This is a genomic window from Paenibacillus sp. MDMC362 (genome assembly GCF_003269305.1).
Classification (GTDB): Bacteria; Bacillota; Bacilli; order Paenibacillales; family Paenibacillaceae; genus Paenibacillus_AQ.
Genome location: NZ_QLYT01000010.1, coordinates 1 through 57,671 on the forward strand (window position 1 = coordinate 1; position 57,671 = coordinate 57,671).

The 57,671-nt window shown below is 49.8% G+C and carries 55 protein-coding genes and 1 riboswitch (1 of these 56 running past the window's edge); of the genes, 23 read left to right on the plus strand and 32 right to left on the minus strand.

Annotated features, from left to right (window positions below):
* Window positions 1-233: 233 nt before the first annotated feature.
* The 3 genes from DP091_RS04720 (at window position 234) to DP091_RS04725 (ending at window position 2,884) form a co-directional block, all read left to right on the plus strand.
* Window positions 234-443 carry a DUF5316 family protein gene (locus DP091_RS04720; protein WP_113057274.1) on the plus strand — a complete coding sequence of 70 codons (210 nt, stop codon included), beginning with the start codon at window positions 234-236 and terminating at the stop codon, window positions 441-443.
* An 85-nt stretch (window positions 444-528) separates the two neighbouring features.
* Window positions 529-699, plus strand: coding sequence for a hypothetical protein (locus DP091_RS31230; protein ID WP_181469728.1), 171 nt, complete (start codon window positions 529-531; stop codon window positions 697-699).
* Window positions 700-907: 208 nt separating this feature from the next.
* Window positions 908-2,884 (plus strand): stalk domain-containing protein, encoded by a 1,977-nt coding sequence (locus DP091_RS04725; RefSeq protein WP_113057275.1) that lies wholly within the window; start codon window positions 908-910, stop codon window positions 2,882-2,884.
* Between the two features lie 283 nt (window positions 2,885-3,167).
* Here DP091_RS04725 and DP091_RS04730 read toward each other — a convergent pair whose 3' ends face one another.
* Both DP091_RS04730 and DP091_RS04735 read right to left on the minus strand, forming a co-directional pair.
* Entirely contained in the window at window positions 3,168-3,275 is a 108-nt protein-coding gene (locus DP091_RS04730) for a YjcZ family sporulation protein (protein ID WP_233355008.1), read from the minus strand.
* 207 nt (window positions 3,276-3,482) lie between these two features.
* Window positions 3,483-3,734, minus strand: coding sequence for a helix-turn-helix domain-containing protein (locus tag DP091_RS04735; RefSeq protein ID WP_113057276.1), 252 nt, complete (start codon window positions 3,732-3,734; stop codon window positions 3,483-3,485).
* A gap of 178 nt (window positions 3,735-3,912) precedes the next feature.
* Here DP091_RS04735 and DP091_RS04740 point away from each other — a divergent pair, with 178 nt between their 5' ends.
* A complete protein-coding gene (locus DP091_RS04740; protein WP_113057277.1) occupies window positions 3,913-4,584 on the plus strand; it encodes a tetratricopeptide repeat protein in 672 nt (223 codons plus the stop codon).
* A gap of 87 nt (window positions 4,585-4,671) precedes the next feature.
* On the opposite strand, the gene DP091_RS04745 is transcribed toward DP091_RS04740, so the two are convergent.
* From DP091_RS04745 to rpiA, 4 genes are all read right to left on the minus strand, one after another.
* Window positions 4,672-5,307 (minus strand): GDSL-type esterase/lipase family protein, encoded by a 636-nt coding sequence (locus DP091_RS04745; protein WP_113057278.1) that lies wholly within the window; start codon window positions 5,305-5,307, stop codon window positions 4,672-4,674.
* Between the two features lie 128 nt (window positions 5,308-5,435).
* The gene (locus DP091_RS04750; RefSeq protein ID WP_113057279.1) at window positions 5,436-5,867 is read right to left on the minus strand and encodes a GNAT family N-acetyltransferase; all 432 of its coding nucleotides are present in this window, start codon (window positions 5,865-5,867) and stop codon (window positions 5,436-5,438) included.
* A 30-nt stretch (window positions 5,868-5,897) separates the two neighbouring features.
* Window positions 5,898-6,347: a MarR family winged helix-turn-helix transcriptional regulator gene (locus DP091_RS04755; RefSeq protein WP_113057280.1), complete on the minus strand. Its 450-nt coding sequence runs from the start codon at window positions 6,345-6,347 to the stop codon at window positions 5,898-5,900.
* A 49-nt stretch (window positions 6,348-6,396) separates the two neighbouring features.
* Entirely contained in the window at window positions 6,397-7,113 is a 717-nt protein-coding gene (rpiA, locus tag DP091_RS04760) for a ribose-5-phosphate isomerase RpiA (protein ID WP_113057281.1), read from the minus strand.
* A gap of 88 nt (window positions 7,114-7,201) precedes the next feature.
* Between rpiA and DP091_RS04765 the strand changes: the two genes are divergently transcribed.
* Window positions 7,202-7,399 (plus strand): hypothetical protein, encoded by a 198-nt coding sequence (locus tag DP091_RS04765; protein ID WP_113057282.1) that lies wholly within the window; start codon window positions 7,202-7,204, stop codon window positions 7,397-7,399.
* Window positions 7,400-7,493: 94 nt separating this feature from the next.
* On the opposite strand, the gene DP091_RS04770 is transcribed toward DP091_RS04765, so the two are convergent.
* The 3 genes from DP091_RS04770 to DP091_RS04780 form a co-directional block, all read right to left on the minus strand.
* Window positions 7,494-8,069 carry a macro domain-containing protein gene (locus DP091_RS04770; RefSeq protein ID WP_113057283.1) on the minus strand — a complete coding sequence of 192 codons (576 nt, stop codon included), beginning with the start codon at window positions 8,067-8,069 and terminating at the stop codon, window positions 7,494-7,496.
* Window positions 8,070-8,138: 69 nt separating this feature from the next.
* Window positions 8,139-8,570, minus strand: coding sequence for a hypothetical protein (locus tag DP091_RS04775; RefSeq protein ID WP_113057284.1), 432 nt, complete (start codon window positions 8,568-8,570; stop codon window positions 8,139-8,141).
* 57 nt (window positions 8,571-8,627) lie between these two features.
* Window positions 8,628-9,251 (minus strand): TraX family protein, encoded by a 624-nt coding sequence (locus DP091_RS04780; RefSeq protein ID WP_113057285.1) that lies wholly within the window; start codon window positions 9,249-9,251, stop codon window positions 8,628-8,630.
* Between the two features lie 219 nt (window positions 9,252-9,470).
* On the opposite strand from DP091_RS04780, the gene DP091_RS31235 reads away from it, so the two are divergent.
* Window positions 9,471-9,638: a glycine zipper domain-containing protein gene (locus tag DP091_RS31235; RefSeq protein ID WP_181469734.1), complete on the plus strand. Its 168-nt coding sequence runs from the start codon at window positions 9,471-9,473 to the stop codon at window positions 9,636-9,638.
* Between the two features lie 69 nt (window positions 9,639-9,707).
* On the opposite strand, the gene DP091_RS04785 is transcribed toward DP091_RS31235, so the two are convergent.
* The 4 genes from DP091_RS04785 to DP091_RS04800 form a co-directional block, all read right to left on the minus strand.
* Window positions 9,708-12,929 (minus strand): cellobiose phosphorylase, encoded by a 3,222-nt coding sequence (locus DP091_RS04785; RefSeq protein WP_113057286.1) that lies wholly within the window; start codon window positions 12,927-12,929, stop codon window positions 9,708-9,710.
* Between the two features lie 108 nt (window positions 12,930-13,037).
* Window positions 13,038-14,048, minus strand: a complete 1,011-nt coding sequence (locus tag DP091_RS04790) for a LacI family DNA-binding transcriptional regulator (RefSeq protein ID WP_113057398.1) — start codon at window positions 14,046-14,048, stop codon at window positions 13,038-13,040.
* A 153-nt stretch (window positions 14,049-14,201) separates the two neighbouring features.
* Window positions 14,202-15,410, minus strand: coding sequence for an SLC45 family MFS transporter (locus DP091_RS04795; RefSeq protein ID WP_113057287.1), 1,209 nt, complete (start codon window positions 15,408-15,410; stop codon window positions 14,202-14,204).
* 4 nt (window positions 15,411-15,414) lie between these two features.
* On the minus strand, window positions 15,415-16,152 hold the full coding sequence (locus DP091_RS04800; protein ID WP_113057288.1) for a glycerophosphodiester phosphodiesterase: 738 nt from the start codon (window positions 16,150-16,152) through the stop codon (window positions 15,415-15,417).
* A 223-nt stretch (window positions 16,153-16,375) separates the two neighbouring features.
* Between DP091_RS04800 and DP091_RS04805 the strand changes: the two genes are divergently transcribed.
* Together DP091_RS04805 and DP091_RS04810 are read left to right on the plus strand one after the other, a co-directional pair.
* Window positions 16,376-16,822 carry a MarR family winged helix-turn-helix transcriptional regulator gene (locus tag DP091_RS04805; RefSeq protein WP_258394405.1) on the plus strand — a complete coding sequence of 149 codons (447 nt, stop codon included), beginning with the start codon at window positions 16,376-16,378 and terminating at the stop codon, window positions 16,820-16,822.
* Between the two features lie 8 nt (window positions 16,823-16,830).
* Window positions 16,831-18,069: an MFS transporter gene (locus tag DP091_RS04810; protein ID WP_113057290.1), complete on the plus strand. Its 1,239-nt coding sequence runs from the start codon at window positions 16,831-16,833 to the stop codon at window positions 18,067-18,069.
* A 60-nt stretch (window positions 18,070-18,129) separates the two neighbouring features.
* Here DP091_RS04810 and bcbE read toward each other — a convergent pair whose 3' ends face one another.
* The 5 genes from bcbE to DP091_RS04835 all read right to left on the minus strand — a co-directional run bounded on the left by bcbE (window position 18,130) and on the right by DP091_RS04835 (window position 26,015).
* Window positions 18,130-19,434, minus strand: coding sequence for a bacillibactin exporter BcbE (gene bcbE, locus DP091_RS04815; RefSeq protein ID WP_373456888.1), 1,305 nt, complete (start codon window positions 19,432-19,434; stop codon window positions 18,130-18,132).
* Window positions 19,435-19,518: 84 nt separating this feature from the next.
* Window positions 19,519-21,222 (minus strand): methyl-accepting chemotaxis protein, encoded by a 1,704-nt coding sequence (locus DP091_RS04820; RefSeq protein WP_113057292.1) that lies wholly within the window; start codon window positions 21,220-21,222, stop codon window positions 19,519-19,521.
* Window positions 21,223-21,530: 308 nt separating this feature from the next.
* Window positions 21,531-23,861, minus strand: coding sequence for an RNA polymerase recycling motor HelD (gene helD, locus DP091_RS04825; RefSeq protein WP_113057293.1), 2,331 nt, complete (start codon window positions 23,859-23,861; stop codon window positions 21,531-21,533).
* Window positions 23,862-24,159: 298 nt separating this feature from the next.
* Window positions 24,160-25,218, minus strand: a complete 1,059-nt coding sequence (locus tag DP091_RS04830; RefSeq protein ID WP_113057294.1) for an FUSC family protein — start codon at window positions 25,216-25,218, stop codon at window positions 24,160-24,162.
* A 107-nt stretch (window positions 25,219-25,325) separates the two neighbouring features.
* Entirely contained in the window at window positions 25,326-26,015 is a 690-nt protein-coding gene (locus tag DP091_RS04835) for a phosphatase PAP2 family protein (RefSeq protein ID WP_113057295.1), read from the minus strand.
* A 179-nt stretch (window positions 26,016-26,194) separates the two neighbouring features.
* Here DP091_RS04835 and DP091_RS04840 point away from each other — a divergent pair, with 179 nt between their 5' ends.
* Window positions 26,195-26,839 carry an SDR family oxidoreductase gene (locus DP091_RS04840; RefSeq protein WP_113057296.1) on the plus strand — a complete coding sequence of 215 codons (645 nt, stop codon included), beginning with the start codon at window positions 26,195-26,197 and terminating at the stop codon, window positions 26,837-26,839.
* 228 nt (window positions 26,840-27,067) lie between these two features.
* Here the strand turns inward: DP091_RS04840 and mnmH are convergent, their stop codons facing one another.
* Together mnmH and selD are read right to left on the minus strand one after the other, a co-directional pair.
* Window positions 27,068-28,120 (minus strand): tRNA 2-selenouridine(34) synthase MnmH, encoded by a 1,053-nt coding sequence (mnmH, locus tag DP091_RS04845; protein ID WP_113057297.1) that lies wholly within the window; start codon window positions 28,118-28,120, stop codon window positions 27,068-27,070.
* A 39-nt stretch (window positions 28,121-28,159) separates the two neighbouring features.
* The gene (selD, locus tag DP091_RS04850) at window positions 28,160-29,212 is read right to left on the minus strand and encodes a selenide, water dikinase SelD (protein WP_113057298.1); all 1,053 of its coding nucleotides are present in this window, start codon (window positions 29,210-29,212) and stop codon (window positions 28,160-28,162) included.
* A 292-nt stretch (window positions 29,213-29,504) separates the two neighbouring features.
* Between selD and DP091_RS04855 the strand changes: the two genes are divergently transcribed.
* The 3 genes from DP091_RS04855 (at window position 29,505) to DP091_RS04865 (ending at window position 32,396) form a co-directional block, all read left to right on the plus strand.
* Complete coding sequence (locus DP091_RS04855; RefSeq protein ID WP_113057299.1) at window positions 29,505-30,575, plus strand: permease; 1,071 nt, start codon at window positions 29,505-29,507, stop codon at window positions 30,573-30,575.
* A gap of 134 nt (window positions 30,576-30,709) precedes the next feature.
* Window positions 30,710-31,918, plus strand: a complete 1,209-nt coding sequence (locus DP091_RS04860) for a peptidyl-prolyl cis-trans isomerase (RefSeq protein ID WP_113057300.1) — start codon at window positions 30,710-30,712, stop codon at window positions 31,916-31,918.
* A gap of 133 nt (window positions 31,919-32,051) precedes the next feature.
* Complete coding sequence (locus DP091_RS04865) at window positions 32,052-32,396, plus strand: LytTR family transcriptional regulator DNA-binding domain-containing protein (protein WP_113057301.1); 345 nt, start codon at window positions 32,052-32,054, stop codon at window positions 32,394-32,396.
* Window positions 32,397-32,483: 87 nt separating this feature from the next.
* Here DP091_RS04865 and DP091_RS04870 read toward each other — a convergent pair whose 3' ends face one another.
* Entirely contained in the window at window positions 32,484-33,431 is a 948-nt protein-coding gene (locus tag DP091_RS04870; RefSeq protein WP_113057302.1) for a hypothetical protein, read from the minus strand.
* Between the two features lie 200 nt (window positions 33,432-33,631).
* Here DP091_RS04870 and DP091_RS04875 point away from each other — a divergent pair, with 200 nt between their 5' ends.
* Window positions 33,632-34,402 carry a YwaF family protein gene (locus DP091_RS04875; protein WP_373456889.1) on the plus strand — a complete coding sequence of 257 codons (771 nt, stop codon included), beginning with the start codon at window positions 33,632-33,634 and terminating at the stop codon, window positions 34,400-34,402.
* A gap of 93 nt (window positions 34,403-34,495) precedes the next feature.
* On the opposite strand, the gene DP091_RS04880 is transcribed toward DP091_RS04875, so the two are convergent.
* The 4 genes from DP091_RS04880 to DP091_RS04895 form a co-directional block, all read right to left on the minus strand.
* The gene (locus DP091_RS04880; RefSeq protein WP_113057304.1) at window positions 34,496-35,488 is read right to left on the minus strand and encodes an aldose 1-epimerase; all 993 of its coding nucleotides are present in this window, start codon (window positions 35,486-35,488) and stop codon (window positions 34,496-34,498) included.
* A 130-nt stretch (window positions 35,489-35,618) separates the two neighbouring features.
* Window positions 35,619-37,349, minus strand: coding sequence for a glycerol-3-phosphate dehydrogenase/oxidase (locus tag DP091_RS04885; RefSeq protein ID WP_113057305.1), 1,731 nt, complete (start codon window positions 37,347-37,349; stop codon window positions 35,619-35,621).
* A 189-nt stretch (window positions 37,350-37,538) separates the two neighbouring features.
* A complete protein-coding gene (glpK, locus tag DP091_RS04890) occupies window positions 37,539-39,029 on the minus strand; it encodes a glycerol kinase GlpK (protein ID WP_113057306.1) in 1,491 nt (496 codons plus the stop codon).
* Window positions 39,030-39,099: 70 nt separating this feature from the next.
* Complete coding sequence (locus DP091_RS04895; RefSeq protein ID WP_258394409.1) at window positions 39,100-40,302, minus strand: ROK family transcriptional regulator; 1,203 nt, start codon at window positions 40,300-40,302, stop codon at window positions 39,100-39,102.
* Between the two features lie 431 nt (window positions 40,303-40,733).
* On the opposite strand from DP091_RS04895, the gene DP091_RS04900 reads away from it, so the two are divergent.
* The 6 genes from DP091_RS04900 to DP091_RS04925 all read left to right on the plus strand — a co-directional run bounded on the left by DP091_RS04900 (window position 40,734) and on the right by DP091_RS04925 (window position 47,168).
* Entirely contained in the window at window positions 40,734-41,996 is a 1,263-nt protein-coding gene (locus DP091_RS04900) for an ABC transporter substrate-binding protein (RefSeq protein ID WP_113057308.1), read from the plus strand.
* Between the two features lie 47 nt (window positions 41,997-42,043).
* Window positions 42,044-42,985, plus strand: coding sequence for a carbohydrate ABC transporter permease (locus tag DP091_RS04905; RefSeq protein ID WP_113057309.1), 942 nt, complete (start codon window positions 42,044-42,046; stop codon window positions 42,983-42,985).
* 16 nt (window positions 42,986-43,001) lie between these two features.
* On the plus strand, window positions 43,002-43,838 hold the full coding sequence (locus DP091_RS04910) for a carbohydrate ABC transporter permease (protein WP_113057310.1): 837 nt from the start codon (window positions 43,002-43,004) through the stop codon (window positions 43,836-43,838).
* Window positions 43,839-43,883: 45 nt separating this feature from the next.
* Window positions 43,884-44,906 carry a Gfo/Idh/MocA family protein gene (locus DP091_RS04915; protein WP_113057311.1) on the plus strand — a complete coding sequence of 341 codons (1,023 nt, stop codon included), beginning with the start codon at window positions 43,884-43,886 and terminating at the stop codon, window positions 44,904-44,906.
* A 125-nt stretch (window positions 44,907-45,031) separates the two neighbouring features.
* A complete protein-coding gene (locus DP091_RS04920) occupies window positions 45,032-46,015 on the plus strand; it encodes a Gfo/Idh/MocA family protein (protein ID WP_113057312.1) in 984 nt (327 codons plus the stop codon).
* A gap of 190 nt (window positions 46,016-46,205) precedes the next feature.
* A complete protein-coding gene (locus tag DP091_RS04925) occupies window positions 46,206-47,168 on the plus strand; it encodes a Gfo/Idh/MocA family protein (protein WP_113057313.1) in 963 nt (320 codons plus the stop codon).
* Between the two features lie 139 nt (window positions 47,169-47,307).
* Here DP091_RS04925 and DP091_RS04930 read toward each other — a convergent pair whose 3' ends face one another.
* The 5 genes from DP091_RS04930 to DP091_RS04950 form a co-directional block, all read right to left on the minus strand.
* Window positions 47,308-48,732, minus strand: a complete 1,425-nt coding sequence (locus DP091_RS04930; protein WP_113057314.1) for an NAD-dependent succinate-semialdehyde dehydrogenase — start codon at window positions 48,730-48,732, stop codon at window positions 47,308-47,310.
* Window positions 48,733-48,914: 182 nt separating this feature from the next.
* Window positions 48,915-49,886, minus strand: coding sequence for a siderophore ABC transporter substrate-binding protein (locus tag DP091_RS04935; protein WP_113057315.1), 972 nt, complete (start codon window positions 49,884-49,886; stop codon window positions 48,915-48,917).
* 196 nt (window positions 49,887-50,082) lie between these two features.
* Complete coding sequence (locus tag DP091_RS04940; RefSeq protein ID WP_113057316.1) at window positions 50,083-50,841, minus strand: iron ABC transporter ATP-binding protein; 759 nt, start codon at window positions 50,839-50,841, stop codon at window positions 50,083-50,085.
* Window positions 50,838-51,785: an iron chelate uptake ABC transporter family permease subunit gene (locus DP091_RS04945; RefSeq protein WP_113057317.1), complete on the minus strand. Its 948-nt coding sequence runs from the start codon at window positions 51,783-51,785 to the stop codon at window positions 50,838-50,840. Before DP091_RS04945 ends, DP091_RS04940 begins: the two co-directional genes overlap by 4 nt.
* Entirely contained in the window at window positions 51,775-52,728 is a 954-nt protein-coding gene (locus DP091_RS04950; protein ID WP_113057399.1) for an ABC transporter permease, read from the minus strand. The genes DP091_RS04945 and DP091_RS04950 overlap by 11 nt, the downstream gene beginning before the upstream one ends.
* A 540-nt stretch (window positions 52,729-53,268) precedes the next feature.
* Here DP091_RS04950 and DP091_RS04955 point away from each other — a divergent pair.
* Window positions 53,269-53,871 (plus strand): nitroreductase family protein, encoded by a 603-nt coding sequence (locus DP091_RS04955; protein ID WP_113057318.1) that lies wholly within the window; start codon window positions 53,269-53,271, stop codon window positions 53,869-53,871.
* Between the two features lie 183 nt (window positions 53,872-54,054).
* Window positions 54,055-54,157: riboswitch (TPP riboswitch) on the plus strand.
* 84 nt (window positions 54,158-54,241) lie between these two features.
* Window positions 54,242-54,847 (plus strand): YkoF family thiamine/hydroxymethylpyrimidine-binding protein, encoded by a 606-nt coding sequence (locus tag DP091_RS04960; protein WP_113057319.1) that lies wholly within the window; start codon window positions 54,242-54,244, stop codon window positions 54,845-54,847.
* 74 nt (window positions 54,848-54,921) lie between these two features.
* Here DP091_RS04960 and DP091_RS04965 read toward each other — a convergent pair whose 3' ends face one another.
* Entirely contained in the window at window positions 54,922-55,020 is a 99-nt protein-coding gene (locus DP091_RS04965) for a YjcZ family sporulation protein (protein WP_113057320.1), read from the minus strand.
* 117 nt (window positions 55,021-55,137) lie between these two features.
* Window positions 55,138-55,836: a nucleotidyltransferase domain-containing protein gene (locus tag DP091_RS04970; protein WP_113057321.1), complete on the minus strand. Its 699-nt coding sequence runs from the start codon at window positions 55,834-55,836 to the stop codon at window positions 55,138-55,140.
* A 143-nt stretch (window positions 55,837-55,979) separates the two neighbouring features.
* Between DP091_RS04970 and DP091_RS04975 the strand changes: the two genes are divergently transcribed.
* Together DP091_RS04975 and DP091_RS04980 are read left to right on the plus strand one after the other, a co-directional pair.
* Window positions 55,980-56,702, plus strand: a complete 723-nt coding sequence (locus tag DP091_RS04975; protein ID WP_113057322.1) for a class I SAM-dependent methyltransferase — start codon at window positions 55,980-55,982, stop codon at window positions 56,700-56,702.
* A gap of 184 nt (window positions 56,703-56,886) precedes the next feature.
* On the plus strand, window positions 56,887-57,671 hold the 5' portion of the coding sequence (locus DP091_RS04980; RefSeq protein WP_113057323.1) for a methyl-accepting chemotaxis protein. Its footprint extends 466 nt past the window's final position; 785 of the gene's 1,251 nt are visible here — the first part of the coding sequence; its start codon is at window positions 56,887-56,889; its stop codon lies off the right edge, out of view.

Consider the following 57,671-nt stretch of genomic DNA (forward strand, 5'->3'; position numbering starts at 1 on the left):
CTCTCCCATGAGGGAATCTCTTCGGAGGTTCCCGAACTAAATCCCTGTAACGGCAATGTCTATTACAGGGATTTAGTTCTTTTTTTATGTTGAGCCGCTAAACGAGATGAGCGGCCTTTTGTCATTTCAATCTGCATCTAGTCAGGCGATTCACCTAACCTTATGTAAATGAGCATAACCAATTCCTCTCAGCAAACGTTCTAATGATAAAGGACATAATGGGAGGACATGTGATGAACCTGTTTTTATATGCAGGATTGGCTTGTCTGGCGATTGCAGCGCTTCTATCCGGAGTGTTTATTACTACGGATTACCAACAAAGAGACTACTTCTTTACTGAACCCAGGGACGACCGCGCATCCAGGGAGAAGGTATCCTTCTGGTTCTTACTAGCCGGTTTCGTATTTCTTGCGGTCGCCGGTATTGTGTATTTGTTCCGCTAAGTTGTCACTGTGAACATTTGCGTGCACTCTCCGCCGCGGACGAATAAAGGCACAGAGGCATCTGTCTCTAGGGAGGATCTAATTCATGAAATTTTTTGTTAGCCATGAAGATACAGAAATAGAACGAACGAGAATGAAATATGCCCTGATCGCTTTAATCTCTATTCTTACCTTCAGGAAATTCGCCAAAATCGAAACGATGAAGAATGATTTATATGCGGCTCTATTGCTGTTGAAGGGCACTGATATTACTTAATCAGGTTTCTGCCACCTATATTCCCCTCCGTAGTTCCCTAAACACCATTAGGTCGAGACAGTTCATCGAACTATCGCGAGTTCAACCGGACCAGACGTCCCCGGATATCGGAGGGCGTTTTTAATTGCAGGAATAACTCCGATTTTGTCGAATCAATATAGCTGTTTGAAAAATATTCCTAATTGTAGAGTGAAGAGAGGTCATGTAAGTGAGAAGAACGTTGTATGTTCTCGCATTGTTTACCATGCTGGCGGGACTTGGTTTTGCAGGCAGCACGACGCACGGGATCGCTTCTGCCGAAGAGTCCAGGCTCCAGATCAGCGACATTGCGGGAAGGAACACCTACCTGATGAGCGATGGCTCCATGTGGTCCCTGATCGACGGACGACATGCCATCCGGACGCCGGGTAAAGTTGCAGCCATCAGCGGCTATGAATACGAAGGCATCGGCATGACGCAGGATGGGCGATTAGTGGAATGGGATATCGGCAAGGGACCCGAGGTCGTTCCGGGAACAAGCGGAGTGAAGCAGATAGCGGGTTACTACTGGCTGAAGTCGGACGGCACCGTATGGGGCGGCTCGAAAAAAGCAAAAAACCTCAGCGGCATTATGCTTATCGCCAATGCGGATCAAGAATTTGCCGCTCTGTCCTCAAACGGGGAGCTCCTATTAGAGGATAACTACAAAAAGGGACAATTCAAAAAGCTCGGGATCGTGGAGAACCCGGCCGGGGTCAAATCCATGACGGTTCACAGCGGGCGTGTTGCGCTATTGCGCGACAACGGTGACGTGGTTGTATACGAAACGTCCAACTTTGATGATAACGGGCGTATCATCCCGGTTACCGTCGCCCAGAACGCAGCTCATATCGTTTATGCATCCAATGAACCGACGGATCTTCTGATTGTGACGCTCCAAGACGGAACCGTATGGACAACCGGAGTGTATAAAGACCGCTGGAAGCTCAAGGAGCAGGTCTCCGGACTGAGCGGGATCGTAAGAACCTCGATTTACGGAAATGCCGAGGATCTGTCGGAGGGGTTCTATGCACAGCGCTCTGACGGAAGCTGGATACATCACACGAACGGACAGAACAAATCGGTTGATGTTCCTGTCGTTAAGGCCTTATCGGTTTCGATATCCGAAGCCAAGCCTTATGTAGGGGATACCCTGGAAGTCAGTATCCAGGAGACTTACACGAACGGGGCCAAGATCAAAGTGCCGGTTAAAGATGCCCTGATCGATATAGAGAAGCCTTATCTGATGAACATACAGAAGAACGGAACACTGAAGTCTGCGGGCGTTGGCAAGACAGAGATTACGGTAACCTCGGGCGGTTTGTCCAAATCGATAACGGTATCGTCCAGCCTGCGCAACAATTTGAAATATGCGAAACAAGTTAACGGGAATATCATGGTGCCGGCCAAATCCGTCCTGCAGGCACTGGGCGGTACCTATTCTGCCAAAAACGGAACCGTGGAGGCCAAGTTCGGGGAGACCGTGCTCTTGCTCACGGCAGGCAGCAACCAGGCCAAGCTGAATGGCAGCCCGCTGCGCTTAAAAGCAGCTCCGATGACAGACAAAGGCGAACTGCTAATTCCAGCTTCTGTGTTATCCGATGTTCTGGGCGCGAAAATCAATTGGGAAGCCAAGTGGAAACAAGCGAATATCTCCTTCGGGAGCGATGCAGTCATGACCGTCGTTTCCAGTGAGACGGCTGGCTTGATCAAAAAAGCGATGCAGGGCAGCTTGGTTAAATTTATTGGTCGAACGTATTGGGTGAATGATTTCGAAGACTTGGAACGCTTCTCGAAATTGACGGTAACCGACATTTTGCCGGATGACAAAGGCGAATTCAACGTGATTTTCAAAACGGCTTCAGGAAAAACAGTGAAAAGCTATCCTATGCGGTCTTCGGAAGTGACGCAGCTGTTTGCGGACCGTTCTTCTTTATTAAATTACGACCCATACCAAAAATACAAATGGTCCGCATCAGTCTGGAAACAGATTAAAGCAGGCCAGGTTTCCCTCGGTATGACCAAAGAACAGGTGCAGCTGTCATGGGGAAATCCGGCGGCCAAGGACATTACTGCCGGCGGCGGAAAAACCATTGAAACCTGGGGGTACTCGAATTTCGATATCGTATCTTTCGTAAACGGTAAGGTCATATTGATTATGATGTAGCATGAGTAACACACCGGGACAGAATATGGACCCGGGTCCATATTCGTTCTCCCAAAAACAGACCGTTCTTCTCGAGCGGTCTGTTTATTGAGATTATTCTTACATGCGATTAAATGTTAATCCATGTTTCATGACAAATCATTCACGCCGATTCTCGCTTCATCAAGAACAAGACCGCCCTAAGAAGAGGCCAGGCCTCTTTTGGACGGTCTGTCGTTATGACTGCTCCAGGTGCTCGGTATCTACTTATCGATTCAATTGGTTTGTTCGCTCAAAAGATGGATTAGATAAATGCGCGAGTAATGATCACCAACAAGATGAATAATACCAAAATAGCACCTACAGAAGAGCCATATCCATATCCGCCATAACCTTCTCCTACTCCGCTCACATGAATCCCTCCTTTTTTGAACATACCACATGTTATGTCGGTTCCGCTCAATTGAACTGGGCTGCCGCCTGTTCGGGATAAGATTAATGAATTGGCCCATGCAATTGATAATCCCGGACACGACTATAGAGCATCACCCTGAATTCCCATATGAAAGAGGGCATGGTGTAACGGTCGTTTACCACGCCTCATGCGATCACTCATGGTCTATACCTGCGAAAGTTGTTCTTTTTGATCCCGCTCGGTAGGATCTGAATATACATTTCTCCTGCGGCGATCGACCAAACCTTCTTCGCCCAATTCACGGTATTTGCGCATCCACACTTTCAGCCGTCCGATATCTGATATTTGCAAGGCCGATGCCACTTCTTTCTTAGTCATGCCCTCCAGCCGCATGGCGACTGCCTTTTTCTTCGTTTCGAAACTGTAATGATGGAATATTTGTCCCTTTTTCGCCATGATCATCACCTCTTTACTACCTTTATCGGCTATTATCGACCTTCTTTCAATACCTATGACCTATTCCGACATGCGCATGTATTCAAGGCCTATGGAACCGATCGTGTTTCCACCTAAATAAATCCATGTTATGGTATAATTTGTGTTACAACTTCACATGGAAAATGAGGGATCTCTTTTGTTTAAACTCATCATTTTTGGATTTCTGTTCTACATCTTCGGTAATCCGATTACGGCGATTCTGGTGCTGCTTCTCATCGTGTATGTGCTGGATCGCCGCTTTGTCGGGGTATTTCCCAGCGTGACAAAGCCAATTAAGCGCGCACGTAATATTTCCAAGCTGCGCAGACAGATTGCAGTTAGCCCCAGCGACGTTTCATCAAGGCACGAGCTTGCCAGATTGCTCCTGGAGCGACGTAAGTATGGGGAGGCCCTGAAGCTGCTGGAATCGATTGAATCCAGTCTGGAGGACTCCGCCGAGTTCTGGGACGATATCGGAAACGCACGCCTGCATACCGGCAGCATCCCGCAAGGGGAGTCGGATATTATCCGGGCTCTGGAGATCAACCCGAGGGTCAAATATGGCCGACCCTATCTTAGACTTGCCGATGCTTTTCGGGATTCGGATCGGGAGAAGGCGCTCCATTATTTGGAGCAGTTCCATTCCATTCACTCTTCTTCAAGCGAAGCCTTTTATTTGCTGGGATATATGTATCAATCGCTGGGAAGGACCGAGGATGCCAAGAAGTCTTATCAGGAATCTATGGATGTATACCGGTCACTGCCGAAATACAAAAAACGGCAAGAACGCAAATGGGCCGTACGAAGTCTTTTCAGGAAATTATTATAATTATTAATGAGGATTACTTAAACCAAAGGGCGTCCACATGGTCAAGAGACCAAGGGGACACCCTTTTTTTCTTAATCATTCGATTAGTTATGCAAGTGGCTTGTACCCAAGCCGGTTTAATTGTTCCGCGATCACCCGGTACCCTCGGCCATTCGGGTGTAAACCGTCCACCGACATCAGTTCTTTCTCTCGGCCTGAAAATTGTGCGTAAATATCAGCTACTCGAAAATAGCCGTCGCTTAGCCCCATCAAGTGCCGATTGAACCGAATCACGTATTCCGTTGCCTCCGTCCAGGCCGGGTATGGATTATAAAGACCGATAGCGCGAATGAAATAAGGTTTGCTGACCGGCGTCTTTATTTTACGGATATGTCTAACGGTATTAGCCACATGATTCTGACATCGATACAAGGCAGCATCCAGCACCTCCCGATTCGGTCGGCCTCCCGTGGACTTTACCGCACGTATCAAGTCATTGCCTCCGATCGATATCGTGATGATCTGAGCCTGCTGCAAATGATAGCGATACGTAGGAAGCTGAACAACCCGATCGTATAACTCATCCGAGGTTAATCCATTGACCCCGAGATTCTCATGGGCCACGAACTGGCGAAGCTTCTCCTCCGCCATCCGACGGTATAACGGAACAAAACCGCTGCCAGGCATCGCCCCAAACCCGAAGGTCAAGGAATCGCCGACAGCGGTATAATGGTACACCAACATGTTCACCCCCTGCCCCGCTCGTTACGACATTATATGAGGGGTGCCCCCATTGCGAAACGGGTCTATTGTCTTGAATGGCAATTTTAATTCCATTCGAAGACGGCAAACATGCTTTAAATAAGAGTAGCCTATTCTTCGGATTCCTCCACCTCGTAGATGCAGCGGAATCTTTCAACACCCGGATACTTTTCTCCCAGGCTGTATACCTCAAAGCCGATACTGCGGTAGAAGTTTACGGCTTCTTCGTCCGTTTCCGCAATGACTCGGACCGGCTTAGGCTGGACCGCAAGGAGCAGCTCCAAAATCAATCCGCGTCCATATCCCTTTCCCCGATTCTCCGGAAGAACGGCAAGATGCCGTATGGTAAGCTCGTCCTGATCGATATCGAAACCGATGACTCCTAAGAGAAGACCGTCCTCTTCAAATCCAAATAACCGACTTGCGCCCGTCTCATAAGCAGCAGCCGCCTGATCGACGGCTTCCGGATCCGGAAATACCGAGTAGCTGAGCAGTTCCTTTACTTCGGGTTGCATGGCTTGCATCGTTATATCTTTAAGCATACATATCTCCAATCTAAAACTTGTATAGGTCTACAACATCTTTTCCGCACTGATTCCCAGCTTGCGCAGCAGCATCGCCGCCTGTGCTCTCTCGTCCTCCGACAAGCCGCTAAGCACCTGGACCATCAATTCCTGATGCTGAGGAAAGATGGCTTCGAAAAATTCCTTTCCCTCTGCGGTAAGCTCAGCATAAATGACGCGGCGATCCTCAGCGGAAGCCCGGCGAACCAGCAGGTTTTTCTTTTGAAGCTTGTCCACCACGTATGTAATGTTACCACTGGAAATGAGCACCTTTTCGCCTATCTTTTGCAGCGGCTGCGGCCCTTTGTGATAGAGCACATCCAATACACCGAATTCGGTGGAGTTCAATCCGTGACTATTGATGCTGCGATGCGAATGTGTCATCACTGCGTTATAAGCTCTGGCAAGGACAACCAGCAAATGTAACGGGGTATCCTCGTGTTCTTGAATATCCGACATATTTCACCCTCCGAAAGATATCATGTAATTAAGGTTAATGAACGCCGGATCAACTGTCAAATGTATTCTTTGCTTCTATGCTCCCGGAATGCAACATACGCACCGTTCCATCCTGGCAGCCGATGATCGCTTGGTCGGCCATACCGATAAACAGTCCATGTTCAACCACACCAGGAATGGCGCCTAGCCGAGAGCTCAATTCCTCAGGATGGGCAATATGCTGAAACCGGCAATCAGCAATATAATTCCCGTTATCCGTAACATAAAACCCCTCATCTTGCTTACGGCGGATCTCCACCGAACAACCAAGCTGGGCTAGTGACCGAACCGTCCACTCAAAAGCAAAAGGGACAATCTCAACCGGCAGCGGGAAAGCGCCGAGTTGAGCTACGGCTTTTGCTTCATCCGCCACAATCACGAGTCGTTCACTGTGAAAAGCCGTGACTTTCTCGCGGAGAAGCGCTCCGCCCCCACCCTTGATTAAACGCAGCTGGTCATCCAACTCATCCGCCCCGTCAATCGTTAGATCCAAGCGATCGATCTGATGGATCGGCGTCAGGGATATCCCTTGTTCCATCGCCAGCTTCTCCGAAGCTTCAGAGGTAGCCACGGCCTGAATCGAGAGTCCGGATCGTACCATCTCGCCGATTTTGAGAATCGCGTAATAAGCGGTTGAGCCTGTGCCCAGCCCAATCTTCATCCCATCCTGCACATACTTGGCGGCATGCTCCGCCGCCATTTTCTTCATATTATATTCACTTTCCATGTGAATCCGCTCCTTCGTCTTAAGCTGAATCAAATGCTATAATATGGGGTAAATAGATGAATTTCATACAAGCGAAAGGATTATACTTATGCGAACTGAGAACCAAATCAAATCCAAGATCAATGAACTTACGATGCAGAAGAAAATGCTGCACACTCGCTTGACTGCTCTTAAGGAGAACAGTCCGGAGCGAGACTCCCTTCTCAATCAGGAAACCCGTCTCGACGATATGATCACGATGCTGGAATGGGTGCTGTTTGAGCCGAGCGGTTCCTATCATATGTAAAGTCGACTGACAAACGGCAGGGGCGCTAACTGCGCCCCTGATGTTTATTAATGAATCGCATCTGTCTTCCGAGAATGTACGTCGATAAGGCTTTTTATACTTGCGTTTCCTTCTCCTGGGTGTACTGCTCAAGCCAATGAATATAAAGCTCTTCATTATCAGGAGAAAAACAAACGAAGTCAATCCGATCCAGGCGGTTATCCGGCAGATCCTCCTCAAGCAGTTCCGTAACCGCCTTTAACGCAACGTCACATGCCGGAGCCTTAGGATACTCATAGATACCCGTGCTTATATTAGGAAAGGCGATGCTTCTGGCACCCACCTCGATTGCAAGCAGGAGACTGTTGCGGTAGCATTCCGCCAGCGTATGCTCCTCACGCCGTCCGCCGCCCTCCCAGATTGGGCCGACCGTATGAATGATATGCTGGGCAGGCAGCCGGCCTGCACCGGTAATCACGGCATTGCCTGGCGGGCAGCCGCCTTGCTGCTTGCGAATTTCCATGCACTGCTCCATGATTTCCGGCCCGCCGGCGCTATGAATTGCGCCGTCCACGCCTTTTCCACCCAGCAGTCCCGAATTTGCAGCATTGACGATAATGTCGCCCGTCCATGTCGTAATATCGCCTATAAAGACGGAGACCGATGTCCTTCCGATTTTAAATGTTTTCATTTCGGAAAATCTCCTTTCGGTCTTTTATTTCTTTATTACCCCGCTAGCGGGTGGATTGACCCTGTTTGCCTATTCTGTTCTCGGCTTTTTTTTGGCAGCCGCAGACAGTCGGTCGGTCAAACTCTTCTCTTCCGGTCCTTGCAGCGCTTCCTCCACCGTACGGTAGAACATCAGCGTGCCGGTGTCCCTGGCCTTCGTCAAATGATGAAGAAACACATTGCCGGCTTGCTCCAGCTTCAGATCCTCGGATGCATTCCTGACCCGGCAAAGATATACCTTCATCATCCCTTGCGGATCGCGAAATTCCATGACGCCGATCGGACTCATCGATCTTTTGTCCTCCTCCGTGAACTGAGGCGTCATATAAACGGTATATTCCGAAGCAGGCGGAGGAATGTATGCTTCCCGTTTTTTATCCGCAATTAATTTGGAATTCATGAATGCGATGTAACCCGCCGCTGCGAACAATAGGATGCAGGCAGCCATTGCGATATTCAACATGTATGTCTCTCCTTGTATATAATCAATCCATCAAGCGGTAACCTAAAGAATGCTTCTCTATACAATCACCCGTAATAACGCAATAATCAGTAAATGCAGAGGATAAAATGAACGCCATACCCAGCGACTCACCCGGATAGACTCCAGTTTCCTCCATGCCTGCGGGCCATAAGCTATCACAGCCGTCGGGATGACGCTCCACATCTGCAGCTCCCAGTTATTAAGGAACCAGAATACCAGGTTCAACACAATATGAAGAGGAACAAGCCAACTGGCCTGAGCATATCGGAAAATCAAGATCAACAGCAGTCCGTACGCTCCGTAATCAAACGGAAATTCACTCATTAGGGCACAGGCGGCAACCACAACCATCCACGATAACAGCTGGGAATCCGAACGTTCCAGCACATATAAAACGATGGCTCCAGCTACCAGGGTAATGACCACATTCAACCCTTCAGGATCCAGCGCAAGCTGATAGGGAATTTGGGAGATCACCGCAATAACGGCCAGCCGAATGATATACTTGGGTCTCGAAGAAGTGTAGCGGTGCCCCTGAACGAGAGCATAGACGTAGATTGGAAAAGCAATGCGGCCGATGATTCTCCAAATCTCCTGTTGCGGAAAAAACACAAGCCCTACATGATCGATCAGCATCGTCAGCATGGCGATCCACTGCATGATAACCCCCTCCTCGCACTCAAAGATGTTGAATTCATATGTACTTCAAATCGATATATCTATTATGGGTTGCAACACTGGGACTTGCAAGCGAAGAAAACATGAAGCAGCGGATATCCGGCATCCACGTCCATAATCCTCTATAATAATAACCATAGCAGCTTGAGAAGGAAGGACGCTTGTTGGGATCAACAGCATACAGATAGGGGTGACGTGCGCATGGAAAAGAACAACATGGCCCTTGGAATAAGCATGGGGTTCGGCGTCGGGGTCGCCATTGGTGTTGCCACGGATAATATCGCTATCGGCATCGCGATCGGTGCTGCCATTGGCATTACGTTTGGCTCGGCCATGTCAAGCAATAACAAAAAGCCCCCTAATGAATAAACAAAACTTCAAATAATAGTGAAAAGACCACCCGATTCATCTCGGGTGGCCTGTTTGGCTTGCGTCCCTCTATTTCATCACAGCATGAATGGCCCGGATGTTCCCATTACGGACTTCTTGAGCCAACTCACCTGTAATAAGAGGCCCATCGACCTCGATCGAATCCCCTCCCACCGTGATGAGAGTTAAACGCTGAATCGTGACGCCGTCCTGACCGTACGTATTTGCTGCGCGCTCGCTGCGATACGTCACCTTGACGGCACCAAGGAAGGTGAACGACACTTCTTGATTCTCGTCAAACAGCCACGCTGGAAGAACGGGTTTCAGATGGAGCTGCAGCTGACTGCCTTCGTATCGGAATATCTTCTTTCCTGCCATCATCGTAATCCACATGCTTAGGAATTCGGCCGTCGATCCGCTCAGCCTTGCCACGAAACCTCGTCCATGCACGTGGGGATCCGGATTCACGCTGCTGGCAATAAACGAGGAGTTCTCCAGCGTGCTGCGTCCATAAACGGCCGGGTCCAGAAAAGGGATGAGAGAAGTTTTGATTTCCGAGAAAAACTCGTCATACAATCCGGCTTTTAATAATGAAAGCAAGTATTTATAGGTCATATGCAAAAATACGGATTCCCGCTCCAGCCAGCCGGCTGTAAATGCACGGATGCGTCCGATTTCATCGGTTTCTCCCTCCAGGCTGACGGACGTTTTATACATTCCGAGCACGGAATCATATAGATCGGATGCCTTGATCCGGTCATACATCGTTCTCGCCCGGCCTTCATCGGCAAGCTTCATTCCGCGAGCCGGTGCTTCCAGAAAATGCGGGAGCGCATATGCCTTGAATTCAAGCACTTTTGCGGCGGGCAAACCATAGCGGGTGATCACCGGGTTTCCCCCTGCATCCCGAACCTCTTCAAACTGCTCGGCTTCAAAACGGAAATACGTTGGCACGATTCCGCCACCCATCTGCTCGGCACGCTGGATTCCTTCTTCGATTTTATCCAGGAAGGCCTCGTACATGCTCTTTACGTTCTTCACCGAAATTCCAACCTCCCGGCCGCTGATCCCGTACCGGACCGATGCACGATAGGCTTCACGCTGCCCCGCTACCAAGTCCCAATAACCGAATGAGTCCAGTGAGCCGGACTGATACAGCTGCACGGCTTCGTACACGCTCTCCAAGTAAGATGCAATCTCCTCCGGTACCTGAATCACTCGATGGCTGAACCGCTCGGCCGCATCCACGATAAATGCGACCATCCGCTTTAATTCCATCGTTTCGCTCATGCCCGACCCAAAAAGGCCCGGCAAGCCGTTCATCGCGTCATTCCAGCCCGGCTTGTTCGCCTCCATCTCCACCCCCATCCCGTAAGGGTCGAGTGTTGCCATTTTGTTGAGGGATAATGAGATCATTTTGACAAACAGATTCGTGCGGTAAATGCCGCCTTGTCCGCCGTCTACCCGCAGCCATTCCGCAGCGTTCCTTTTTCTGCCAAGCTTGTTCAGCTTCTCCTCGTCCTCCAACAGCGCACCGTATTGCCGTACCTTGCCCCGGCTGATCACAACCTTCTCACTCCGCGGAAGGACGTACACCGGGCTGTCAAAGAACGTATACGCATTCTCGCCAAACAGTAGTTCCTCATAACGGTCGGGATAAATATCCAGGTAGGTATCAACCAAATCCATATTATAAGTCCAATGATCCGACCAGAACCCTTCGCCGAACGAAGCGGCAAAATGTTGATCGGATATCGTCAAGAGTCCGGACAAGAACCGTTCCTCGCTGATCTCCAGCCTGATGCCTAGATCCGAAATCGCGTTGATGATTTTACCCGGCGTATAATCCCCGGCGCATGCTTTGGCCAGCTTCTCATAGTCTTCCTGAGCCGCGGAGGCCCGCAGCAGCTTCTCCAGTTCCTCTTCCTTCCCTTCACTCACGCGGAATATCGTTCCCTCTACGCTAAGCGGGTTATATCCGTCGGCTTGAATAAGACTGAAGAACATCCGGATGTTGAATGTACCTACCTTCGGGTTGAAAAAAACGTCATTTCGGCGGTTCTGATTCATATCCCGGAAATTGCCGTTCCCCTGTGAATAGTACTCCGGCGCAAGAGAGAAGAAATTATAATCCCGTTCCAGATCCCCATGCTTGCGGGAGTATAGATGGACAACGGCCCCTTCCTTCCCGTTATCGAATAGGAACGGATATCCGCCCCGCAGAAAATTGTCCAGATAGGACTGACGGCTATATTCATCAAATAGCGGTAATCCCGTTTTGGTTGCAACATCCTCGGTTAATTCCCGTGTCAACGCCGAGGCCTCCTCGCGTTTATGGAGGATATAGGCAGGCGAACACAAATCTTTGGAGCGCTTATTGATTTTGCCGATATCGTTCACATGGCCTACCAGCGTAAAAACGGTCGCCGTCTCCCCAGGCTTAAGCGTAGCCGACAGCCCGCTGAATCCGCAGGGCACTTTGTTGACGGCATACGGTGTGGCGTTCATCAAATCTTCCACCGAGCTCACGGCAAATCGATCAGGATGGATTAATGAAGTGTTTCCGCCAAAGATCAGCTCAAAGTCTACAAGGGGTTGGATCAACTTCCCGTGCTGATCAAACGACAGATAAAAGTGACCGCTCGTAACTTCGCTGACTTCCGCCTCATCGTGCGTACTAGAGCGAACTTTATAGAACGGAATCCCCTGTTCAAGGTTCTCCACTTCCATCCAGCTTCGCAGAAGATTGCCGACCTCCTTGTACCCGCTATTCTCGACACCGTAAGGCAGAATCTCCGGCATGCCGTCCAACAGTTCAAGCGATACAGGCTGTGTTCCGATATTCGTTACGCCGACTTCGCGGACAAGAGCGGCAAAATCTTCACCGGGCAGCTGAAAATACGATACCGACGTGCGAAATCCGTTACCAGCATGCTCCTCCTCAATGACCAGCTCATTCTGACGGATCAACATCGTTCTCTTCGCTTTGGAATCCGGCTGAAAGGATTGGAACGGCTCATAGACTGCCGGTGTCCCCGCCATCTTGATAAACGTACGGAAGCCGGTTGTCGACACATTCTTATACGAGATATTCGCCGGGGAAAATTCCATGATCGGCGAGTTCTTATCCCGTATGCCGAAGCTGCAAATCCCCTGCCCCCGATTCACATAAAAGGTCCACATCGGTATCCCCTTCAAGCCAGCGATCCCCGGCAGGAAGCTGGAAAACGGTTTGGCGAGATCATACTGCCCGATCACAAAGGCATCCTTCTCAAAACGATAATTTGACATGCTTAGATCCTCCTTAAATGGTTCATACTTGATTCAACTTCAGCGTTAGATTATTTTCGAAACCGGTTTCGAAATATAGCAAAAATAAGTCCTGCCTTTATATTTCACCTAGGTGACCGGGCGGCAGGATTCCCGGATAATCAATTGAACCGGCAGCATAACCGACTGTACTGTTGTGTCTTGTTCTTCGATCGAAGTAAGAAGGATCTCCGCCGCAACGGTGCCCAGCTGCTCCGTATCCTGGCGTATGGTCGTTAGCGCAGGGGTAATATAACGGGACATTTCAATATCATCAAAACCGATGATGGACAGATCTCCCGGTACATTCAAGCCATGATCCCGCACGGCGCGAATTGCTCCAAGCGCAAGCAGATCTCCAGCGGCATAAACAGCTGTCGGCCGAACCTCCAGCCCCAACAGCCTCTTCATGGCTTCATATCCGCTCTCGGTAGAGAAAAAATCGCTGCCTGTTATGTACTCTTCCCTTAGTTCCAGGCCAAGCTCCCGAATAGCTTGCTCATAGCCCTGTTGACGCTGCTCGCCTGCAAACGTATTCAATCCCCCCGATATATGGGCAATGCTGCGATGTCCAAGCGAATGCAAATACCGAAGTGCTTGCATGCTCCCTTCAATATTGTCGGAGTAAACCGAATGCACATGCTCCGGTGACGAGTCCAGAATAACGCACGGTATGCCGCTATCCAGCAGCTCCTGGAAATCAGGGTCCTCGCTGTTCGACAGAATGACGACCACGCCGTCGACGCCCCGGATTTTGCAATGCTCCACATAACTGCTTCTTCGGCCGCCGACATCCTTGGAGATGAACATCAGATCATAACCTTTGGATACGGCAATTTTCTTGAAACTTTCGATGACGGCTCCGAAATAGGGGTGACGAATCCCTGCTCCCGTAGCTTCCACAAAGAGAATGCCAATGGTCCAGGATCGCTTCGTTGTAAGCGATCTGGCGTTTGCGTTTGGAAGATAGCCCATTTCCTTCGCGGTTGCCAAAATCTTGGCTCTCGTCTTCTCCCGGACATCCGGATAGTTGTTGAAGACTTTCGACACCGTCGTAGGCGAATAGCCTGTTTTCTTGGCAATATCATAAATCGTTGTCAACCTTGGAATCAGCTCCTGCACCTTCGCCGGCATATTCTAATTCAAATCTATCTGATATTAGATTCTACCTGTGCCGGCAAGCTCTCGTCAATGTTATTCCGCACACACTCACTAGCAGGAGCCGAACCTTCGGATATCAAAAAATCAAATCGGCTAGGACAAGCTGGCGGAAGCGGTCTGCGAGTTTGCAGGGCTTTCCGTTTCCTGATGCCGGATCATCAGCACGCAGATCAGCGCGAGCAGCATGCTGCCTGCGGCGCAATAAAACAGAATCGAGTACCCCATGCCATCAATGAGCTTGCCCAGAAGAGGCGGTGACGAGATCGCCGCAAGTGAGGATACCAAATAGTACATTCCTGTCCGCGTTCCAATGCTGTCCTCCGATCCTGTAGATACGATAAATGGATAGGAGTTGATGTTGATGCAAGCCCAGAATAATCCGCCAACGGTCAGCAATATGCGAAGCAATAGCAGTGACTCAACCCATGGTACGAGCGCAAAGACAATCAACAGCCCGCTGACGCCGATCAGAATCATCCGTTTCTTGCCGAATTTACCGCCAAGCCATCCGCTTGGAATGGCGAACACAACAAAGGCGAGCGAAAAAAACGTCAGGGAGAAGGAAGCCTGCGATTCCGTTAGCCGCATTTCGTTTTTACCGTATAAAGTAAACAGCGTCTCAACCCCTTGATATGCGACAAACCAGAAAAATATCGCCGCCAAGAGCAGCACCGTCGTCCGATTGATCTGACTCTTAAAGGAAACTTTAGATTTGGCGGCCGTCTGAGCCTGATAGCCTGGAGCGTCACGCTTCTCCTGGATAAACGTTCTCAAAATGAACAACGACACCAGCGTTATGCCCGCTGCGGCAATAAAAGGCAGGGACTGATGAGCACTGTACAGCACCGAGCCCACGCCAAAAGCCAATATCGACCCTATGCCCCCCATAAAGTTAATGATGCCGTTGGCTCTCGTGCGGCGTTTCTCCTCCGTAATATCCGGCATTAATGAAACGGTAGGCGAACGATACAGACTCATGGCCAGGTTCATGAGGACCATGAACAGTATCAAAGTCGCCATCCCGTTGTGAAACGGAATGATAGCGGTAAACAGAGCGCCAAGCGGCATACCGATGAGCAGGTAAGGCATTCTTCTGCCGTACCGGGTATGGGTCCTGTCGCTGCGACTTCCGATCCATGGCTGCAAGAACAAGGCAAAGTAATTGTCGATCGTCATAAAGAAACCGATCAGGGCAACACTGGATATGTAATCCTCCAAAAAATAGGGCACAAACGCATTGTACAGCGCCCAGGTAATGCTAATGCTGAAAAAGCCAAAGCCCAGCAGCCATGTTTTCTTCACAAGGTCACGCTCCCTTAATTTGTAGCAATCCCCCGAGTACATCCGGATAATCCGTAATTATGCCCGCCACGCCGGCATCGATCAAGGTTTTCATCTGTTCCTCGTCGTTGACGGTCCAAGGGTGATAGACTACGCCATGCTGCTTCGCTTCCTCTACCCATTCCGGCAGAACTGCGCGATGGTATGCATGAAGAGCATCAGCTTTAGCCAATTTGGCATACTCCCAAGGTTTGTATAACCCTTCGCCATACAACAGGCCCGTACGGATATCAGGATCAATATGTTTACACTCCACCAGGGAATAATGATTAAAGCTTGAGATGACGATTTGCTCTGACATATTGTAATGTCTTACAGTCTCGATCACGCGCTTTTCCAGCTCGGGATATTGAATCGACCCGTTCTTCAGCTCGATATTTACAATCGTGCCGCGATTTTTCGTTAATTCCAGCAGTTCTTCCAGCAGCGGAATGCGTTCCCCTTGAAAATCCGCTCCAAACCATGAGCCTGCATCCAGCTTGACCAGCTCGTCGTATGTATAATCCTTGACTAGCCCCTCGGCCCCCGTGGTCCGGGCAACACTCTCATCATGGATCAGAACCAGCCTTCCATCTTTCGTCATCTGAACATCGGTTTCAATCCCTGTAGCTCCCTGCTCCAGGCCTTTGATAAAGGCAGCCATCGTATTCTCGGGACATATGGCCGATGACCCGCGGTGTGCAAAATTAATCAATTGTGACATGTGTACTTCCTCCTGAGTGGTTAGATATTGGTTTGTACTATAAATATAGCTCGCAATTGTTAGAGCTATGTTATCATTCCATTTTCATATTCCACATCGTTTAACGAAACCCTGTCATTCGGATAATTAATTTTTTGAATGGTTTGACTGATTTGCATGTCAGGCATATAATTGTTTAGACAACTATTTCTGAAAACTTGAAATGAAAGGTGTGACTTGTTTCTTGAAATTGCCTGAACGCAACCCCTCCATCGGTTTTCATCTGGGTTACACCTATCGCCGCGCATCGCATTTGTTTGCCAATGCCCTGAAGCCCTATGATATCACTCCCGAGCAATGGCTGGTCCTATACCACATCGGGGAGCACGAAGGGTTAAATCAAAAAGAAGTTGCCGCCAAAGCGGATAAGGACCAACCGACCACTACCCGTATTTTGGATCTGCTCGAGAAAAAAGGATATACTCGCAAATCTGTTTCGGTTAACGACCGGAGAGCTTTCCAGCTCTTTTTGACGGATACAGGCAAAGCATTAATCGAGGCAACCACAACCATCGAAAGTCAATGCGGAAGCCAGTTAATCGAAGGCATTGACGATCATCAATTAGAGATGTTCTGGGACACACTCTCGCGGATCAATGCCAACATACACAACTTAGACAAACAGGAGTGATGTTTCACATGAATGAAATGAATACAAAACAACGATTATGGACCAAAGAATTCATCACCTTGATGGTCAGCAACCTTTTTCTGTTTCTGACCCTGCAGATGATGCTGACCACGCTGCCCGCATACGCCAAGGAGGCGTTTATGGCAAGCCCGCTGCAGATCAGCCTGATAACCAGCGTGTTCGCCTTCAGCGCAATCGCTTCCCGCTTCGTGTCAAGCAAGGCGTTGGAAAAAGGGAAGCTGCGCCTGCTTCTGTACGTCGGGCTGTTCATTTCGCTGGCAGCCACGATCGGTTATTACTGGGCATCGGGCATTGCCTTTCTGCTGCTGATGCGCGTTTTGTTTGGCATCGGCTTTGGCATGACCAGCACCTCGTTTCCTACGATGGCATCAGACGTCATTCCGATCAAACGACTGGGCGAGGGTATGGGCTATTTCGGTTTATCCACCACACTCGCCATGTCGATCGGCCCGATGATCGGCTTGACCCTCCTCCAAGACGGGGGGTTCACACCGCTTGTGATCATCACCGTCATGATCAATGTACTTATCTTCCCGCTCGCCTACGTTTTGACGTCAAGATCGGCAAAACGAAATATGGAGCGCCCCGCTGCAGTTCAACCTCCAGCTGAGGCTCAACCTAAAGGTTCATTCAATAAAAAGTTGATTCTGCCCAGCGTGCTTAATTTTTTGATGTCCATTACGTACGGCGGGCTGTTGAGCTTCATGGCGTTGTTCGGCGCCGAGACTCACCTTCAGAATCCCCAGTATTTCTTTTTGTTCAATGCCATTGCCATTATTTTGGTACGGCCGTTCTCCGGCAGAATCTATGACCGGTATGGACACAAAGCACTGGTTGTACCCGCTGCTATTCTAATGGTCGCCGGTTTATTGTTACTGACCTTCGCCACATCGACGGGAACGATGCTGTTATCCGCATTATGTTATGGCCTGGGCTTCGGCGCAATGCAGCCATCCATCCAGACCTGGATGATTCAGGAGGTTCATCCGCAGCAGCGCGGCATGGCCAACGGCATGTTCTACAACTCCCTGGATTTCGGTGTCGCTATCGGCTCGATCGCGCTCGGTTCCATCGCCAAATCCACTTCGTACGCTATGATGTACCGTTATTCAGCCATTGCGCTTGTAATGTTAATCCTGATTTATATCATCATACAGGTAACGGGTCAATCACGTATCAAAGCAACGGCGCAGCTTGAGGATACCGAACCCACCGCTGCTGGTTAACGGAGAAAGCAATTGGTGCAAATCCAAGAAAATATCCCGATAAGAGAAAGGTCTTGTCCATTATTTATGGACAAGACCTTTCTTTTTCGAGCCCTGGGGTTTCTTGAAGTCGACTCGGTATGAATTCCCTTCGGTATCGTCTTTCTTTGCCTCCGGCTTCACGGCAAATAATGTGAGCAGACTGCCTACACCCGCCACGGCCGCCAAAGTACCGAACAGCACCCAATGATTCGCCCCAAGGAGCAGCGAGACAACCGGAGGTCCGAGCGATACGCCGATAAAACGCATACTGCTGTATAGAGAGGTAATGGTACCTCGCTGCTCCTTCTCTATACCTTCCGTCAGCAGCGTGTCCATGCATGGAAGTACCATCCCGATCCCGATGCCGCCAAGCGTCATCATACCGACTACAAAATAAATCTGTGCACTAAATCCGGTGACGATCAGGGAAGCCGTCAAAATGGCCATACCCGCGAAACCCGTCCACTTTTTAGCCGCTTTATTTTTGCCTGTGAATTTACCTGCTAAATAGGAAGACAGACATAACAAAGCCAGCGGAATCGCAAGCACCAGCCCTTTTATCACACCATGCAAATTGTAAGTGCTCTCGAGCGTCTCCGACAAATAGAAAAGCACGCCGAACACGCCAAACATCGCAATGCCGCCGATGGCGAAAATCGCATACAGCCATCTTCCCTTCTCGTGCAAAACCTGCCTGGTTGTTTTCAAAAACTCGCGAATGGATTGTTTATCGTCGTTGTTCGACTTGGGTGTCTTCACAAGAAAAATGACAAGCACGATAGAGATCAGGCATAGAACCGGAATCGCTATAAAAGGCAAAAACCAGATAAAACTTCCGAGCAGGGCGCCAAGTATTGGACTGACTACCTTGCCAAACGTATTGGAGGTTTCGATAATACCCAAACTCTTACTGACCTTTTCTTCCTCTTTAAACATGTCGCCGACAAGCGGAATGACAATGGGGAATGCCCCGGCAGCACCAATTCCCTGAAGAAACCGTCCTGCCAAAATAACGTAATATGCCGCCGTCCCACTCAGCATCCAGGCAGCCACAGCCGAGACAGCTCCGCCTAATGCCGCAATAATTAAGCTAGGGATGATGATCTTCTTTCGTCCATACCGATCCGATAAATAACCGGCAATCGGGATCAGTAAAATGGCTACAACAGCATACACCGTTATAAGCATACTGACTTTGAAGGAACTGATCCCCAGAGCTTTGGAGATCTGCGGCAAAATGGGAATCAGCATGGAATTGCCTAACGTCATGATGAGTGGTATGGATGCAAGGGCAACCAGATCCCATTTCTTGTTTTCCATGAGAGAAGACCACCTTTGCGTTATCTGTCATCCATATTGTAGGTTCTTTTCCCCGGAATATGCATGATGGCAAGGTGGCCGTTTTTCCCATATACAATTTTTCCTTATTTATACTTTAAAGCCGGACATCAATTGCCGAAGCTTGCTGGACATGACATTCAAATCTTCAACGGAATTTGTAATTTCCTCCATTGAGGCCAACTGCTCTTCCGTGGCGGCACTGACGCTTTGAGTTCCCCCTGCCGTCGTCTCTGTGACCTCCTGAATCCGGCGGATGGCGTGAACAAGCTCCCCTGCCCCGGAGTTCATCTGTTCTGTTGCAACGGTAACACTTTGAATTTGTTCATTCAATTCGCCGACGGATTGCTCAATGTCCTTAAAGGCTCTCTCGGCTCCTTGTGCCACATTCATGCCCTCGGTCACTTCGCGGGTCCCCTGCTCCATAACGCCGGCCAGATCAACAATATCCTGCTGAAGTTCATGGACGAATTGTCTGATTTCGACGGAAGAGTTCGATGCCTGATCAGCCAATTTCCGGACCTCTGCCGCCACAACCGCAAAACCTCTGCCATGCTCGCCCGCCCGAGCGGCCTCAATTGAGGCATTTAAGGCAAGCAGTGATGTTTGCTCCGCAATTTCGATAATGATCTGACCCATCGCTCCGATGTTGGAGGCCTTTTCGCCGAGCGCACGCACCGATTGCGCGGATTGGTCCACGCTGGTGCGTATGCCTTCCATTTGAGACAGTGTATGGATAAGTGCCTGTTCCCCTTCAGCCGCAAGTTGGTTCGTCGTTGCTGCCAACCCGGAGACGTCTTGGGCGGCATGCGCGATGTGTTTCATTCCTTCCGCCATGTCCGTTACCGTAGCCGTTGTTTCCTCTGTATCCTGAAGCTGATTCTCTACCCCGGCCGCCAGTTCTTCCATGATACCTGAGGTTTGCTGGGAAGCTTGACGAATTTCCTCCGTTGTGGAGTGAAGCGTCGAAGCTGCGATACCGACTTTGCCGGCCGTATCCTGCACCTGTACGACGAGCTCCCTGAAGCCATCGACCAATTTATTATAAGCATCAGCTACATCCCTGATTTCGTCTTTCGTATTGATCTGTAATCGGGTAACCAGATCCCCTCCGCCTTCGGCAATCTTCAATAGCTGATCGCTCATTTGATTCAAAGGACGAATCGAACGGGTAAGAAGATATCCTTGTATAGCAAAATAAACAACGGCTGCAACTCCGATCACCATAATGATCAAATTCTGAAATCGGCTGCTGGCCGCAATCTGATCAGCCTGCTTAGCCAAGGCTTCATTTTTATGTACTGTAAATTGTGCGATAACCGTACTGAAGGACTTGCGCACTTCGCGTTCCTTGTTAAATGCTGCTTCATACACCCGGAACGGCACAGCCTTGTAAAAACCGGTGTCATACCCTAATTTGTTTAACACCTCATTTACAGCTTCGGTGTATATGACATACCCGGTTTCGATCTCGTTAAAAACTTTGCGGTCATCCTCAGCCGTCATCAAGCCTTTGGTTTCAGCCATGAGTTTGGCGACGGACTCCTGCTTCGCTTTCAATGAATCGGCAAAGGTCGAATCACCGGTCAATAAGTACCCCCGTTCATCATTAGAGACGCCCGTCAATAGGGTCTCCAATTGCGTCAGGTTATAAATGACCTTCTGATCCACTTCAATAATCTTGCTGAACCTCTTCTCCGTCATATTCGAAGTGATAAACGCGATAATTACGATTACCGACGTAACCGCTGCAAGAATCGTAGACGAAAGAATTAATTTTGTTTTTATCTTCATCCGCAAGCACCCGACCTTTGATAAGTAGTATACCCCCAAACCTTTTTTCGTCAAATTTGTGTCAAAAATGAATAGACTCGGCGATCGGGAAAGCGCTTTTTCCGAAAATAATTGAAAAAATTATTAATCACCGGTCAAATCATGATAAATATTGGAAAACTCCCTCCTTATGCTATAAAGCTTTCTTCATACTGCTCTCTAATTTCGTTTCCATATTTTAACTCCTCTATGAAACATGCTTGGTTTTCATACATCCATCATAAAAAAAAGGCCTGCCTGGGATGTTGCTCAGACAGACCTTTGCTTATTTAATGTTGATCCGGAATAAAGTGGCTTTTTTCCCCGATATGATATACATGAAGTTTGTGCATGGCACGCGTACATGCGGTGTAGAACAGCTTGCGGTCGCTTTCACGATGGTACACATCTTCGGAGCCGTTGTATATGATGACCGCGTCGAATTCCACGCCTTTGGCTAGATAGGCAGGAACAACAAGCGTCCCCTTCTCAAAAGCGGGAGTGGTTTTGGTAATTAATCGCGCAGGTATATCTGCAGACAGCTGCTCGTGTACGCGTCTGCTCTCCTCTTCTGTCCGGCAGATCACCGCCACGTACTGGAATCCCTGTTCATGAAGCTCGCGGATATCAGAGATTATCGCTTCTTGCAGATGTTCTTCATCGTTCACTGCAACCACCTGTGGAGCTTCTCCGCTCCGGTTAAATGGAACAATTCGCTCCCCGCCCGGTATCATCTGCCGCGTGAAATCAACGATTTCATACGTGGACCGGTAGCTTTGCGTCAGATTGATGACCTCCGTATCCTCCTCGCCATACAGACTCACCAGATTTCCCAGATTGCCGAGCGCCTCTCCATGTGCGTAAATCGCTTGATTGAGATCCCCCAGCACCGTCATTTTCGCTCGCGGGAATAATCGCTTCAGGAATTCCAACTGAAATCCCGAATAGTCCTGTACTTCATCGACAATCACATGACGAATCGACGTGTTCGTGCGGAAACCTTGAAGCAGCTCCTTTAGATAGAGGAACGGAGTCGCATCCTCATACAACAGCGATTTGTTGTCCAGTGACGCAACGGTGAGACTGCAGATTTCCTCCCAATAGTCAGGGAGCGTCCCCAAATTTCCGGCCGCCCGGCGAAATAGCGATTCATCGGTATATAATTTTCGGTACATACCCTTTACATCCACATATCGAAACCGCTTGATCCAGCGTCTAACCGGCTTGAGCCGACTGCTGATGACCATTTTGGCAAGGACATCCTTTTCTTTATCGAAATCGTCAAACGTGTCCGACTTCCGGTTTTGCTTACGTCTCATCGTTTGAAAGGCCCGCTGGTAATCTTCCGTATCCAGCAGCTGGATTTGCTCCTCCACCCACGGGGCGTCTTTTTCGCTCTGGGCGAACTCGGACAGACGTTTCAGCATCCATTCTTTCATCAGGTCGATCCGGCCAGCGAGTTTGACCGCCGAATCATAACTATAGAACTGCACGGACATTTCATCGGCGCTGACGATCACCTTGCCTTGGAATACGACAGGCTTAAAGAGCATCCCGCCCTTCTCCAGCAATTCCTTGTATCGTCTGATGGTATCCAGATAAGCTCCCGAGGATTTAAAGGATATGCTCTCAAGTCGCGCCCGGTACTGCGGCGAATCGTCCGCATTCAGCAAGGTTTCCGTCTGTGTAAACACATCTTCAAGCTCAAACTCCTTCCCGAGCCGGTGTTCCAGGTAGGACTGGAAGGTCGTCTGCTGCATGTTGTCCTCCCCAAGCTCGGGAAGCACTGTGGATACGTAACTATTGAACAGCGGGTTCGGAGAGAACAGTATCATCTGGTCGGCCCGAAGCGTCTCCCGATACTTATACAACAGATAAGCTACCCGCTGCAGTGCCGCTGAGGTTTTGCCGCTGCCGGCAGCGCCCTGAACGATCAGCATGCGGGTTTTGTCGTTTCGGATGACAGCATTCTGTTCCTTCTGAATCGTAGCTACGATGCTCTTCATCCGATCATCCGCGCTATGGCTGAGCACCTGCTGCAGCAGCTCATCCCCAATGGTCACGCCGGTATCAAACAACACCTTGATCTCGCCGTTATGGATCACGAATTGACGTTTTAGCAGCATTTCACCTTTAACCGTGCCCGAAGGGGTTTCATATTGGGCCGGGCCCGGCGCCCCGTCATAATACAAGCTCGAGATCGGAGCCCGCCAATCGTAAACCAGAAACGTCTCCATATGTTCGTCCAAAAAAGATCCTGTTCCCAAATAAATGGTGTCCGTCTCCGCGGTTCCATCCTCCTGAAAATCAATGCGTCCGAAGTAAGGGGATTCCACAAGTTTTCTATATTTCTTAAGCAGCTTGCTGGATTGCAGATGAGCATGCTCACGTTCCGCCAGCACCTGCGACTGCTGCCTCAGGTTGGTGGACGTTTCACCCAAATCGTCCGGGTTGCTGAAGTTGACCGTTACTTCGTCCCAAAAGTCTTTCCGCATATCAATAACGTCTTCACGGATATCCCCGACGCTCGCTTCCAGCTGAGATATTTTATTACCGATTTTCGTTGTCACTTCCGTAACCCGTGCCTGTTCTTCTTGCCAATCCTGTTCGCTGATAGCCATTTGTTCATCCCCCTAATATACTGGTTGACAGCGTAATATGTCTGTGATATAATACAATTGTGATATTCTAACCAAATCATTGAGATTTAATGACAAACCAGTGTTAATTATAACAATGTAACCCGTATAATTCAACCTCGAATAATTTCAAAGAGCCGACCTGGCCGGGGCGGTTTTTTTGCGTTTATATACAATACCATTCTCAAGGCTCACTGCCAAGAAGAACCCTTTAATCCGGGTGCAAAAAAACAGCCGATCAAATATGGCATCTTGATCGGCTCCCTCTTGATGACTTCTCTTATTTACGCAGCCACGAGAACAAGGCTTCCTCCTGCTCTTTATCATCCATGACACGGCTGATTTGATCCGCGACCCGGTTCAACCGGTCAAGCTGATACCCGTAATCATACATGGAGGCGGCCACCACCGACAGACGAAGCCCCCCTGGATTGGCGCCTGGTCCGCACATCACCTGCTCCATGAACGTCTCATTGTTCTCCGCCATGGTCTCGGCCTCGTCCTCATTCGGTTTCAGTTTATCTTCGAATTTCCACAAAATATGCTCATGGTACTTCATTAACCGCTCCAGATTGTGATCAAACTGCTCGTCGATTTCTTCGGATCGTTCCGCCTGGAAATAGTGGTTCTCCACAGCATCCAGCACTTCATACCCCTTACGAAGGGATTGAAGCAGTTGTTTATACACCACCAGCTGTCTTGCTTGGCTGTATTTAGCCCGCTTCAGCTTCTTCTGCTCTTCCTCAAACAAATTGTATTTATCGGATAATGATTTGATTGCCGATTCCAGCTCCTTCTTCTCCGCACGGTATACCGAATCCTTCATTTCATGGGAGATGGCCGTACGCAGCAGCAGCGACATTTTGCCAAATACAATATGAATCCGCGTGATGTACTGTTCCTTGGGTTTCGGGGGAAACACAAGAATATTAATAAGAAATGCTGATATGATACCGATAATCGTCAGAATAAAGCGATTGAGTGCAAAATCCCATTGACCGGAAGCTTCCATCACGGAGATAACCGTAACAAGCGTTAGTCCGATGGTCTCGCCCATCTTAAGCTTCATGCAAATCATAATCACTAGAATACATACCAAACCGACGGAAATCGGCTGATTCGATAAAAAGTATCCTCCAAGCATCGCCAGAATCGCACCGAGCGTACTGGTCTGCAGCTGGTCGAGGAAATATCTCCACGACCTGTATATGGATGGCTGCATCGCAAAAATCGCTGCTATGGCGGCAACGACAGGGGATTTAAAATCAAACAGCATGGCTAAATAAAGAGCCAGCGTCACGGCTAAGCCGGTTTTGAACATTCTTGCTCCAAACGCCACAGACAGCCCTCCTTACCCAACCCAATTTCACATCTATGGATACACACCACGATACATACTCCTCCGTTTGAACCGCTATTACATGAATTACCCTCACGCTTCCAATGTTATGCAGTTTCTGAATCATTCATATCTTTCGGATTGGCCCGCTTTCCCATCCTCTTCTCGTAAGATCGGACCAGAAATGCAAGCCAGGCACAAGCAGCCAGATATCCACCAACAATATCGCTTGGATAGTGGACCCCGAGATAGACCCTGCTTAATCCGATGCCGAGAATCATGATGACGGAGATGGATATTAATATTCCTCTCCCCGCCCCGCTGTCAATATGTCTCCACAACAAGTAAGCGAGCACGCTGTAGAACGAGAAGGCGACCATGGAATGTCCGCTGGGATAGCTGTATCCCGTAATTTCAATTAAGCGGTGAATGTCGGGCCTTGCCCGTTGAAAGACCCACTTTAATAATAAATTAAGAATAGATGAACCGAAGACGACCACAATAAGGAGAAGAATCTCCATGCGGTGCCCCAGTGCCCAATATAGCACGGCGATTACAATCAGACATAACACAATCACCGGTCCGATGGAACCTATAAACGACAGCCCGATGGCAATATCCGTGATTAGGGGATGCTCCCAGGCTTGTACCGTTGTTAGGATCGCCAAATCAAACGATGCCAGGCTTTGCCGCTTTACCAAAGCAGCCAGCGCGACAAATCCGATCAAGCTGATTATCGATATGAGAAAAATCCAGCGCTGTCTTCCTGAAGTCAGGTGTAGCTTCTGTCCGCTCAACTCTCTTTTCTCCTTTGCCTTTGTTTCGAATCCGTGCGAGTTGGTGAAAACAAGATAATATCATTTTCCTGAGATAAAGAAAAGTCCATATGGGAGATACATGAAATATCCCGTAGTCTATGTCAAAATCGCAATGATTACTCTTTCGAGAGAAATTTTACCATAAAGGAGTTGTCTACATGAAGGTTCTCGTTGTCGGTGCCAACGGCCAAATAGGCAAACGGCTTACCCATCTGTTGCAAGACCATGAGGGCTATTCCGTAAGAGCAGTGCTACGAAAGGAGGAACAAGCAGCCCCATATCTAGCTGCCGGAATAGAGTGTGTTCTTGCGAACCTGGAAGGGTCGGTCGAGGAGCTTGCTGATGCAGCGAAGAATTGCCAGGCGGTGGTATTCGCTGCCGGCTCGGGCGGAGCAACCGGATACGACAAAACCCTGTTAATCGATTTGGACGGAGCCGTAAAAATGATGGAAGCCGCCGAGCAGGCGTCTGTTAAGCGTTTTGTGATGGTGAGTGCAATTGGGGCCCACCATCGGGCATATTGGAGTGAGGAGATCAAGCCGTATTATGCCGCCAAACATTACGCGGATCGCATGCTTCGTCAGAGCAGCCTCACGTACACCATCATTCGTCCGGGTGGACTTACGAATAACCCTGGTACCGGACGCATCGCCGCTGCTGAGAATATCCAGGGCGGTTCGATACCGCGCGAGGATGTAGCGCGAACGATTCTGTTATCGCTGGGAGAAGAAAATACCTTCCGTCGTTCCTTCGACTTAATTTCAGGAGATACTCCCATATCCGAAGCTTTATCCACCATTTAAAGAGAGCCCTTTATCAAAAAAAGATCGCCCCGAAGTATAAGCGGTACGTTCTTATCCGCTCATACTTCAGGGGCGATCTTTTGTCCTAGTTCAATCATAACCAGCTATAATATAAGTGTGCATGTCCACGCAACGCATAGTTTAGAATCGCTTTGTCCAATTAGCGCGCATGCTTACGTTTGTAATGCATGCTTCGTTTGTAATGCATGCTTCGTTTGCAATGCATGCTTACGCGCCGGTCTTCTGCTGCATTTGATTCCGCAATATGTCTTTAACCGCATCCACAGCCTCCTCCACCCGGTCCACCGCCACAACGATGGGCGTACTGTCCTCGTATTGACTGAAGGAATGATTGTACTTGGGATCATAATAATGCTCGAGGAGCAGCTGTATTCCCTGAGCAAACCGCCCCTCTTCCAAGTACTTGCCAATTTCCGCGGCGATAGGCGTATGGATCCTGTTTTTGATTAATTGAAACGCCGCCAAATATTGCTCTTTGTAAGCCGCTGGGTTGTAATCCTCCAGGATCTGGCGAACACGCTCCGCCATCGGCAGTTCCAACACGATGGCTACGCCCGACTCCTTCTTCTTCATCAGGAAATCGGGAACGGCGATTTTGCCGATCCGTTTGCTCTCCGCCTCAAATAACAAATAGTGCGAGGATTCCAGTTGCTTCAACCGCTCAAACAATTCCGAATCGAACGTCTTCTGATTATTCGCCTGAAGACCGATATGGCCAAAGATCGAGCCGCGATGTCCTGCCAACCCTTCCAGGTCCACGACGGGGTAGCCTTCCTGCTGAAGCTGTCTAAGCACTGCCGTCTTGCCTGTGCCTGTCAAGCCGTGAAGGACGAATGCTTCCGCGTCCAGCCTTTTTTGCTCCAGCGTATCCAGTACATACTTCCGGTAAGCTTTAATCCCGCCCGTAATCCGGTTAACATGGATATCCATCAATGAGAGAACGGTTGCCGCCGTCCGGCTGCGCATGCCGCCGCGCCAGCAATAGACCGCCTTATCTCCCTTGATCTCCTTGAATTGCTTCACAAAGCTCGGGAGCTTGGCCGACATAATGGCAAGTCCACGCTCTTTAGCTGCATCCACGCTCACCTGCTTATAAATCGTCCCGATCTCCGCCCGTTCTTCATCATTGAAGACCGGAATGTTCAGACTTCCCGGAATCGTGGAATCCCTGTACTCCGAAGGGGAACGGACATCAATCAAAGTAATCTTCTTGCTGCTTTGCAGTTCCATTAGTTCTTTTACGGTGATGTCTTGAAACATGTCTGCTCGCTCCTTTATTGATACAAAACCCGATTCACTTTATAACTCAACGACAATGCGATTCGGATGGCCATCCACGACCTGGCCGATTCTCCCGGCTTCCAGCCCGGCTTGGCGAAGCTCTGCCAGAAGCTGATCGGCCTGCGAGCCATCAACCGCAATGAGAAGCCCTCCCGAAGTAACGGCATCGCACAAAATCCACTTATCGATCTGGTCCATGTCGTCCGGGAAATCCACATCGTCCTTGACGTGATCATAATTGTTTTTCGTACCGCCTGGTATAACACCGCCATCAGCCATTTCTCGAACCCGCTCCAAAATGGGAACGGAAGGTTTGGAAATCCGGATCCCCGTGCCGCTTCCTTTGGCCATTTCGAGCGCGTGTCCAAGGAGACCGAAACCAGTTACATCGGTGCAAGCATGCACCTCATACGGCTCCATGAGCTCGGCAGCCGTTTTGTTCAATGCGGCCATGACCGCGGTAACTCGGCGAATCTCCTCATCGCTTAACAGATCTTTCTTGATGGAACTCGTAAGGATACCCACGCCGATCGGCTTCGTCAGAATCAAGGCATCGCCTGGCTTAGCGCCGGCATTGGTTCTTACTCGGTCCGGATGGACAGTACCTGTAACGGCAAGGCCGAATTTCGGTTCTTTATCATCAATGGAGTGCCCGCCAACCAGGGTAACCCCCGCTTCCTTCAATTTATCTCCTGCTCCTCTCAAAATATCCGTCAATACCTGCTTGTCCAGCGTTGATATCGGGAATGCCACGATATTCAAGGCCGTCAGCGGCTTGCCGCCCATGGCATAAATATCGCTGATGGCATTCGCAGCAGCCACTTGTCCGAAATCATAGGGATCATCCACAATCGGCGTAAAGAAATCGACGGTCTGAACCATAGCCAAATCATCCGTGAGACGGTATACGCCTGCATCATCACTTGTATCCAAACCGACCAATAAATTGGGATTCGGCTCGGCTTGCGGGAGCTTGCGAATCACCTGCGCCAGGTCCGCGGGCCCGATCTTGCAGCCGCATCCTCCTTTAGAAGAATACGAGGTTAATTTTATTTTCTCCGATTGACTCATCACGGGTCTTCCCTTCGCTTAAGAGTTGAATTTATAAAACACATGCAACAAACCCGGCGTGGATGCATAAAAACGTCTCATCTACCCCGGGGATAATCTGATATTCGTCCGTTTACTGACACTTGTGATCACACACAATATCTATATTATAAGAAATTGGCTGCTCCAAGTCTAATGGTCTTCCTATATCTTGCAATTACCGGGAATATATTTCTTCGTTCTGCTCACAATGTGATATACTAATTGATTGGATATGTAAATCATTTCACAACGCATCGGGGGAGTATAGATCATGAATCACTCAAGCGACGGCAGAATGGCCTATGATCATTCGGATCGGAGAAGAACCATCTGGTTCATCACCATCTTCATCATCATTGCAGCAACAGGGCTAACCTACGTAAAATGGTGGCCTTATTATGATAAAGCGCTCAAAGCCATTATGGAGCACAGCATCGGCTCCTCCATATTAGGCATGGACCCCGGCAATGCCGTGCCATCTTGGCAAGCGGCCTGGGACTATGCGGTCACGTATTTTAAAGCCGTTTGGAAAGCGGCGGTGCTCGGTATCCTGCTCGGGACCTTGATCCAGTCGCTGCTGCCCTCCAAGTGGCTGCTCCGCGTTCTCGGCAAAACCACTTTCGGCAGCACGGCGATCGGAGGAATTGCCTCCATTCCGGGGATGATGTGCTCCTGCTGCGCGGCACCGATCGCGATCGGTCTGCGTAAGAAAAAGGTGTCCGTGGGCTCCGCCCTCGCGTTCTGGATCGGCAATCCGACCATCAATCCGGCAACACTCGTTTTCATGACGTTTGTTTTATCATGGAAATTCACCGCGCTGCGTTTGGTCTTCGGCCTCATTCTGACCTTTGGCGTCAGTTACCTGGCTAACCGCTTCGCCAAAGAGGCGGATCCGGTAGAGATTGACGCGCCGGAGAGCACCGATCAACCCGATGAACGTCCGCTGTGGAAACGCTGGCTTGCCAGCATCGGTCATATGCTGATTCGCGTGGTTCCGGCGTACTTGATAGCCGTGCTTCTCCTTGGCGCACTGCAAGTGTGGATGTTTCCGCATTTGGGAGCTGCTGCTGGAAACACGCTGCTGGCCGTCATCTTCTTCTCCGTGATGGGAATGCTGTTTGTCATTCCAACCGCAGCGGAAATACCGATCATTCAGGCCTTTATGGCAGCGGGTCTCGGGGCGGGCCCGGCAGCAGCGCTGCTTCTGACGCTGCCGGCCATCAGTCTTCCGTCCCTTCTCATGGTACGTCGTTCATTCCCGAGGAATGTCATGTGGTTTGTTGCTGCTTCTGTAGTGCTGCTCGGAATCGTATGCGGTATAGCGGGCATGCTGATGCTGTAGACCCAGCTCCAACTTTTTCGATTATCTTTTCAATTTTTATTTTTTCTTAAGGTAAACCCTTGGCTTATCTGGTAAAGTGATTAAAGAATGAACCAACTCATTATTACATGCAGTCGAAGGGAGTCAATCATTAAATGAAAGATAACGATTTGCAGCCAAACCATCCGGGGCAACCCGAGGATGAACAGGGACAAGCCCAAGAGAAAGAGAATAACCAACAAGATCCGGGCAGCTTGTCTCATGAAGAAGAAAGAATAGATTCAACCTATCCGGAGCCCATCGAGCTTCACAAGGATGAGAACGAACAGCCTGCACTCATGCATCCGGCAGGTGATCAACCGCACTACGATGAACAATCTCCTGCGGGTGGCGGCGGGAACGGAAGCAAAGGTTGGATGATCGCTTCGCTCGTATTGGCGGCAGCGTTAATCGTCGTCCTGATTGTCCCTCCGTTTGCCAAAGGATCCGGCAATGAAGCTATAGCTAAAGTCAATGACGTTAACATCACCAAGGATAATCTGTACGATGAGCTTGTCAGCTTAGGCGGTAAACAAACACTCAATTCCATGATCACAGAGGAATTGATCCAGCAGGAGCTGAAGAAGAAATCCATTACGGTGACCGACGCTGATGTGAATAAAGAAGTAGATACCTTGAAGGCTACTTTCCCTTCCGAGGACCAATTCAATATGCAGCTTCAGCAAGCCGGCATGACGCTCGACGATCTTAAAGAACAGACCAAAACCCAGGTTGAACTCAAAAAGCTGATGGCCGACAAAATCAAAGTAACCGATGAAGAAATTAAAGAAGTCTACGACCAAAACAAAGACAGCTTCGCTACGCCTGAGCAAGTTCGCGCATCCCACATCTTGGTGGAAACCAAGGAAGAAGCCGATGCCATCGTGAAGCAATTGAAGGAAGGCGCCGACTTTGCTGCGATTGCAAAAGAGAAGAACCAAGATGCTACGAAGGAGACCGGCGGCGACCTGGACTTCTTCGGACGCGGCCAGATGGACCCTGCTTTTGAAGAAGCAGCGTTCAAATTAAAGAAGGGCGAAATCAGCGACCCGGTGAAGAGTTCTTTCGGTTACCACATCATCAAGGTTACCGATCGTAAAGAAGCCACCAACCCTACCCTTGAAGATAAGAAGGAAGAAATCCGCAGTCAGCTTGAGAACCAGAAGGTTTACTCCGAATCCACAGCCTATATTCAGGAGCTGAAGGATAAAGCAACCATCACCAATACGCTGGAAGAAACTGCGGCTGAAACGCCAGCAGATCCTTCAACAGAAACACCAGCAGACCCTGCAACAGAAACACCTGAAGCACCGGCTGCACCTTAAACGTTAGTCCAAGCCCCTACCCTTGCGGTACGGGCTTTTTTTAATGCGAAATAAAAAGTTCTTTCAACCCCAGGGAAAACATGTTAGAATGTAAGCGTTATCAAATGTTGATCTTGGAAAAGGGGGAAGCAGAATGATGAAGCACGTATCGGAATCCCGCAACATGTATGAGGACTTCGTGGTGGAGACAGACATTCTGTTCTTTAAAACCGGATCGCACGGTTTGGTCAGCTTTCACGGCAGAAACTATAATATTAAAAAGAGAATGACTGCCGATAAAATCGCATCCCTGCTCTCCGGTAAACAATTCTATCATGTCGGCGGCAACTGCTACGTCAACGTTGACAAAATCACGACGGTAGAACAAGGCATCGTTTACTTTGGGGAGAAGGCACCTTCTGCTAAACATCTTCGGATTCCGAGATGGAAGCAAGAATCGCTCAAGCGCCTTGTCGCTGAAGTAAAACAGCCTGTTTGAGAGCAGCGCTCTCTACATGAATCAGGCGCACAAGACAGAAGATCCCGCATCCGTTAACCGGAGGCGGGATCTTCTGTCTTGTGAAGGTTATAACTTCAGTTTCCTGGCATTGACGATGTATAGATGCTTCAGCGGCATTGCACCGTTTCTGTACTTGCGGGCACCGGATTCAAACAGAACATACAGATCATGGCCCCGCATCGCAATATTCTCTGACATCGGAGGCATGGTCAGCGGGGTAGCCGCAGCCTTTCCCTTTGTTCCACGAGTATATACGAGCAATTTGCTTGCATTGTTGCGTCCGCAGGATTGGCTGTATACAACGCGAGTTTGCGTCACGATCGCCCCTTGGATACGGTCAGGCGTGCTCCATGTATAGGCGGCTTTCCGATTCAACGGCAAAGCGTCGCTGGTGGTTAATGGATAGCCTCGCAGCTTGCCCTTAGGTCCCGGCGCACACTGCTTGCCCTCTTGGTCCTCGCCGTCCATATATTCCCCGATCCATAGAATGCCGTTGGAATACGTGGCATAGGATGCTTTATGACCGAGCGAATAAGGTGTCATGACAATATTGCCATAGTCCTCCTTGCTGCTAATTGTACTCAGCGGAATTTTGTACACCTTTTTGCCGGACGCCACCCACAGATGTTTTTTGCTGACCGCAAGCCCTCCGACATGCCCGGTGTGCTTCTTGCTCCCGCTCTCATACAAATACAGGGTTTTGATACGTTTGTTGGTTTTGCTGCTCGTAATCGATATGCTGCTGGCTTGATTGCTGTCCTTATTGCCCCAATAATGAGATATAATGATCCAATTCTTGCTCGGAACAAGAGCCAGCCCTTGCGGAATCCACTCTTTGGTTCCGGAGTATCCAGGAATGGCGGCTCCCTTTTTGCTGATATCGAAAAACTTTTTGTACTTGGTGCTGGCTGCTTCGGCCTCCCCGGGAGGGGCAAGTCCGCTTAAGCTGAAGATCAGAACTAAGCTAAGCAGGCGACTTGCATAACGTTTGATCCCCTGTCGTTTGCTCGCCATAAACGTACCTCTCTTTCATCGTCATAATCTATAACGGCTGGTTATTTAGGCCTTGCATACTCACATAAATGTAATGTATTCTCGTCTGGTTGTACCTGATGATACATAAGGATGCGAAGATATGACCCTATTCCTAGTACATTTCACATTATGGTAATATCAAAATCTAAGGCTTATGAACATAGAGAGGATGATCACGAATCGATCCCTATTTTGATCCGAGATATCCGGAAGGTTTTACTGCTTTCTCCATCGAACATTGGATGGCCATTATGGTGTTTATCGTTCTTGGCTTACTATTGTACTTGTTTAGAAACGTAATCGCCTCCCGTACTTCTCTGCAAAAGAGCGTGAGATGGGGGCTGCTTGCTGGACTTTCGTTACCGGAAGCCTCCCTACATATCTGGTATGCGTCAACGGGAATGTGGGACCCTGCCACTTCGCTTCCATTGGAATTGTGCAGTCTGACCCTGTTTCTCTCCATCGCCATCCTGCTTACGGATGAACGCCGCCTATATCCGTTGGTGTACTTTGCCGGCATCGGAGGAGCCTTACAGGCTATATTAACACCGAATCTGGGTTACCCTTTCCCACACTTCCGGTTCTTTCACTTCTTCATCGCCCATATCGCGATCATATTGACCGCTTTGTATATGACATGGGTTCGAGGCTACCGTCCAACCTGGAAATCCATCGGCTGGACGATGGTCTTCCTAAACGTATCCGCATTCGTTGTCGGGCTGGTCAACCTCGCTGTCGGCTCGAATTATATGTTCCTGATGCGCAAGCCGGACACGGCTTCGCTGCTGGACCTGCTGGGACCGCATCCCGTATACATTTTCGTTGAGGAGCTCATCGCCCTCTTGCTGTTTATCCTTATGTATATCGCCTTTTTTGTCATACCGGATCGCATGAAACGCAGTCGCCGCCGTAAACAGGAACAAACATCTTTTTCTTCGGCCGGCAGTTGAAGAAGGAATCCTATAAAATTAAAGCGTATGGATGTTAAACGCCCAGTGTAGCCGGGTGCCAGAATCCATACGCTTTTTTTGGGAGTCTGTTTTCTAATCCTTGAGATACAGCCGTGAGGTTGCTTCCCAAATTTCACCCGGGGCCAAACCGAACAGACCGATATCGTCTGCAGGCAAGTTCACGTTCGGTGCGTTCACCAGGTTGATCTGCGGCTCGGGACAGAAGAACTTCCGGGAAGCCTCGTTGTTCCATACCATCCACTGCTTATAGGAATTGCCGACATCGTAAACGAATGTTTTACCGAGTTTGGTATCTGTCAATTCCATACGGTTTCTGCCGTTCTGCGGGACGGCCGTGTAATGGTTGTCCATCGAATCAAAATAGGGAGTTACGCCGCTTGTCCGAAGCAGCTCCTCTTCTGCCGACAGAGTCTGGAACTTGCCGGTCGGCAGCATCCGGTCACTCAATTCCCACCGCTCGCCGATCGTTATTCTTACGACACAATCATCCGCGGTGCTTTCCGGGGCAAACGGAGCATTAATCGCCGTATGGAAGGCTAGCAGGCACGGCATGCTGCGGGAACCCTGATTACGTATAAACACATGCTGGGCCAGGCCATCCTGATTCAGCGTGTAGCGAAGCCGGAAAGTGAACCGGTGCGGGAGCATCGCATATACGGGATGATTCTCATCTATGGTGACCGAAACCACCACGTAACTTTCAGACTCGCTGCTGCCAAAATCCTCGACGCTCCAAGGAATCGTATGTAAAAAACCATGGAGGTGATTGCCCGTCGCTTCTTCATTGACCGGGAACTGATAGGTTTGTCCATTCCAAGGAAACCGGCCGTCCTCATAGCGATTAGGCGGAAAGAGAACAGGAATGCCATGTACGCCCGGATTGGATTTGAATGCTTCCATTTCCTCTGCTTCCGGTTCGCGAAGGAAGCGGTAACCGCTTTCGTTATCCCTAAAAGCGATGAGATTGCCTCCGATTTCAGGCAATATCGCCGCCTCGTAAGGGCCGTGCTGGAGCCAAACCGCGCGCTCTCCGTGATATGATCCTTCATACGCTTTGTGGTTCATCGGGTGATCTCTCCTCTCAAGTGTGAACGTATATAGATTATCATACCAGTGCCCTTACTTCTATATTTGAGGAGGGATCGTCAACCCTTGTCATCGCCTCCCCCTCCGTCCGTTTAAAATTGCATGCCGGTTAAGATGAAAGCTTCGTTGTAGAAGGGTTTTGCGGAATTGGAGCCGGGGCCGATTGATCGCTTGCTGCCGGCTGTGTGGCCGAAACCAGCTCCTCATCCAGTTCCTTCGTGTATTCGCGGGTCTGCTGCTCGCTCCAACCCAGTACTTTAGCCATATAATCAATCACCGGCATCTTCCATTTTCTCGTCCAATCGATATGAAATAACAGGGAACCCGTGCGGCGGATGAAAAAGTCGGCCGGCTTCGCTGCCATCTCATGCTGAATCGCATACATCAGCGGAACCAGCACCGATACCGGAAGCGCCTCTGCCTCCGCTTGGTCGGAGCCCTCTTTGGCCAGGCGGAACAATTCCGACACGTTAGATCCGTACATTCGCGCCCACTGCTCGGCGAGCTTACGATCAATTCCTTGCGCGGCGCCAATCTCCGCCTGCTTGCGGACAAAATCAGGGAATTGGCCGGATCCGCCAACCTGACCGCCGGAAATCGGCAGATTCTTCGTTACGCAGGCACCATACGCTTTCCCGCCGTTCTCTTGGATCCGTTTTGCAACCAGATCGACAACGGTGTCGGCCATTTTGCGATAGCCCGTAAGCTTGCCACCGGCAATGGTAATCAGGCCGGACGGGGACTCCCATATTTCATCCTTGCGCGAAATTTCGGACGGGCTTTTGCCTTCCTCCAGTATAAGGGGCCGGACTCCCGCCCATCCCGATTCCACGTCTGCCGGACTTAGTTTCACGCCAGGGAACATGTAATGTATGGCTTTCAATATATAATCCCGGTCCTCCACCGTAATCAAGGGACGTACAGGATCGGCTTTATAGACCGTATCGGTGGTTCCGACATACGTCTTCCCGTCACGGGGAATGGCAAACACCATTCTTCCGTCAGATGTATCGAAGTACACCGCTTGACGAAGAGGGAATTTGGATTGATCGATGACCAGATGAACCCCTTTGGTCAGCTGAAGCATTTTCCCCTTCTTGGATTTATCCATTTCGCGCACCTGATCCACCCATGGCCCTGCTGCGTTTACAATTTTGGTTCCGGATACGGACTTGACCCCGCCACCCAGCATATCCCGTACGGTGATACCGGTTATTCGTCCATTCGCATCATAATTCAACGATTCGGCCTTTGCGTAATTAAACAGAACCGCTCCTCTGGCGGCTGCCTCCTTCAAGACCTCCAGCGTCAGCCTGGCATCGTCCGTCCGGTATTCCACATAATATCCGCCGCCTTTAAGGCCCTCCTGCTTCAGAAGCGGCTCCCGCTTCAGCGTCTCGGATGCGGACAGCATGGAACGCCGTTCTCCCCGCTTTACGCCAGCCAGAAAATCATACACCATCAACCCGATGGAGGTGCTGAACTTCCCAAAGTTGCCACCCTGGTGTATCGGCAGGAGCATCCACTCCGGCGTGGTAACATGCGGTCCATTCTCATACACAACGGCCCGTTCTTTGCCGACTTCGGCCACCATGCCGACTTCAAACTGCTTCAGGTATCTCAGCCCGCCATGCACCAGCTTGGTCGAGCGGCTGCTCGTTCCTGCGGCAAAGTCCTGCATCTCAACCAACAAAACCGACATCCCGCGCGTAACCGCATCCAGCGCAATTCCTGCACCCGTTATGCCGCCGCCGATGACAATCAGATCGAAGGTTCCCTCTGCCATTTCTTGAAATCGACGCCTGCGGTCCAAACTTGAAAACGTCTGTGCCTGCTTCACAATGAATCCCTCCCAGTATGATTTACCCTGTTTTTATCTATCGTTACCCTTCCAATGAAAAAAGACAGCAAAAAAGAGACCACGAAACACGCAGTAACAACCCCCATAACATGAGGTATTCCGCGCCTAGTGGTCTCTCCAAGTCTCCAGACAAATATTCACTTATTGATCATTATACCACAGAAAATGCTAATGAAAAGCCATTGCCGCATAAACGGCTTTTTTCCAGCCGCCGTATAATTGCTCCCTTACGTCTTCCTCCATGGTTGGCTTAAAGCTTTGCCCCATGCTCCATTTGCTGCAGATTTCCTCCTGGTCCTTCCAGAAGCCGACAGCGAGCCCCGCCAGATAGGCGGCACCGAGTGCCGTTGTCTCCGTAATGTTCGGCCGTTCTACCGGCACATTCAGGATATCGCTTTGGAATTCCATAAGAAACGTGTTGGATACGGCCCCTCCATCCACACGCAGGGATGTGATATTATAGCCGGAATCCTCTTCCATCACGGATAGAACATCCCGTGTCTGGTATGCAAGCGACTCCAGGGTTGCACGGATGAAATGCTCTTTCGACGTGCCTCGTGTCAGGCCGAAGACCGCCCCTCGGACATCGCTGTTCCAGTATGGGCTGCCAAGCCCAACAAAAGCCGGCACCACGTACACGCCCTCCGTAGAATTGACCCGGCGCGCATAAGGCTCGCTGTCCTTCGCTTCGCGGAACATCCGCAGCCCGTCGCGCAGCCACTGGATCGCCGAGCCGGCCACGAACACGCTGCCCTCAAGTGCATACTGTACGCCATCTTCCAGTCCCCAGGCGATCGTAGTGATCAGCCCATGCTCGGATTTTACGGGCTTGTCGCCGGTGTTCATCAGCATAAAGCTGCCGGTTCCGTAAGTTGTCTTCACCATGCCTTTCGAGAAGCAGGTCTGCCCGAACAACGCCGCCTGCTGATCGCCGGCTGCTCCGGCAATGGGAACCTCGCGCCCAAAGAAATGATAGGAAACGGTATTGGAATAAATCTCGGAAGAAGGCCTGACTTCTGGCAGCATCGCCATGGGGATATCTAGGAGCTGCAGGAGCTCCTCATCCCATTTTAATTCATGAATGTTATAGAGCATCGTACGCGATGCGTTGGAATAATCGGTCACGTGCGCCTGGCCACCGGACAGCTTCCAGATCAGCCAGGTATCGATGGTCCCGAATATAACGTCTCCGCGCTCGGCCCGCTCCCGGGCGCCGTCTACATGATCGAGGATCCATTTGATCTTCGTTCCCGAAAAATAAGGATCAATCAACAGTCCGGTCTTCTCCCGAACCGTCCCGTCATGTCCGGCGGCAATCAGCTCCTCGCAGATGCCCGCCGTCTGGCGGGACTGCCAGACAATGGCGTGATAAATCGGTTCGCCGCTCTTACGATCCCATACCACGGCCGTTTCCCGCTGATTCGTAATTCCGATTCCGGCAATCTGATCCGCCTTCACGCCCGTTTCGGATAAGCAGGTTGCAATGACCGCAAGAATGGAACCCCATATTTCATTGGCATTCTGCTCCACCCAGCCCGGCTTGGGAAAATACTGCGGAAACTCCTTATGAGCTGAGTGTACGATGTCTCCTTCCTTGTTAAACAGAATCGCGCGCGAGCTTGTCGTTCCTTGGTCAAGCGCCAGAATGTACTGCTCCAATCAACTTCTCCCCTTCCGCATATGCCATTTAACCAAAGATAACGTGCAGGTGGAAACGTTGTCAAATCCATTATTCCGTCAGGGAGAAACCCAGCAAGTCCTGCAGCAGGACCGAAGCCGCACCCATTAGCTTGTCTTCCTCGCCAAGGGAGGCCAGGCCAAATACCATGTCCTCCTTCAGAATCGGCAGCGCATGCCGGTCTATATAGCTGCGAACCATGTCCAGCAATTCCGGGTTTCCATGTGCCATGTCCCCGCCCAGGATCAGAGCTTCGGGATTAAACATGTTGATCAGATTGACGATGGCCGCTCCCAGAAGCTCCGCCACTTCCTCGTTCAAGTCCCTGGCCAGCTTGTCCCCTCTGCGAAGAGCTTCCTTGAATACGGAAGGAACAATTTTACTGTAATCTCCCCCGCTCAGCTCCTGGATCAGCGTCGGTCTCCCCGTTGCGATCGCCGTAATCACTCGCGAATACACGGCAATCCAGCTGATGTAACTGTCCAAGCAGCCTATATTGCCGCATTCGCAGCGGATGCCGCTGCGGTTTACGCTCGTATGTCCGAATTCGCCGGCACCGCCATGCTTGCCCCTTAGGAGATGATCGTTAATCAAAATACCGGAACCAAGCCCGTCGCCAATGGAAATATAAATCAGGTTCGCATATGCGTAATCGCCAAATCGGCGTTCAGCCAGCACGACGGAATTCATATCATTCTCTACCCAGGTCCGCAGCCCGTAGCGCTCTTCCATAATCCGTTTCAGCGGAACATCGGTCATGCGCAGTTTCGTGTTATAACGCACCACGCCCTGACTATCACTCACAATGCCCGGCACGTTAATGGAAATCCCGACACACCGCTCCAAGTCCACTTGTCCTGACACGAAATCGTCCATCAGGCTCAGCAGCCGCTCGATAACGGCTTCTCCTTGGAGCCCGGCTAGAGGATGCGTTTCCTTCCGGAGTACCTTCGCCTCCAGATTCATGCACGCCAGCATCATGACCGAATTCGTTATCGCTATTGCAAACAAGTAATGATTATCCGGATTGAATTTGAGCAGAATGGGCTTTCTTCCACCGCTGGAGGAGCCAGTTCCAATCTCGGAAACGTAGCCTTCCTTGATAAGCTCCTGTACGGCTGAGGCGACCGTGGAGGGACTCAGCTTGTTTTTTTTGGCCAGATCGATTCTGGATATGGGTCCCTCTGTGCGGATCTTGTTCAGCACCTTGGACCGGTTTAATGCCTGAATCAGCTTGTGATCACCTTTTTTCATATTGTTCAAGCGAGCTCAACCTTTCTATAATTTCTTCATATAGTAGGACTTTCTGTATCGGAAAAATGAGGATAGAATCACTATAACATGTTCCAGAACCGAACAAAAACTTATTCCATTAACCGAAATAACTGATCGCGTTAGATCTCATGCTAATATGCTCATATTGTGAAAAAAAGAATTTAAATCGATTTGTAATCGCTATCTTGAAAAATAATTGAGGGGATTATATAATCTTTCGCAATAGAAGCTGGTTGTCCTGTCAAGAAAGATAGCATATCGATGTTAACTTTTTTCGACCTATGGAATAACTATCGCTTTTTATATCACTTACATAAAGGGGGCGCTTAAGGGGTCCGATTTCACTTCGAACAAGCCTACGACCAACCACGCTTGATCAAAAATCATGTGAATTCAAGGAGGGTTATCTGATGAAAAAAAGAATTGCTGTCCTGATTTCGATATTATTCGTGTTCACCGCGTTACTGTCCGCTTGCGGAGGCGGCAATGCCTCTGGCGGAGATACCGGCAAGAAGGTCATCAACGTCGCTCTATGGGACGAAAATGTGCGGGACACGCTGGACAAGTCCATTAAAATTTTCAATGAGAAGCACCCAAATGTTGAAGTGAAAGTGACCTACACCCCATGGGCCGATTATTGGACCAAGCTGAGAACCAGCCTCGCCGGCAACAGCGGTCCTGACGTCTACTGGATGAACGGCCCTAACTTTCATTCCTATGCCTCCTCCGGTCTAATTAAAGACCTGTCTCCCCTAATTGAGCAAAGCGGTCTGGACACCTCGGTTTATACCGAAGCGCTCGTCGATATGTACACCTATCAGGGTAAACTTCACGGACTTCCTTATTTCCAGGATTCCGTCGGACTTTTTTACAACAAAGAATTGTTTGACAAAGCAGGTCTGCCTTATCCCGACAAAACCTGGACCTGGCAAACCGTCGAGGAGAACGCGGCCAAGCTGACGGATAAATCAAACGGCATTTACGGCTTCATTGCCCCGATCGACAGCCAAATCGGATATTACAATTTCATAGCCCAGGCCGGCGGATACGTCATCTCGGACGATAAGAAATCATCCGGATTTGATACACCCGAAGCACTATCGGCGTTCCAGTGGGAACAGAGCTTGATTGAAAAAGGCTATTCCCCGAGCGCGCAGCAGCAGCTTGAAACGAAATCCCGCCAATTGTTCGGCTCCGGCAAGGCGGCCATGTTCCCTGGGATATCGGTTAACTCGCCTGAGCTGTATAAGCTTCTCGGCGACAAACTCGGTGTCGCTGAACTTCCTGCCGGCAAGGAAAAGGCATCGATCGTTCATGGACTCAGCTGGGCCATCAACGGCAAAACGAAAGTCGAGCAGGAATCCTGGGAGCTGATTCAAGTTCTTTCCGGTAAGGAAGGCCAGGAATTACTCGCCGAATCGGGATTCTCGATGCCTGCGTATAAAGGCACGGAGAGCGGCTGGCTGAAGTCCATTCCATCTCTTGATCTGCAGGTGTTCGTGGACAGCCTGGAGTTCGCCGTACCTTATCCGGTATCTCAGAAAACCGCAGAGTGGCAGGACGCTGAAGTGAAGGAAATTCAGGCGGCTTTCCTCGGAAAGAAATCATTTGAAGAAGCATTGAAAAATGCCGGCGAACAGATGAATGCCATCCTTGCGACAGAATCGAAATGACGAGCAGCCGCTCCCAATACGGAAATTAAGAAAGGACGGTGCAGCCTGTGAGCTCTCCCATCACTGTGACCACAGAACCTCCTAAACCGGCAACCAAGCGAAAAGCAGGGAAACTCGCCGTACACGAAGCTGTCTGGGGGTATATCTTCATTCTGCCTGTCGTGCTGGGCCTCGGTCTGTTTTATATGGCACCTTCCGCAGCATCCCTGTTCCTGTCGTTTACGTCGTGGGATGGACTATCTTCCCCCCAATTCATCGGATTCGATAACTTCGCAAACTTGATGAAGGACGACAAATTCACGGGTTCCATGCTGAACACGATGCTGTACACCGTCGGTACGGTACCGTTATCCGTCGCACTCGCAACGGTGCTGGCCGTGCTCCTGAACCAGAAGATCAAAGGCATGGTCTTTTACCGCACCTTCTATTTCATTCCCGTGATCACCATGCCGATCGCGGTCGGCATGGTGTGGAAATGGTTGTACAATTCCGAATTCGGATTGATCAACCACGTGCTGGGTGTCATGAACCTCCCGCAGCCCAACTGGCTGTTCGATGAGAAATTCGCCTTGTTCTCCATCGTGCTCGTCAGTGTCTGGAGCAGCATCGGATACAATGCCGTCATTCTGCTGTCCGGTCTGCAGGGCATTTCCGGCAGCTATTATGAGGCGGCTTCGCTTGACGGCGCGGGAACGCTGTACAAGTTCTTCCGGATTACGCTGCCTCTATTGACACCCAGTCTGTTCTTTGTCTTGGTCATGTCCTTCATCAATTCGTTCCAGGTGTTTGACCTGATCTTCATCATGATGGATCAACAGACCACGATGCTGGAATCCACCCGAACGGTTGTATACAGCATCTGGGAAGACGGCTTCAAATACTTCAATATGGGTTACGCTTCAGCGCAGGCCTTCATTCTCTTTATCGTTATTCTAATCATCACCATGGTCCAGATGTATATTCAGAAGCGCTGGGTCCACTACCAATAACAGGAGGTGTGTAGACGTGAATACTTCAACCGATGCGGGAAAAGCAAGCCGTCTGGCGGTCCACATCCTCTTAGCTGTCGGGGCGCTGCTCATGATTATGCCGTTTTTGTGGATGATATCCACATCCTTTAAGTCCTTTGCGGATTCCATGTCCGTTCCGCCCAAATGGCTCCCTGTGGAATGGCACCCGGACAACTACCTGCGAGTCATCCAAACGATTGATTTCGGCACCTATTATTTGAACACCGTCATCGTGACGGTGGGACGGACGGCTGGGCAGCTCATTCTGTGCTCCCTTGCAGCCTATGCATTTGCCAGCTTGAGATTCCCTTTCAAGAACGCCATCTTTCTCGCGCTCCTGGCCGTATTGATGGTGCCTTCCCAGGTTGTTATGATTCCGAGCTTTGTCATCATGCGCGAGTTCAATTGGCTGGACACGTTCTATGTGCTGATCGTACCCGGCATATTCAGCGCCTTCGGTACATTTTTATTGAGACAGTTCTTTATGACGCTGCCGAAGGACCTGGAGGAAGCGGCCAAAATCGACGGATGCAGTTATTTCCGGATTTACTGGAATATTTACTTGCCTTTATCCAAGGCGGCTCTCGTCTCCCTGGCGATCTTCACCATATTAGCCTCCTGGAACGATCTGCTGTGGCCGCTCATCATGACGAGCTCCGAGGAGATGCGTGTCCTTTCCATCGGGATATCCAGCTTCCAGGGACAGCATTCCACCGATTACCCGCTGCTGATGGCAGGAGCCTTAATGGCTACCCTCCCCATCATCATCCTGTTTATCTTCCTTCAGCGTTACTTTATTGAAGGGATCGCCATGAACGGGATTAAAGGATAGCACACGGAGCGTTCGAACCATGCAGAAAAAAAGGAGTGTACGGAAATGTTACAGGTGTTAGTGATTGGTGCAGGCACCATGGGAAGGACCCATGCAACCGCCTATGCTTCGATGCCGGGCGTTAAGCTTGCCGGGATTGCCGATATCCGGACGGAAAAAGCACAGCAGCTGGCGGATAGATTCGGCGCACAGGCCTACACTTCATTCGAAGCAGCCGTTGCAGGTTTGGGTGCGGATCGCATGGATGTCATTGACGTCTGCCTGCCGACCCCGCTTCATAAGGACTATGTTGTCAAAGCCGCGGACATCGGCAAGCATGTCATATGCGAGAAACCGCTCGCCAGAAGCGAAGCGGATGCACGCTTCATGATCAACTACTGCCAGGATAAAGACGTGCGTTTATTCGTGGGTCACGTCCTCCGCTTCTTTCCGGAATATGTGAAGGCCAAATCGCTGCTGGATCAGGGCAGCATCGGCAAACCCGCTGTCATCCGGGCAGGCAGGGGCGGCGGTTATCCTGTGGGCTGGAACCATTGGTACAGTGACTTTGGAGCGAGCGGCGGAATTACGCTGGACGCAATGATTCATGATTTTGATTACCTGCGCTGGTGCTTTGGCGAGGTTGAGCGCGTATATGCCAAAGGGCTCCACGGCCGTCATCAGGCCCAGCTGGATTATTCGCTGGTAACCCTACGTTTTCGTAGCGGTGTCATCGCGCATGTGGAAGGCACCTGGGCTCACGAGGGTTTCTCCATGAACTTGGAGATGGCGGGCACAAACGGGGTTATCGATTATGACAGCGCGAAGGACAGCCCTCTTCTCTACAAAACGCGGAGCAGTGCCGCTGCCGTCCCCGGTGTCGTCGTGCCGGAAAGCCCGCTTGAACGGAGTCCCTACTACCGGGAACTTGAGCACTTCATGTCGTGTATCCGTGACGGCAGCGAGCCGCTCGTCTCAGCAGAAGACGCATACGAAGCGCTTCGTATCGCGCTTGCCGCCCTTGCCTCCATGGCCTCCGGCGAGCCGGTGGTTATCGAGGACGATGCGCTCACACTCGCCTCAACATGAGAAAAAGGCGATCGACGTATTTTCAAAAGTCAGACCGCATGCAGCGGATCATTTTTCTTACGGGATAAGAAGGATACACCTCCGGTGGTTATCCTTTCTCATCTTCTGTAGAAGGAGAGAAAGCTATGAAATTGGGAGTAATCAGCTTTGCGCATATGCATGCGTTCAGTTATGCCAAAGCGCTGCAGGGGATCGAAGGCGTAGAGCTTGTCGGCATCGCCGATCCTGTGGAGGAGCGCGGACGGAAATACGCCGAGTATTTCGGGACAGCCTATTATCAAGATTATCACGAGCTTCTTAGTCAAGGCCTGGATGGCGTCATTGTCACTTCCGAGAATGTCCATCATAAAGAGCACGTGCTTGCCGCCGCTGCAGCCGGGGTGCATGTGCTCTGCGAAAAACCGCTTTCGACCAATATACAGGATGCACAGGACATGATTGATGCGTGCAAAGCAAGCGGCGTGCTGCTGCAAACGGCATTCCCCGTGCGTTACAATGCTGCGGTGGTTCGAGCCAAACAGATGGTCGATGAGGGAAAATTAGGCCGTATTCTGGCGATGAAGGGGACCAACCGCGGCCGGAATCCCGGCGGTTGGTTCATCGATCCCAAGCTGTCCGGCGGAGGTGCCGTCATGGATCATACGGTGCATGTCGCCGATATCATGCGCTGGATTACAGGTGCCGAGGTGAAGGACGTGTATGCCGAAGTCGACCATCTCATCTCGGAATCCCCTATCGATGATTGCGGGATTCTGACTATGGAGTTCCATAATGGTGTGTTTGCCACGCTGGATTGCAGCTGGTCCCGCAACAAGGAGTTTCCGACCTGGGGCGACGTGACCTTAGAGATTGTAGGCTCTGCCGGGACCCTTAGCGTTAATGCCACCAGCCAGAAACTGCACGTATATACCGATGATTCCGGATACCGCCATCATGCATGGGGGGACAGCATGGATGCCAGCCTGATCAGGGACTTCGTGTCTTCGATTTCCTCCGGCGCAGCAGAAGCATCCGTCACCGGTGAAGATGGGCTCAAGGCACTTGCCGTGGCCACAGCCGCCTACCGATCATCCGAGAGCCATCGGACGATCGCGTTGTCGGAGCTGTAATCGTTAACCGGTACAGAAGTCGTACTCGAGGCATTCGAGGAGGCTTCTGTGCTTTTTTTCATAGCGGATCCGTCAATCTATGTTCAAATGAAGCTTGAATAATATGGATAGCGGGGCTATAATCACGTGTGAGTAATCGAGTTAACGTAACTGAAACCAACATCCTATACGATCAGGAGTGAGGCAACCTATGATAAAAGCAGGCGTGCTTGGAGCGGGAGGCATGGGCGCCGTCCATATCAAAAACCTGCACGGGAACGAACACGTTCAGCTGGCTGCAATATGCGATACCAATGAAGCGTTAGCGCAGCAGCAGGCCGAACTGTACGGCACAGCTTATTATACGGACGGCAGCACGATGCTGGAGCAAGAGCAGCTGGATGTGCTGTATGTATGCATTCCGCCATTTTGCCATGGTGATATCGAAGAACAGGCAGCCGCAAGAGGCATTCACCTGATGGTGGAGAAGCCGCTGGGGCTGGACGCCCAGTCTGTCCGACACAAAGCCAAAGTCATTACTGAAAGCGGAATCATAGCAGCTTCCGGCTACTGTCTGCGCTACCTGGACACCGTTGCGATCGCCAAAGATTTTCTTAAGGACAAAAAAATCGGTATGGTTCGCGCCCACTACATAACAACACCTGTACCGACTCCTTGGTGGCGCAAAAAGGCATTATCCGGCGGCCAGCTGGTGGAGCAGTCCACGCATACCATGGACTTGGTTCGCTATCTGTGCGGCGATATCACCCGCCTGTATGCTGATATGAAGCTGCTGCTGGTGAATGACATTCCGGACCTTGACATTCCGGATGTGGGCGCCATCCAGTTCGTGCTGGACTCCGGAGCCGTCGGCCATATGCAAACTGGATTTATCCAGTTCGATCACCGCAGCGGAATCGAAATTATGGGCCGCGATTTCCGCGTAGTGCTGGACGGAACCACGCTCTCCATTGTAGACAAGGAGAAAGAAATCGTGTACCGCAGCAAATCGGACTTTTACAAAAACCTAACCAATGCCTTGGTTGACGCCATCCGTAACAACGATCCGAGCCTCGTGCTGGCATCTTATGAAGACGGCTTCAAGACGCTGGAAGTGACGCTGGCCGCCAATGAATCCGCGGAAACCGGCCAACCCGTCATCCTGCAATCATAATAAAAAAGGGGCATGCTCGTGGTCTGTAGACCTTGAGCATGCCCTTTGATTTTGGCTTCGTATGGTGTGACGCAGTCCGATAACTGCTCAACAGCTCATCCGCTTCGCACTATGCCGTAATGATGTACCCGTCCCGCTCTTATAAACCAAGCGAAATGTACTTCACCTCCAGGAACTCATCCATTCCGTAGTGCCCGCCTTCCCGGCCAAGTCCACTCTCTTTGAATCCGCCGAACGGCGCTTGCGCCGTCGAGGGCACCGGATCATTCACGCCCACAATCCCGTAATCCAGCGATTCCGCAATGTTCACCGCTTCGCCCAGATTTTGCGTAAATACATAGGCAGCTAATCCATAGGGACTATTATTGGCACGCTGCACCGCTTCGTCTATCGTTTTGAACGTGGTAATCGGGGCAAGGGGGCCGAAGGTTTCCTCGTTCATGCATTCCATGTCGTCGGCTGCGTTCATAATGACCGTCGGCTCAATATAATTGCTGCCCAGCTCCGGCAATGCTTGACCTCCTGCTAATATAACGCCGCCCTTCTCTTGCGCGTCCTTGATCTGCCTCACGACTTTATCCACAGCGTCCCCGTTAATCAAAGGACCGATATCGACGCCGTTATCCAGTCCATTTCCTACCTTCAATTGCTTCACTAGCTCAGCAAACTTCGCGGCAAACTCCTGCGCAATCCCTTCCTGCACATAAACCCGGTTAGCGCATACGCAGGTCTGTCCCCCATTGCGGAATTTGGAGGAGATTAATCCGGCAGCGGCTTGATCCAGATCAGCCTGGTCCGTCACGATAAACGGCGCATGGCCTCCAAGCTCCAGCGATATTTTCTTCACGTTAGCGGCAGCTCCGGCCATCAGCTGTTTCCCCACTTCGGTTGAACCTGTAAAAGAAAGCTTCCTTACGCGGCTGTCTGCCTGCCACACACCGGAAATATCGCTTGAAGCTCCGGTTACGAGGTTAATGACCCCGGCTGGAATACCGGCCTGATGGGCAAGCTCCACCAGCTTGATGGCCGTGAACGGCGTCTCGCTGGATGGCTTGATCACAACGGTGCAGCCGGCGGCCAGAGCAGGCGCCACTTTGCGGGTAATCATAGATGCGGGGAAGTTCCACGGCGTAATCGCTGCTACGACGCCTACGGGCTGCTTCGTTACAATGATGCGCTGCCGGCTGGATGATCCGGGTATAGTCTCGCCGTAGATCCGTTTGCCTTCCTCCGCATACCAGGACACAAAGCTGTTGGCATATTGTATCTCGCCCGCTGCTTCCTTAAGCGGTTTCCCCTGCTCTGTGGTCATAATCCGCGCCAATTCATCCGTATGTTCCGCTATGAGCTGATGCCAGCGGCGCAGCATTTCCCCCCGCTCATTCGCCGTTCTGCGGGACCATGCGCCAAACGCATCGGCTGCCGCATCGACGGCAAGCCCGGCTTCCTTCTTGCCGGCCTTGGACACGGTACCTATTACCTTCCCATCCGCCGGATTATATACGTCCATCTGTTCTTCGGTCTGAATCCATTGTCCACCAATATAAATTTGATTACGAAACATCGTAAAGACCTCCTCATCGTCTCCTCATAGCTGAGAGATTGCTTGTTGATCATCAACTGCTACGGTCGCGATCCGTCCTTCTTATTATCCGTTACCCACTTACCCTAATGCAAAAAAATAAAACACCGGAGCTTTATACGAAAGCTCCAGTGTTTCCTATATTCATAACGATTTCGCTAAACTTATTTAATAGCTGCGTCTACTTCCGTGATCATTTCGGATACGGACGTCAGGCCGCCGCCGGAAAGATACCAGAAATCCGGGTTCAAGTAAACGATGTTACCCTCTTTCGCCGCGTTCGTCGTATTCACAAGCTCGTTCTCAACGACCGCTTTAGCACCGGAATCTCCTTCGCCCGTGGCAACCGCTGCACCGCGGTCGACAACAAAGAGATAATCCGGGTTCATCTCAACGATGTACTCGTTCGAAATGTCTTTACCATGGGTGCTGACTTCGATACTAGGATCTACGGCTCCGAAACCGAACACGTCATGCAGAATGCCGAAGCGCGAACCTGGTCCGTATGCGCTGATTTTGCCTTCGTTAGCCAAGATGATCAATGCTTTCTTGCCAGTTGCTGCAGCTTTCTCATTCAAAGCTTTGATGTTTTCGTCGATCGTAGCAAGCTCTTTTTCAACTTCTGCTTCCTTACCAAAGATTTGACCCAGCGTGTTCATGTTTGCTTTAAAGGATTCCATGTATTTGCTTGTATCAACACCCAGGAAGATGGTTGGAGCAATTTTACTGAGTTCCTCATATGCATCTTGCTGTCTGCCGGAAATGATGATCAGATCCGGGTTAATGCTGTTGATTTTCTCAAAATCAGGCTCTTTCAGGCTGCCCACATTCTCGTATTTCTTGTCTTCGAATTTGGACAGGTAGGACGGGATATTGGCTTGTGGAACGCCCAAAACCTCAATTCCCAATTTATCGACAGAGTCCAGAATACCGAAATCAAAAACAACAACGCGGGAAGGATTCTTCTTAACAGGCGTTTCACCCAGTTGATGGGTAACCGTGATTTCTTCACTAGCAGCCGGTGGATCTCCTGCTGCATCTCCGCCACCCGTGCTGCTTGTTTTATCATCTTGACCACAAGCCGCGAGTACAAGCGTGAACATTGCTACCATAAATAAAGCCAACCATTTTTTCATTATTTACACCCCATTTTTATATTTAAAAGCTTCTATAATTCAACATATTTTTGAACTTATGGTTGAATATGTAATTCAATTCGAACAGATTAAACCCTGCCGTCCTTTACTCAAGGCAGCCCTGCCTTTATTGGATAAGGATTCCGTGATGTTATCTTCCCGAATCCTTATCCTTTACCCTCTAATACCCTGTCGCTTACCCGTAGTATACGCACACCCGGTTGTCATTAATCTCTTCGATCTCAATGTCCATGTCATAGATTCCGCGAAGCACATTGCTCTGAATGATATTCTCGGTCTTCCCTTCGCTTTCAATGGCTCCATCCTTCAATGCCACGATGTAATCCGAATAGAACGAAGCGAAATTGATGTCATGAATAACGATGACAATCGTCTTGTTCAGATCAGCGACAAGCTTTCTGAGAATCTTCATAATCTGTACGGAGTGTTTCATGTCCAGATTGTTCAGTGGCTCATCCAGCAGGATATACTCTGTATTCTGGGCGATGACCATCGCTATGTAAGCACGTTGGGTCTGACCGCCGCTAAGCTGATGAAGATATTTATGCTGCATATCCCCTAACTCCATATAAGAGATAGCCTCGTCTACGTATTTCTCGTCATCCGCGTTCAATCTGCCCTGAGAGTAAGGAAAACGACCGAAGGATACAAGCTCACGCACCGTCAGACGGAGGCTGATATGGTTCGATTGTTTCAGAATCGAAACCTTCTTCGCCAGATCGCCGCTCTTCCATTGGCTAACCTCTTTGCCGTCCACCGTAATTTGTCCGCTGTCCTTGCCTGTTAATCTGCTAATCATGGACAGCAACGTACTCTTTCCGGCACCGTTCGGGCCGATAAAGGAAGTGATTTGACCTTTCGGGATCGTAACGGACACGTTATCAACGACTTTTTTGCCGCCATAGACTTTCGAGACGTTCGTAACCTGGATCATGCTTTACTCTCCTTTAGTAGCAGGTATATGAAGTAGACACCGCCGATGAAGTTGATAATGACGCTGAGCGTTGTAGAGAACGTGAACACCCGCTCTACAACCAATTGACCGCCGACCAGTGCAATAACGCTAATCAGTATGGATGCTGCTATTAAATATGAATGCCTATATGTCTTCATCACTTCGTAGGCAACATTGACCACCAGGAGCCCGAGGAATGTAATCGGACCTACCAAAGCGGTAGCCACCGAGATCAGAACAGCAACCACAATCAGAAGCCGCTTCACAACATAATCATAATTCACGCCGAGGTTGATCGCCTGCTCACGGCCTAGTGCCAGCACGTTCAGGTACTTGGCAAATCGGGCAAAGTACAGCAAGGTCAGCGCTACGACGATAACGGAAAGGACCAGAAGCTCGGTCTTCACATTGTTAAAGCTGGCAAACATTTTGTCGGCTACAAACTGGAACTCGTTCGGATCTATCAGCACTTCCATAAAGGAAGACATGCTGGAGAACAGGGTTCCGAAGATCATGCCGATCAGCAGCAGGAAGTAAATATTATTCCCTTCCCTTTTGAACAGAATCTTATATAAGACTCCGGCAAACAGGATCATCGCACCGACGTTGATCAGAAAGTTAACGTTGCCTCCCAGTTTGTACAGCGTGAAAGATCCAAAGACAAAGATGACGGTGGTCTGGATCAGTATATATAAGGAATCTAATCCCATAACACTAGGCGTCAATATCCGGTTATTCGTGACCGTTTGAAACACCGTGGTAGACAGAGCAATTGCTCCGCCGGTCAGAATAATGGCCAGCACCTTCTTGATTCTCCTCGGAAGCGCGTAATCCCAATTGCCGCCAAGATCAATGAACAGAAAGACTGCCACCAAGATGATTGCCGCTGCGGCCAACAGGCCGAGTTTGGCTTTATAAGTCATAAGCCTTTCTCCTCATCAGTAAGAAAATGAATATACCGCTTCCGAGTACGCCCACGGTTAGACTAATCGGAATTTCATAGGGATAGATAATGATCCGGCCCAAGATGTCACAGAACAGTACGAACCCGGCCCCCAGCAGCGCGGTATGCGAAAGGCTTTTTTTCAAATGGTCCCCTAAGTACAAACTAACAATATTAGGTATGATCAGACCAAGAAACGGAATCACGCCGACCGTCAGCACGACGGAAGCCGTAACCAGCGCCACGATGACCAGACCCAGATTCACAACTCTCCGGTAGTGAAGGCCCAGATTGGTAGCAAACTCCTCTCCCATTCCGGCCACCGTAAACTTGTTGGCGAACAGATACGCCAGAATCACGAGCGGGATACTAATATAGAGCATTTCATACTGGCCCTTCATGATCATGGAAAAATCACCCTGGAGCCATGCGGACATATTCTGAATAAGATCATATTTGTATGCAAAGAAGGTGGCGATCGAACTGACGATATTACCGAACATCAGCCCTACGAGCGGGATAAAGATCGCATCCTTGAACTTAATCCGATCCAGTATCTTCATGAAGATAAAGGTTCCCGCCAGAGCGAATACAAATGCCACAAGCATCTTGATAAGCGGTCCGCTTGTCGTGAAGACGAGCATGGCTACCAATATCCCCAGCCTGGCAGAGTCCATCGTACCTGCCGTGGTGGGCGATACGAACTTATTGCGGCTGAGCTGCTGCATGATCAATCCGCAGATGCTCATGCTGACACCCGCCAATATGAGACTGACAAGCCTAGGAATCCGGCTGACAAGCATAATATGCTGTTGTTGTTCGGTCATCGAGAATAATTGCAGTGGCGAAATATCTTTAACTCCAATAAATAATGAGATTATCGAGAGTACCACAACGGCTGCAAATAAGTATCTAATCTTCATGGCTCTTCCTTCTATGCGTATGTCTCTAAATACCTGTGTCGTGCAATTTTCGTCATCATTCTCATTGAGATTGATTATCAATTGCGTTCTGATATGCATTATATCATCCTCATTCTGGCTCGACAAGTATAATTGAGAATCAAAATCAATTAAATTGTTCATAATTGTCTATTTTGTTCATGAATTGTTCATAATATGAAGTTTCGTGGAGACCTAGCTTATGTCCAGGCAGAACCCACACTTTAGTTAAACCTCTCATTAATGCAGCTTCTGCATTAATGAGACTTCACTTAAAACGACAGGGATTCAATCCTCATTAAACAGATAAGGAAATTATATTTTCAGTATTAAAAGTCGTTGACAATTACTCTAAGTTATATTAATATCCTAACATAATTATTATTTCTAACTAAACGTAAGTTAGTGTGGAATGATAATTAAAACTATGGCTATTAACGTAAAATGCATATTTGCTTGGAGTAAGGGACATCTTCTTATCAGGCGTATGCAAATTCGATTACACCAGGAGGTTTTTTTTCAATGTCTAAAGATTTTTCAGCTGCACTCAAAAATCGCCGTTCTTATTACGGGATTAGCAAAGAATCCGTTATCTCGGACGAGCGTATTCAGGAAATCGTAAACGAAGCGGTTAAGTATACTCCGTCTTCTTTCAACTCCCAAAGTGCACGCGTCGTTGTATTGCTTGGCGAACAGCACGATAAGCTGTGGAACATCACGGAAGGCATCCTGAAGGAAGTTGTTGGCGATGAAGAAGCATTCAAATCCACTGCCGACAAAATGGCTTCATTCCGCGCTGGTTACGGTACGGTACTGTTCTTCGAGGACAACAACGTCATTGCCGGGCTGCAACAAAACTTTGCCCCTTATGCCGACAATTTCCCGGTATGGTCCAACCAATCCAACGGCATGCTGCAATTTGTAGTATGGACATCCCTTGAAGCAGAAGGTCTGGGCGCATCCCTGCAGCACTACAACCCGCTGATTGACGAAAAAGTAAAAGCCGAATGGAACATCCCGGAAAGCTGGAAGCTGATTGCTCAAATGCCTTTCGGTAAGCCGGTTGCTGAACCAGGCGAAAAAGAATTTGCACCGCTTGAAGATCGCGTGAAAGTATACAACTAATCAAATAGATGAAAAAAGCCGCCTCCCAAGTTCCCGCAATTGGGACAGGCGGTTATTTTATAATGGGCAAAGATTGAAAAAACGATGGCAAAACGATACAATTACACAGGTAAGAGCCCTCGAACTTCTACGATAACATGAAGCTCCGGGGCAAATCTTGCGGTAACCAACTACATAAGATGTTGGCTGTACTAGGGGTGCCATGTGCTGAGAGACGGCGGACTGCCGTCAACCCTTATCACCCGATCTAGGTCATACTAGCGTGGGGAAGTGTAGCATTTATGTTTATTTCCTTTCGTAGGCATAACTGCACTTTCTTCATGGGGTGCGGTTTTTTTGCGTGGACTTAAACAATGGGGAGGAAATGACAATGAATGAGCTAGTTTGCGGAACCAGCCGGATCGTCGGATGCCGGTTCTCGGTATTTCCCATGACAGACCGGTTTGTGGAGGTCATCATGGGCGCGCTGCAATCTGTGGATACGGGAAAGGTGTGGATTCAAACAGACGATGTGAGCACTTGCATTCGGGGACGTGCAGAGCATGTATTTGATGTTACAAGAGCGATATTCGCCCATGCTGCGGCGAGCGGCGTGCACACGGTTTTTAATGGGACTTATTCCATCGGCTGCCCAGGAGATACGGACGCCGATGTATATATGACTGAGGATTCGACCCGCTTGAACAACGACATCGGAGAACATGCCGATATGGAGACTGCCTGCCAATTCGCTCTTTACCCCATGGGTACGGACAAATACATGGATGTCATCTACGGTGAAGTAAATCGTGCGAAGGCAGCCGGCACGTTCGCCGGAAGCGTTCATTACGCCAGCCGGTTGGACGGATCCTTATCCCGGGTGTTCGGATCTCTTGAAGAGGCATTTTTGCATGCGATCCAATCCGACAGCAGCCATCTGGTCATGACTGCAGTGGTGTCGGCTCACAGCCCCTCGGTTAAAGCCGCATCGAATTGAGTTCGATCGAGGCAGACAAAAAGCCCGGCAAGCGCCGGGCTTTTTCTGTCACTACTGCCAAGAATCTTGACGGTTTAAACCCAAGCACTCAAGATGATTACGAGCAGGATAAAGAGAACCAAAATAATTCCTACTGAATTGCCCCATTCACCGCCGCCACATACTCCGCTCATGAAGATCCCCTCCTGGATTTAAAGTATCACGTGATGTAATCACACTATTATAGTATTTCCCGCGTCGTGCTAGCGTCACGGCTAATGTACCTCTCTTTATCTATTGGCAACGGTATTTTATTCCTCGTGACCGATGAGAAGTTTCCCTCCGTATGGAAGGAGCATTTCCTCGGTAAATGCCATAAGAACAGAAGAATCATCTTGGCGATACATCGCCGCGAGAGCTGCTTCCAATCGCTCTCCTAAGATTGTGTCATAGCGGTTAAACAGACGGAACAGCGTCTTCCCTTCTCCCGTCCACTCCCGGTTCACCCTAAGTATAAAATCACAGAGAATCGCGGCTATTTTGTGGACCGTAAACCATTTTTCGCCATCCCTTCGGGGACTCTTCAAGTCTAACATGTGCTCAGTCAGCACATAACGGTAATCGTTAATATCGGATATCGTCAAGGGCAGGGGGCCGTAATCCAAATCGCTTCGGGCTTCCGCCCGTACCACTTCCCCCTCGGGCAGCAGCCGCAGCACCGTTCCTTCTGCGATCATCCGCTGAAACGACGGATTCGCCGCGATCACTCCCTCGTCGAAATATTCACGATAGGAGGATAAAGACAATATAAAGATTTCCGCGATCCACCCATGCGCCTCTATCGTCCTCCTGCTGAAATCATGACCCTCTCGTTCAATGACCATAATGTCCAAATCGGATTGTTCATTATATTCGCCTCTGCTCGCGCTGCCGCCAAGCACTGCAAGCAAACAGTCGGAATAATCGTGTTGAATGACGCGCTCCGCTGCCTCTACCGGTTCCATCCTCATGCCGTTTCCTCCATTATGAATCTGATCCTCCCGAAAAAAGGGCTCAAAATATCTAATTCAGCTAAAACCCTAAACGTACCTGAATCATATGGTAAATAAACGATTACCCTCATGTTGATGACAAGGAAGAAGGGATAGATGAAATGAACTACATTCATATGCTCTCCAAATTAGGCATGGGCAGTGCCCACCCGGGAGGATTCGAGGCAACCCTCAGAATGCTGAAGAATTATCCCATTCAACCGGGCAGCCGCATTCTGGAGGTGGGGTGCGGAACTGGCAGAACCGCATGCCATCTTTCGGAAATGGGGTATCAAGTGACAGCTATTGATCTGAACGAAAATATGATCAAAAAAGCACGGGCGCGAGCCGAAGCGATGGAAATCGACGTGCAGTTCCTTCAAGCGGATGTATGCGCATTGCCTTTCGAAGACAACCAATTTGATCTGATCATGGCCGAGTCTGTTACCGTATTTACGGATACTTCGAAATCGCTGCCCGAATATTACCGCGTTCTGGATCGCGGAGGCGTCCTGCTAGACAGAGAATTGCTGCTTGATAAGCCCATGCCGGAAGCAAAGCTTCAGGAACTGCTTGAATTCTTCGGAATACCTAATCTGATGATGAGAGAGGAATGGGCGGAGTCCCTCTTGGCCTGCGGGTTTGAACAGGAAGAAATTCTGGAATACAACCACTTCAATGAGCAGCTAAAGGAAGAGCAGACACGTCATCTGGATTCATTTGAACAGCGCGATAAAGGACTCCTCTTCGATGTTGCGCTCTGGGAAACGCTGTTTAAGCATGACCGCATGATTCTGGATAATACCGATTATCTGGCTTCCGCCTTATTCCGGGCAGTAAAATAAAATCATTTCATATCTATGCATCAAGTGGGGATTCGCTTATCTGCTACGCATCCCCTCTCCCTCCTTATTTTCAGTCCTTTCGACCTAATCCAACACTTTTTGTCAATTCGTTCTATCTAGTTTTGCCCGTCGATGCTATAATCATGGTAAATATATCCTATGTTGTTGAGGAGGACTCATTCTTATGGCATGGTTCAACAGACTCCCTATCTCACGAAAAATTACTGCAGCCTGTTTTCTCATTGCCGCTTTGTTTGCGGTTCCAATGCTGCTTGCATTTATTCTAATGGGTAAAGCAATCATTGGCGTGGTCATCGTGGTGGTACTAACCGGTCTTACTTTTCCTCTTTCTCGCCTTATTGAGAAAACGCTTACCAACTCCTTCGCGGAAATCTCCAGCGTTTCTGCCAAAATCGCGAAAGGCGACTTCACCTTCCAGGTAGAAGAGGTTGGGGGCATGAACGATCTCAGCAGAACATTCAACAGCATGGTGGACAAGCTTCGTAAAATATTGCAGGAAACCTCGGATATTACGCGTCAGGTCATGACCTCAAGCTCCAATATCTCGATTAAAAACCAGGAGCTCATTCAAGTGATGAATCAAGTCTCATTATCTTCCAATGAGCTGGCCGTCGGGGCTAACGAAATTTCGGAAGACGTAGCCGAAATGACGCATTCCATTGGCGAGATCGAGGAGAAGGTCAGCAACTATACGCATTCGACCCAGGAAATGAATACCCGTTCGATCGAAACGCTGGGACTGGTTGAGCAAGGGAGGGACTCCGTCGCCAAGCAGTCTGCAGGAATGCAGCGTAATATTGACGCAACGGCCAAGGTCGCGGAGTCCATTGAGGCACTGGCCCGGAGTGCCAGAGGAATTACCCAGATCACGGAGACGATCTCTGAACTTGCCGATCAGACTAACTTGTTATCCTTGAACGCATCCATTGAAGCTGCAAGAGCAGGCGA

Bases quoted from the DNA above. Each gene is read 5' to 3' on its own strand.
- DP091_RS04720 (WP_113057274.1), top strand. From the start codon at position 234: ATGAACCTGTTTTTATATGCAGGATTGGCTTGTCTGGCGATTGCAGCG.
- DP091_RS31230 (WP_181469728.1), top strand. From the start codon at position 529: ATGAAATTTTTTGTTAGCCATGAAGATACAGAAATAGAACGAACGAGA.
- DP091_RS04735 (WP_113057276.1), bottom strand. From the start codon at position 3,734: ATGGCGAAAAAGGGACAAATATTCCATCATTACAGTTTCGAAACGAAG.
- DP091_RS04745 (WP_113057278.1), bottom strand. From the start codon at position 5,307: ATGTTGGTGTACCATTATACCGCTGTCGGCGATTCCTTGACCTTCGGG.
- DP091_RS04750 (WP_113057279.1), bottom strand. From the start codon at position 5,867: ATGCTTAAAGATATAACGATGCAAGCCATGCAACCCGAAGTAAAGGAA.
- DP091_RS04755 (WP_113057280.1), bottom strand. From the start codon at position 6,347: ATGTCGGATATTCAAGAACACGAGGATACCCCGTTACATTTGCTGGTT.
- rpiA (WP_113057281.1), bottom strand. From the start codon at position 7,113: ATGGAAAGTGAATATAATATGAAGAAAATGGCGGCGGAGCATGCCGCC.
- DP091_RS04765 (WP_113057282.1), top strand. From the start codon at position 7,202: ATGCGAACTGAGAACCAAATCAAATCCAAGATCAATGAACTTACGATG.
- DP091_RS04770 (WP_113057283.1), bottom strand. From the start codon at position 8,069: ATGAAAACATTTAAAATCGGAAGGACATCGGTCTCCGTCTTTATAGGC.
- DP091_RS04775 (WP_113057284.1), bottom strand. From the start codon at position 8,570: ATGTTGAATATCGCAATGGCTGCCTGCATCCTATTGTTCGCAGCGGCG.
- DP091_RS04780 (WP_113057285.1), bottom strand. From the start codon at position 9,251: ATGCAGTGGATCGCCATGCTGACGATGCTGATCGATCATGTAGGGCTT.
- DP091_RS31235 (WP_181469734.1), top strand. From the start codon at position 9,471: ATGGAAAAGAACAACATGGCCCTTGGAATAAGCATGGGGTTCGGCGTC.
- DP091_RS04785 (WP_113057286.1), bottom strand. From the start codon at position 12,929: ATGTCAAATTATCGTTTTGAGAAGGATGCCTTTGTGATCGGGCAGTAT.
- DP091_RS04800 (WP_113057288.1), bottom strand. From the start codon at position 16,152: ATGTCACAATTGATTAATTTTGCACACCGCGGGTCATCGGCCATATGT.
- DP091_RS04810 (WP_113057290.1), top strand. From the start codon at position 16,831: ATGAATGAAATGAATACAAAACAACGATTATGGACCAAAGAATTCATC.
- DP091_RS04820 (WP_113057292.1), bottom strand. From the start codon at position 21,222: ATGAAGATAAAAACAAAATTAATTCTTTCGTCTACGATTCTTGCAGCG.
- helD (WP_113057293.1), bottom strand. From the start codon at position 23,861: ATGGCTATCAGCGAACAGGATTGGCAAGAAGAACAGGCACGGGTTACG.
- DP091_RS04840 (WP_113057296.1), top strand. From the start codon at position 26,195: ATGAAGGTTCTCGTTGTCGGTGCCAACGGCCAAATAGGCAAACGGCTT.
- mnmH (WP_113057297.1), bottom strand. From the start codon at position 28,120: ATGTTTCAAGACATCACCGTAAAAGAACTAATGGAACTGCAAAGCAGC.
- selD (WP_113057298.1), bottom strand. From the start codon at position 29,212: ATGAGTCAATCGGAGAAAATAAAATTAACCTCGTATTCTTCTAAAGGA.
- DP091_RS04855 (WP_113057299.1), top strand. From the start codon at position 29,505: ATGAATCACTCAAGCGACGGCAGAATGGCCTATGATCATTCGGATCGG.
- DP091_RS04860 (WP_113057300.1), top strand. From the start codon at position 30,710: ATGAAAGATAACGATTTGCAGCCAAACCATCCGGGGCAACCCGAGGAT.
- DP091_RS04865 (WP_113057301.1), top strand. From the start codon at position 32,052: ATGATGAAGCACGTATCGGAATCCCGCAACATGTATGAGGACTTCGTG.
- DP091_RS04870 (WP_113057302.1), bottom strand. From the start codon at position 33,431: ATGGCGAGCAAACGACAGGGGATCAAACGTTATGCAAGTCGCCTGCTT.
- DP091_RS04880 (WP_113057304.1), bottom strand. From the start codon at position 35,488: ATGAACCACAAAGCGTATGAAGGATCATATCACGGAGAGCGCGCGGTT.
- DP091_RS04895 (WP_258394409.1), bottom strand. From the start codon at position 40,302: ATGAAAAAAGGTGATCACAAGCTGATTCAGGCATTAAACCGGTCCAAG.
- DP091_RS04900 (WP_113057308.1), top strand. From the start codon at position 40,734: ATGAAAAAAAGAATTGCTGTCCTGATTTCGATATTATTCGTGTTCACC.
- DP091_RS04915 (WP_113057311.1), top strand. From the start codon at position 43,884: ATGTTACAGGTGTTAGTGATTGGTGCAGGCACCATGGGAAGGACCCAT.
- DP091_RS04920 (WP_113057312.1), top strand. From the start codon at position 45,032: ATGAAATTGGGAGTAATCAGCTTTGCGCATATGCATGCGTTCAGTTAT.
- DP091_RS04925 (WP_113057313.1), top strand. From the start codon at position 46,206: ATGATAAAAGCAGGCGTGCTTGGAGCGGGAGGCATGGGCGCCGTCCAT.
- DP091_RS04930 (WP_113057314.1), bottom strand. From the start codon at position 48,732: ATGTTTCGTAATCAAATTTATATTGGTGGACAATGGATTCAGACCGAA.
- DP091_RS04935 (WP_113057315.1), bottom strand. From the start codon at position 49,886: ATGAAAAAATGGTTGGCTTTATTTATGGTAGCAATGTTCACGCTTGTA.
- DP091_RS04940 (WP_113057316.1), bottom strand. From the start codon at position 50,841: ATGATCCAGGTTACGAACGTCTCGAAAGTCTATGGCGGCAAAAAAGTC.
- DP091_RS04945 (WP_113057317.1), bottom strand. From the start codon at position 51,785: ATGACTTATAAAGCCAAACTCGGCCTGTTGGCCGCAGCGGCAATCATC.
- DP091_RS04950 (WP_113057399.1), bottom strand. From the start codon at position 52,728: ATGAAGATTAGATACTTATTTGCAGCCGTTGTGGTACTCTCGATAATC.
- DP091_RS04955 (WP_113057318.1), top strand. From the start codon at position 53,269: ATGTCTAAAGATTTTTCAGCTGCACTCAAAAATCGCCGTTCTTATTAC.
- DP091_RS04960 (WP_113057319.1), top strand. From the start codon at position 54,242: ATGAATGAGCTAGTTTGCGGAACCAGCCGGATCGTCGGATGCCGGTTC.
- DP091_RS04965 (WP_113057320.1), bottom strand. From the start codon at position 55,020: ATGAGCGGAGTATGTGGCGGCGGTGAATGGGGCAATTCAGTAGGAATT.
- DP091_RS04970 (WP_113057321.1), bottom strand. From the start codon at position 55,836: ATGAGGATGGAACCGGTAGAGGCAGCGGAGCGCGTCATTCAACACGAT.
- DP091_RS04975 (WP_113057322.1), top strand. From the start codon at position 55,980: ATGAACTACATTCATATGCTCTCCAAATTAGGCATGGGCAGTGCCCAC.